General features: G+C 64.6%; 48 protein-coding genes (1 of these 48 running past the window's edge). 32 read left to right on the top strand and 16 right to left on the bottom strand.

Annotation, left to right across the window (positions count from 1 at the left end; all coding sequences use genetic code 11):
• Both tssM and F2P46_RS25265 read right to left on the bottom strand, forming a co-directional pair.
• A protein-coding gene (gene tssM, locus F2P46_RS25270; RefSeq protein WP_166895496.1) for a type VI secretion system membrane subunit TssM crosses the window boundary here: on the bottom strand, positions 1 to 151 show its 5' end (the start). Its footprint begins 3,734 nt before the window's first position; the window shows 151 of its 3,885 coding nt (coding positions 1-151); the start codon lies at positions 149 to 151; the stop codon falls past the left edge of the window.
• Positions 152 to 292: 141 nt separating this feature from the next.
• A complete protein-coding gene (locus tag F2P46_RS25265; RefSeq protein WP_368737957.1) occupies positions 293 to 1,132 on the bottom strand; it encodes a M15 family metallopeptidase in 840 nt (279 codons plus the stop codon).
• A 201-nt stretch (positions 1,133 to 1,333) separates the two neighbouring features.
• On the opposite strand from F2P46_RS25265, the gene F2P46_RS25260 reads away from it, so the two are divergent.
• The 3 genes from F2P46_RS25260 to F2P46_RS25250 all read left to right on the top strand — a co-directional run bounded on the left by F2P46_RS25260 (position 1,334) and on the right by F2P46_RS25250 (position 3,671).
• Positions 1,334 to 2,206 carry a hypothetical protein gene (locus F2P46_RS25260; RefSeq protein ID WP_166895403.1) on the top strand — a complete coding sequence of 291 codons (873 nt, stop codon included), beginning with the start codon at positions 1,334 to 1,336 and terminating at the stop codon, positions 2,204 to 2,206.
• A 209-nt stretch (positions 2,207 to 2,415) separates the two neighbouring features.
• Positions 2,416 to 2,892, top strand: a complete 477-nt coding sequence (locus tag F2P46_RS25255) for a hypothetical protein (protein WP_166895401.1) — start codon at positions 2,416 to 2,418, stop codon at positions 2,890 to 2,892.
• The gene (locus F2P46_RS25250; RefSeq protein WP_166895399.1) at positions 2,889 to 3,671 is read left to right on the top strand and encodes an SDR family oxidoreductase; all 783 of its coding nucleotides are present in this window, start codon (positions 2,889 to 2,891) and stop codon (positions 3,669 to 3,671) included. The genes F2P46_RS25255 and F2P46_RS25250 overlap by 4 nt, the downstream gene beginning before the upstream one ends.
• Here F2P46_RS25250 and F2P46_RS25245 read toward each other — a convergent pair.
• The gene (locus F2P46_RS25245) at positions 3,668 to 4,192 is read right to left on the bottom strand and encodes a DUF2314 domain-containing protein (protein ID WP_166895397.1); all 525 of its coding nucleotides are present in this window, start codon (positions 4,190 to 4,192) and stop codon (positions 3,668 to 3,670) included. The genes F2P46_RS25250 and F2P46_RS25245 overlap by 4 nt on opposite strands.
• A gap of 409 nt (positions 4,193 to 4,601) precedes the next feature.
• On the opposite strand from F2P46_RS25245, the gene F2P46_RS25240 reads away from it, so the two are divergent.
• Both F2P46_RS25240 and F2P46_RS25235 read left to right on the top strand, forming a co-directional pair.
• Positions 4,602 to 7,253 carry a TonB-dependent receptor gene (locus F2P46_RS25240; RefSeq protein ID WP_166895395.1) on the top strand — a complete coding sequence of 884 codons (2,652 nt, stop codon included), beginning with the start codon at positions 4,602 to 4,604 and terminating at the stop codon, positions 7,251 to 7,253.
• 133 nt (positions 7,254 to 7,386) lie between these two features.
• Positions 7,387 to 8,907: a tryptophan halogenase family protein gene (locus F2P46_RS25235; RefSeq protein ID WP_166895393.1), complete on the top strand. Its 1,521-nt coding sequence runs from the start codon at positions 7,387 to 7,389 to the stop codon at positions 8,905 to 8,907.
• Between the two features lie 59 nt (positions 8,908 to 8,966).
• On the opposite strand, the gene F2P46_RS25230 is transcribed toward F2P46_RS25235, so the two are convergent.
• Positions 8,967 to 9,509 carry an outer membrane beta-barrel protein gene (locus F2P46_RS25230; RefSeq protein WP_166895391.1) on the bottom strand — a complete coding sequence of 181 codons (543 nt, stop codon included), beginning with the start codon at positions 9,507 to 9,509 and terminating at the stop codon, positions 8,967 to 8,969.
• A gap of 172 nt (positions 9,510 to 9,681) precedes the next feature.
• On the bottom strand, positions 9,682 to 10,374 hold the full coding sequence (locus F2P46_RS25225) for a DUF6445 family protein (RefSeq protein ID WP_166895389.1): 693 nt from the start codon (positions 10,372 to 10,374) through the stop codon (positions 9,682 to 9,684).
• 213 nt (positions 10,375 to 10,587) lie between these two features.
• On the opposite strand from F2P46_RS25225, the gene F2P46_RS25220 reads away from it, so the two are divergent.
• From F2P46_RS25220 to F2P46_RS25200, 5 genes are all read left to right on the top strand, one after another.
• On the top strand, positions 10,588 to 11,823 hold the full coding sequence (locus tag F2P46_RS25220; RefSeq protein ID WP_166895387.1) for an ABC transporter substrate-binding protein: 1,236 nt from the start codon (positions 10,588 to 10,590) through the stop codon (positions 11,821 to 11,823).
• An 82-nt stretch (positions 11,824 to 11,905) separates the two neighbouring features.
• Positions 11,906 to 12,919, top strand: a complete 1,014-nt coding sequence (locus tag F2P46_RS25215; RefSeq protein WP_166895385.1) for a LacI family DNA-binding transcriptional regulator — start codon at positions 11,906 to 11,908, stop codon at positions 12,917 to 12,919.
• 424 nt (positions 12,920 to 13,343) lie between these two features.
• Positions 13,344 to 14,717: a GH1 family beta-glucosidase gene (locus F2P46_RS25210; protein ID WP_166895383.1), complete on the top strand. Its 1,374-nt coding sequence runs from the start codon at positions 13,344 to 13,346 to the stop codon at positions 14,715 to 14,717.
• A 97-nt stretch (positions 14,718 to 14,814) separates the two neighbouring features.
• Complete coding sequence (locus F2P46_RS25205; RefSeq protein WP_229509459.1) at positions 14,815 to 15,396, top strand: hemerythrin domain-containing protein; 582 nt, start codon at positions 14,815 to 14,817, stop codon at positions 15,394 to 15,396.
• A 42-nt stretch (positions 15,397 to 15,438) separates the two neighbouring features.
• Complete coding sequence (locus tag F2P46_RS25200; RefSeq protein WP_229509458.1) at positions 15,439 to 15,915, top strand: DUF1801 domain-containing protein; 477 nt, start codon at positions 15,439 to 15,441, stop codon at positions 15,913 to 15,915.
• Positions 15,916 to 15,927: 12 nt separating this feature from the next.
• On the opposite strand, the gene F2P46_RS25195 is transcribed toward F2P46_RS25200, so the two are convergent.
• Positions 15,928 to 17,643, bottom strand: coding sequence for a methyl-accepting chemotaxis protein (locus F2P46_RS25195; RefSeq protein ID WP_166895381.1), 1,716 nt, complete (start codon positions 17,641 to 17,643; stop codon positions 15,928 to 15,930).
• A 273-nt stretch (positions 17,644 to 17,916) separates the two neighbouring features.
• Here F2P46_RS25195 and modA point away from each other — a divergent pair, with 273 nt between their 5' ends.
• The 5 genes from modA to F2P46_RS25170 all read left to right on the top strand — a co-directional run bounded on the left by modA (position 17,917) and on the right by F2P46_RS25170 (position 23,097).
• Positions 17,917 to 18,660, top strand: coding sequence for a molybdate ABC transporter substrate-binding protein (gene modA / locus F2P46_RS25190; protein ID WP_166895379.1), 744 nt, complete (start codon positions 17,917 to 17,919; stop codon positions 18,658 to 18,660).
• Positions 18,661 to 18,666: 6 nt separating this feature from the next.
• The gene (gene modB / locus F2P46_RS25185; protein ID WP_166895377.1) at positions 18,667 to 19,341 is read left to right on the top strand and encodes a molybdate ABC transporter permease subunit; all 675 of its coding nucleotides are present in this window, start codon (positions 18,667 to 18,669) and stop codon (positions 19,339 to 19,341) included.
• 32 nt (positions 19,342 to 19,373) lie between these two features.
• Positions 19,374 to 20,444 (top strand): molybdenum ABC transporter ATP-binding protein, encoded by a 1,071-nt coding sequence (modC, locus tag F2P46_RS25180; protein WP_166895488.1) that lies wholly within the window; start codon positions 19,374 to 19,376, stop codon positions 20,442 to 20,444.
• Positions 20,445 to 20,449: 5 nt separating this feature from the next.
• Positions 20,450 to 20,836 carry a LysR family transcriptional regulator gene (locus F2P46_RS25175; RefSeq protein ID WP_166895369.1) on the top strand — a complete coding sequence of 129 codons (387 nt, stop codon included), beginning with the start codon at positions 20,450 to 20,452 and terminating at the stop codon, positions 20,834 to 20,836.
• A 290-nt stretch (positions 20,837 to 21,126) separates the two neighbouring features.
• The gene (locus F2P46_RS25170; RefSeq protein ID WP_166895367.1) at positions 21,127 to 23,097 is read left to right on the top strand and encodes a helicase-related protein; all 1,971 of its coding nucleotides are present in this window, start codon (positions 21,127 to 21,129) and stop codon (positions 23,095 to 23,097) included.
• Between the two features lie 97 nt (positions 23,098 to 23,194).
• Here F2P46_RS25170 and F2P46_RS38600 read toward each other — a convergent pair whose 3' ends face one another.
• A complete protein-coding gene (locus F2P46_RS38600; protein ID WP_166895365.1) occupies positions 23,195 to 23,761 on the bottom strand; it encodes a KGG domain-containing protein in 567 nt (188 codons plus the stop codon).
• A gap of 420 nt (positions 23,762 to 24,181) precedes the next feature.
• On the opposite strand from F2P46_RS38600, the gene F2P46_RS25160 reads away from it, so the two are divergent.
• Positions 24,182 to 26,278, top strand: a complete 2,097-nt coding sequence (locus tag F2P46_RS25160) for a carbohydrate-binding protein (RefSeq protein WP_229509457.1) — start codon at positions 24,182 to 24,184, stop codon at positions 26,276 to 26,278.
• Between the two features lie 88 nt (positions 26,279 to 26,366).
• Here F2P46_RS25160 and F2P46_RS25155 read toward each other — a convergent pair whose 3' ends face one another.
• Positions 26,367 to 26,867, bottom strand: coding sequence for a hemerythrin domain-containing protein (locus F2P46_RS25155; protein ID WP_166895363.1), 501 nt, complete (start codon positions 26,865 to 26,867; stop codon positions 26,367 to 26,369).
• A gap of 270 nt (positions 26,868 to 27,137) precedes the next feature.
• Between F2P46_RS25155 and F2P46_RS25150 the strand changes: the two genes are divergently transcribed.
• Together F2P46_RS25150 and F2P46_RS25145 are read left to right on the top strand one after the other, a co-directional pair.
• The gene (locus tag F2P46_RS25150; protein WP_368737956.1) at positions 27,138 to 29,564 is read left to right on the top strand and encodes a penicillin-binding protein 1A; all 2,427 of its coding nucleotides are present in this window, start codon (positions 27,138 to 27,140) and stop codon (positions 29,562 to 29,564) included.
• Between the two features lie 128 nt (positions 29,565 to 29,692).
• Positions 29,693 to 31,051 carry a trypsin-like peptidase domain-containing protein gene (locus F2P46_RS25145; RefSeq protein WP_166895361.1) on the top strand — a complete coding sequence of 453 codons (1,359 nt, stop codon included), beginning with the start codon at positions 29,693 to 29,695 and terminating at the stop codon, positions 31,049 to 31,051.
• 207 nt (positions 31,052 to 31,258) lie between these two features.
• Here F2P46_RS25145 and eutC read toward each other — a convergent pair whose 3' ends face one another.
• The 4 genes from eutC to F2P46_RS25125 form a co-directional block, all read right to left on the bottom strand.
• Positions 31,259 to 32,083 carry an ethanolamine ammonia-lyase subunit EutC gene (gene eutC / locus F2P46_RS25140; RefSeq protein WP_166895359.1) on the bottom strand — a complete coding sequence of 275 codons (825 nt, stop codon included), beginning with the start codon at positions 32,081 to 32,083 and terminating at the stop codon, positions 31,259 to 31,261.
• Positions 32,080 to 33,450 carry an ethanolamine ammonia-lyase subunit EutB gene (locus tag F2P46_RS25135; protein WP_166895482.1) on the bottom strand — a complete coding sequence of 457 codons (1,371 nt, stop codon included), beginning with the start codon at positions 33,448 to 33,450 and terminating at the stop codon, positions 32,080 to 32,082. The genes eutC and F2P46_RS25135 overlap by 4 nt, the downstream gene beginning before the upstream one ends.
• A gap of 87 nt (positions 33,451 to 33,537) precedes the next feature.
• Positions 33,538 to 34,755 carry a metal-dependent hydrolase gene (locus tag F2P46_RS25130; RefSeq protein ID WP_166895357.1) on the bottom strand — a complete coding sequence of 406 codons (1,218 nt, stop codon included), beginning with the start codon at positions 34,753 to 34,755 and terminating at the stop codon, positions 33,538 to 33,540.
• Between the two features lie 60 nt (positions 34,756 to 34,815).
• Entirely contained in the window at positions 34,816 to 35,649 is an 834-nt protein-coding gene (locus F2P46_RS25125) for a hypothetical protein (RefSeq protein WP_166895355.1), read from the bottom strand.
• A 47-nt stretch (positions 35,650 to 35,696) separates the two neighbouring features.
• On the opposite strand from F2P46_RS25125, the gene F2P46_RS25120 reads away from it, so the two are divergent.
• From F2P46_RS25120 to F2P46_RS25110, 3 genes are all read left to right on the top strand, one after another.
• A complete protein-coding gene (locus F2P46_RS25120; protein WP_166895353.1) occupies positions 35,697 to 36,806 on the top strand; it encodes a porin in 1,110 nt (369 codons plus the stop codon).
• Between the two features lie 142 nt (positions 36,807 to 36,948).
• Positions 36,949 to 37,836, top strand: coding sequence for a universal stress protein (locus tag F2P46_RS25115; RefSeq protein WP_166895351.1), 888 nt, complete (start codon positions 36,949 to 36,951; stop codon positions 37,834 to 37,836).
• A gap of 205 nt (positions 37,837 to 38,041) precedes the next feature.
• Positions 38,042 to 38,974 (top strand): AraC family transcriptional regulator, encoded by a 933-nt coding sequence (locus F2P46_RS25110; protein ID WP_229509456.1) that lies wholly within the window; start codon positions 38,042 to 38,044, stop codon positions 38,972 to 38,974.
• Positions 38,975 to 39,153: 179 nt separating this feature from the next.
• Here the strand turns inward: F2P46_RS25110 and F2P46_RS25105 are convergent, their stop codons facing one another.
• The gene (locus F2P46_RS25105; protein ID WP_166895349.1) at positions 39,154 to 39,660 is read right to left on the bottom strand and encodes a phosphoglycerate mutase family protein; all 507 of its coding nucleotides are present in this window, start codon (positions 39,658 to 39,660) and stop codon (positions 39,154 to 39,156) included.
• Positions 39,661 to 39,823: 163 nt separating this feature from the next.
• Here F2P46_RS25105 and F2P46_RS25100 point away from each other — a divergent pair, with 163 nt between their 5' ends.
• From F2P46_RS25100 to F2P46_RS25065, 8 genes are all read left to right on the top strand, one after another.
• Complete coding sequence (locus F2P46_RS25100) at positions 39,824 to 40,471, top strand: ANTAR domain-containing protein (protein ID WP_166895347.1); 648 nt, start codon at positions 39,824 to 39,826, stop codon at positions 40,469 to 40,471.
• Positions 40,472 to 40,501: 30 nt separating this feature from the next.
• Entirely contained in the window at positions 40,502 to 41,644 is a 1,143-nt protein-coding gene (locus F2P46_RS25095; RefSeq protein WP_166895345.1) for a CmpA/NrtA family ABC transporter substrate-binding protein, read from the top strand.
• Between the two features lie 267 nt (positions 41,645 to 41,911).
• Positions 41,912 to 43,216 (top strand): MFS transporter, encoded by a 1,305-nt coding sequence (locus F2P46_RS25090; RefSeq protein ID WP_166895342.1) that lies wholly within the window; start codon positions 41,912 to 41,914, stop codon positions 43,214 to 43,216.
• Positions 43,217 to 43,227: 11 nt separating this feature from the next.
• Entirely contained in the window at positions 43,228 to 45,762 is a 2,535-nt protein-coding gene (gene nirB / locus F2P46_RS25085) for a nitrite reductase large subunit NirB (RefSeq protein WP_166895340.1), read from the top strand.
• Positions 45,763 to 45,772: 10 nt separating this feature from the next.
• Positions 45,773 to 46,120: a nitrite reductase small subunit NirD gene (gene nirD, locus F2P46_RS25080; protein ID WP_166895338.1), complete on the top strand. Its 348-nt coding sequence runs from the start codon at positions 45,773 to 45,775 to the stop codon at positions 46,118 to 46,120.
• Positions 46,117 to 47,358, top strand: coding sequence for an FAD-dependent oxidoreductase (locus F2P46_RS25075; protein ID WP_208296769.1), 1,242 nt, complete (start codon positions 46,117 to 46,119; stop codon positions 47,356 to 47,358). The genes nirD and F2P46_RS25075 overlap by 4 nt, the downstream gene beginning before the upstream one ends.
• Before the next feature lie 14 nt (positions 47,359 to 47,372).
• Positions 47,373 to 50,075 carry a nitrate reductase gene (locus tag F2P46_RS25070; protein ID WP_166895334.1) on the top strand — a complete coding sequence of 901 codons (2,703 nt, stop codon included), beginning with the start codon at positions 47,373 to 47,375 and terminating at the stop codon, positions 50,073 to 50,075.
• Positions 50,076 to 50,149: 74 nt separating this feature from the next.
• Positions 50,150 to 51,175 (top strand): DUF3667 domain-containing protein, encoded by a 1,026-nt coding sequence (locus tag F2P46_RS25065; RefSeq protein ID WP_166895332.1) that lies wholly within the window; start codon positions 50,150 to 50,152, stop codon positions 51,173 to 51,175.
• Between the two features lie 124 nt (positions 51,176 to 51,299).
• Here the strand turns inward: F2P46_RS25065 and F2P46_RS25060 are convergent, their stop codons facing one another.
• Positions 51,300 to 51,644 (bottom strand): zinc ribbon domain-containing protein YjdM, encoded by a 345-nt coding sequence (locus F2P46_RS25060; protein WP_166876897.1) that lies wholly within the window; start codon positions 51,642 to 51,644, stop codon positions 51,300 to 51,302.
• A gap of 201 nt (positions 51,645 to 51,845) precedes the next feature.
• Here F2P46_RS25060 and F2P46_RS25055 point away from each other — a divergent pair, with 201 nt between their 5' ends.
• The 3 genes from F2P46_RS25055 to F2P46_RS25045 all read left to right on the top strand — a co-directional run bounded on the left by F2P46_RS25055 (position 51,846) and on the right by F2P46_RS25045 (position 56,128).
• Positions 51,846 to 52,628, top strand: coding sequence for a hypothetical protein (locus F2P46_RS25055; RefSeq protein WP_166895330.1), 783 nt, complete (start codon positions 51,846 to 51,848; stop codon positions 52,626 to 52,628).
• 103 nt (positions 52,629 to 52,731) lie between these two features.
• Positions 52,732 to 55,704, top strand: coding sequence for an EAL domain-containing protein (locus F2P46_RS25050; RefSeq protein ID WP_229509455.1), 2,973 nt, complete (start codon positions 52,732 to 52,734; stop codon positions 55,702 to 55,704).
• A 58-nt stretch (positions 55,705 to 55,762) separates the two neighbouring features.
• Entirely contained in the window at positions 55,763 to 56,128 is a 366-nt protein-coding gene (locus F2P46_RS25045) for a hypothetical protein (RefSeq protein ID WP_166895328.1), read from the top strand.
• Between the two features lie 25 nt (positions 56,129 to 56,153).
• Here F2P46_RS25045 and F2P46_RS25040 read toward each other — a convergent pair whose 3' ends face one another.
• On the bottom strand, positions 56,154 to 57,119 hold the full coding sequence (locus F2P46_RS25040; protein ID WP_166895326.1) for an SRPBCC family protein: 966 nt from the start codon (positions 57,117 to 57,119) through the stop codon (positions 56,154 to 56,156).
• A gap of 34 nt (positions 57,120 to 57,153) precedes the next feature.
• The coding region (locus tag F2P46_RS25035) for a phosphoribosyltransferase family protein (RefSeq protein WP_267875886.1) at positions 57,154 to 57,671 on the bottom strand (518 nt) is incomplete at its 5' end.

Genomic DNA, 57,671 nt, shown 5'->3' with positions numbered 1-57,671 from the left:
CGAAGAACAGCGCCACGCCGAGCACGGCGAGCGCGTACTCGATGGGGATGTCCAGCGCCGCCGCCCCGATCAGCAAGATGGCGGCAAACGCCACCCACCCCACGATGATCAGGGTGCGACGGCTCGTCAGGAACTGCCAGATTGATTGCATCATTATCAGAAACTCAGTTTATAAAACATTTACATCAGGACCGTCGCGGGCCGGACCAGGGCGGCGCAGCGACGGAGATAATTTCATTGCTCAGACATAGTACAGTGGCATGCCGGACAGGCGCCCGATGTAAGAAGAGCGTCAACGGCGCTTCATGACACCCGGCATGCGCAGCTCGGTATGGCCGAAATCCATCATTTTCCAGCGCCCGCCCCAGGTCAGCCCGAGCGATTCGGCCACTTCGCCGTACAGCTGGTAGCCACGCATGGCCCAAGGATCTTTTTCCGAAATCACAATTTTACCGTTACGCACGAACGCACAGTCGGCCGCCAGGCCGTACTGGTGCCAGCTCTGGAAGGCGGCGGCGTTGGTGACGGACGAGCCCATCGCGGCCAGCTTGTTCTGGCGCTCCGGACTGCGATAGCCTTCCAGGATCGCCATGTCGTAACCATGCCGTTCTTTCATTATTTTAAACGCTTGGAGCAGGCGTTGGGTGTAAGCCGGATTCATCAAGCCCCAGTCGCGGCTGGCCGAGACGATCATCGGGCGTTCCTGTTCGACTTCCACGGTGGCAAACAGCATCGGCGGCAGCGGTGGCGGCGGCACCAGGTTCTCGCCTTCGAGCAGGTCGGCCACCTGGGTATCCATCTGGCGGGTCGATTCTTCGTAGCCGCCCAGCGACGAGCCGCCACTGAACAGCGCCACCAGCGGCGGCAGCGAGACCAGCACCACGCCGCCGATCACCAGCAAATAATGCCGGCGCAGAAAATTGCCCGCTTCGTGAGCAGATGCCGTTCCGCTCTGTCGTATTGCCGCAACACTCTGTCCCCTGACGTGCTCCGCCTTTCCGAACCAGCCGCGCAGGCGTGCGCCGGCATGCGCGAGCATACGCAGCGCGAACGCGCGTCCGGCCGGAAACAGCACCAGGAAGCTGATCAGGCACGCCAGCAGGAAATACAAGGCTACTGCAAGGAACAGCACGGGGACCTCATCGGGACATTCAAAACAAAAAGTGCGATACTGACACAAAGGATTGCTTGGAAGTATATCTTACTGTTCTAGCAATCCGACATAGGATTTAACACTCTTTTGTGTGAAGAAACGCACTGTTGACATGCTAAAAAAGCTTCACGTTTTTTTTGAATAGCGTAAAGTTATGTAGAGATCAACAAGGAGCACCTTTTGCAACATCGTGAAGATCAGCCGCCAGCCTACAGTCGGCCCAGTTTACTTTCTACCGAGCAACAAGAAGCAGCGGCGCGCGCGAGTGCGCAAGCCCGCGAGGCCGCGCAAGCGGCGGACAGCGCGGCCTTGCAGGCCGACCAGGCCAAGCGCAGCAAGAAGGGCTGGCTAGCCGGTGGCGCGGCGGTGCTGGCTGTGTGCGCGGGCGCCGCCGTCTGGTTGGCGTTGCAGCCCGGCAAGCCGGCCGAGGTGACCGTGGCGGCGGCGAGCACGGACGCGGGCACGCCTGGCGCGGCCCGGCCTGACGCGGCTCGGCCTGATGCTGCAATGGAATTGAAGCCGGGCGAGTCCGGATCGGATGTGTCGGCCGCCGCCATCCTCGAGCATGGGGCGGCGCCACCGGCTGTCAGGGGGTCGCTCAAGGAGATGCTCGACGCGCCCGCCACGCCCAGGACCGCCGCCGAGGAACTGAACCAACTGCTCGCCAGCAGTCCCGCCGATGCGCCGACGGCGCAATTGAAGGATGCGTCGAAGGCGCAAGCCAAGCCGGGGGCACGCGAGCCAAAGCCGGTGACCGCCAAAGACGGCGTCAAAAAGCCCGTGCTGCTAGCCAAGGCGGTTCCCGCCAAAGCCATCCCGGCCAAGCCCGCGCCGGGCGACGACGCCAGCCTGCTGGCCGCGCTGGTGGCCCATTCCAAGGAGGGCGGCGCCACCAAGGCCAGCAATCCCGGCGCCGCCCCGACCTCATTGAAGCAATGCAAGCAGCTCAACGCCGCCCAGGCGGAACAATGCCGGGTCAGGCTGTGCGCCGGCAGCGCCAAGGACGATCCGCAATGCCGCTCGCTGCGCGTGGCCGAGCCGGCGGCGGACTGAGCGGGCGCACGCGTCGACAGTCCGGCATGGTCCGGCGTGATTGCGATGTCATCCGACCCGCATGTCGCAGCTCATGATCGTCATCCGGAACCAGGGGGGACAGGCCTGCGCGCCTGTCCGGCTGCCTAAAAAAGCCTGAGTGCAACAATACTCGTCGTGGCAAGGATTTTCCTTCACAATGACGACTCATTCATCTGCAGGAGCATCACATGCTGAACAAGATCGTTTCCCGCCGCACGCTGCTGGCCGGCGCCGCGCTATGGCTGGTGGGAACATCCTCGACGATGGCCCAGAGCGACAAGGTGCTCGATGTCTACATTTTCAACTATTCCGACCAGACCCTGCTCGACGTTTCCGTCAACCAGGTGCGCATGGGCAGTCCCGGGCCGTATCCGTACAGTGGGCGCCGCAACAAAGTCGGCGCGCGCTTTAACGACGGCCCGCAAACGGTTACCTGGCGCGTGGCCGGGACTGGCGGACAGGAATCCGGCCCGATCGTGCGCTCGTCGAACACCCCCACCATGGGCGAAATCCCGTCCGATGCGCGCAATCTGTCGATCCACATCTATCCCGATTTCACAGTCGAATTCAATTTCTCGCGTCGGGTGCCGGTGCTGAGCAAGCGCGGCGAAGCCATCGACGCCGATTACCGCCGCCGCAAGGCGGCGCAGAGTGGCGCATCATGAGCCGGAGCGCCGTCACCGCCGTCGTCACCGGCCACACGCAGGGCTTGGGCGCGGCGCTCGCTGCCGGGCTAATGGAACGCAACATCGCGGTGCTGGGCGTGGCGCGCGGTACGGCGCCCGCACTGGCAGAGCGCTTCGGCCCGCTGCTGCGCGAGTGCCAGGTGAACCTGTCCGACAGCCAGGCGCTGGGCGCCTGGTTGGCCACCTCCGCTTTGCGCGAGCATATCGGCGCAAGCACGCTGGTACTGCTGATGAATAATGCCGGCACGGTCGATCCGGTCGGCGCGCTGCACGACCAGGATCCGCTGTTGGTGGCGCGGGCGGTCGCGCTGAACGTGGCGGCGCCGCTGATGCTGGCCGCCGCCGTGGTCGCCGCAGCCCCGCAGGCCGAACGGCGCATCGTGCACGTGTCGAGCGGCGCCGCGCGCAATGCTTACACGGGCTGGAGCGTGTACGGGGCCACCAAGGCCGCGCTCGATCATCATGCGCGCTCGGTGGCGCTGGATTACCCCATCGGCCCGGACGCCTGCGATGCCGTCGCCGGCGTGCGCATTTGCAGCCTGGCGCCGGGCGTCATCGATACCGCCATGCAGGCGCAGATCCGCGCCACGCCCGAGAGCCTGTTTCCGCAGCGTGAGCGGTTTACCGCCTTGCAGCAGGACGGCGCGCTGACCTCGCCCGCGCAGTGCGCTGCCGGCATCATCGACTACGTGCTCGACCAGCACTTCGGGCGCGTGCCGGTTGACGATCTGCGCACGAGCGGCCGCCAGGGCGGCTAGCCGCTGTCGTTGTCCACGTAAGCCTGCTCGCGTTGCAGCAGGCTGTCGGGCAGTTGCAGGCCGTCGCGGCGCGCCACGGCGAACATGGCGCGCTCGGTAAACCCGCCGTGCAGGCCGCCGGCGCGGTCGCGCACCAGCCAGTCGACCAGTTCCTCGTAGCGGCAGCGGTAGATCCGTTCCAGCCGCCCCCTGTGCGTGACCGGCGGCGTGACCAGCCGGATGCCCAGTTCATCGGGACCGAGCACTTCCAGCACTTCCGCCCACAGATATTCCACCCGCTGCGAACTGCTGACAAAGCGCAGCTTGACCAGCGCATTCTCGTACGGATGGCCCAGCAGGGCGCGAAACCGGCCCAGCCCGGCTTTGGCCTGTTCTTTCGCCGCCTGCATGAGCGGGTCGTCCGCTTGGGTGGCCATGGGCGGAAATGCCGGTACCGGGTAGCGCCAGCGCATGTACAGGCACAGGCACAGGAGGAGGGCGAGCACGAAAATGAGCGCAAGGTCGGTATCGATGAGCGGCATGGGGGCACCTGTTGTCAAGGGTTTTACAGTCATTGGAGTGGCGCCGTTCCAAAACGTTCCGCAGCGGGTGCGCGGCGCGCGCAAAATACCTTCGCGCACTTGGTGGATCATTGCCACTTGGAATGCTTTTGAACCGTCATCCAGCCGCCTTGCGCGATTTCGCCGCGCGCGCCATCGGCTTCCTTGTTGTTGCATTTTTAACTCGCGACAAAGTCTCGTTGACATTGAAAAACATTGAGTGATATATTTTGCTCATCGATTGGGAGCGTTTCCAATCAGCCGCAAGCGCCGTGACAGTTGATCGCGGCTGTATTACAAGGTCTGCGCAGCAGGGAGTAGTGGAGTCAATACGTGGTGTCGTCCAGGGCCGCGTACAAAAAACGATAATCAAAAAAATCAAGGAGACGCAATGTTGTATCCGAAGACAAGAAGGACCCTGGTCAGCCTGGCCGTTGCCAGCGCGTGCGGGCTGATCGGCATGTCCGCCCATGCCCAGGCTCCCGCAGCCGCGCCATCCAGGGAAAGCAACAAGGATTTCATTCCCGAGGTCAAGATTACCGCGACCCGCTACTCGACCTCGCTGCTCAAGACCCCGCTGGCGGTCACCGCCTACAGCCAGGACAACCTGAACCGCATGGGCATCACCAGCGCCAAGGACCTGGCCAATGAAATTCCCAACGTCACCTTCCAGGCCACCGGCGACTCGGCGGTGCAGATCACCATCCGCGGCGTGACGTCCTCGAACACCACCGAAATCGGCGATCCGGCCGTCGGCTTTCACATCGACGGCTTGTACTCGCCGCGTCCGCAGGGCGCCCAGGCGCTCATGTTCGATGTCGACCAGGTCGAAGTGCTGCGCGGCCCGCAAGGAACGCTGTTCGGGCGCAATTCCACCGGCGGCAGCGTCAACGTCATCTCGGCCAAGCCCGACTTTACCGGCAATTACGGCAGGGCCGAGGTCGACATCGGCAATTACCGCAAGAAGCAGGTCAACCTGATCCAGAACATCACCGTCAACGACCAGCTGGCGCTGCGCGGCTCGTTTACCAAGGTTACCCGCAACGGCTGGGCCAACCAGATGTCGGACACGCGCGAAGCGAACGTGCCGTCCAAGGGTTGGATTCCGGATGGCATTCCCGACGTCGACCAGCGCTACAACCACCCGGTCAGCGCCAAGGATTTCTACACCAACCAGGACCAGTACGCGGCGCGCCTGGCGGCCAAATTCAAGATCACCCCCGACCTGACCCTGAACGCCGCCTATGAGCTGTTCCAGGACAATGGCGCCGGCAACACCAGTTTCCGCGACTGCGACCAGGGCGCCGGCACCCGTTACGCCTGCAGCGGCGGCCAGTGGGACCTGCTGATCAACGTGCCCGGCAAGACCGACATGACCATCAAGTCACTGCGCGCCGGGCTCAGCTGGAACGTCAGCAAGAATACCAGCATCGACTACAGCTTCATGCTGGCCAACCAGCAGCGCTCCCAGCTGTATGACGCCGACAAGGGCCTGACCGCCGCCTTGCCGTTCCAGGTCACCGCCGACTACCCGAACCGTCCGGACGCGGCCAACTGGAGCACCTGGCCGCTGGACGACCGCTACCAGGCCACCTGGGACTCGAAATACAAGTCCTCGGTGCAGGAATTGCAGCTCAAGCAGCAGTTCGACACCCTGCAATACGTCGCCGGCCTGTTCTGGATGCACGAGAAAAACCAGATCAACTACGAAGTCGTCGATTTCTTCCGCAAGCCGCACGGCATCGCGTCGGGCGCCTTTTACTCGCAACCGGACCGCCAGGTCGACGCCAAGGCCGCGTTCGCGCAGGCCGACTGGAAGTTCATCCCCACCTGGACCGCCACGGCGGGCGTGCGCTACAGCATCGACACCAAGGAAGACAAGAACGGCCTGAACCTGGGCGGCTGGGCCGGCGAGACCGCTTTCTACCGCGGCCAGTACAACGGCGGCATTCCCAACACGCCCGGCTACCGCTTTCCCCAAGCCAACGACCTGAAGCCCGGCATGGGCGGCAGCGTCGAGGCGTATTCCGGCTACGGCCGGCCATCGCCGAACGACCACAAGGAAGAATGGAAAAAAGTCACCTGGCGCCTCGGCCTGCAGAAACAGGTCACCGAGAACCAGATGGCCTACACGGCGCTGTCGACCGGCTACAAGGCCGGCGGTTTTGGCGACAAGGTCGACAGCTGCGGCAACCACACCTGCGTCGATGGTAAAAAGGGCGTGGAAACGTTCTTGCCGTACAAGCCGGAACTGGTCACCAACCTGGAGTTCGGTTACAAGGGCAAGTTCCTGGAAAACCGCCTGAGCGTGTCGGCAGTGGCCTTCATGATGCGCTACAAGGACCAGCAGCTGACCAACACCTATTTCGTCAACAAGTTCCGTCCGGACGATGGCAAGCCCTGCGCCAGCGACCAGCCCAAGTGTGACGTGTACGAAACCTGGCGCACCATCAACGTCGGCAACAACCGCATTTCGGGGATCGAAGTCGAGTGGGATTACAAGCCATGGAAGGGCGCCAAAGTGGGCGGCGCCTTTTCCAACCTGAACACCTCGATCCGCGACTACGGCTCCTACAGCGACGATTACCTGTGCGACGAGCGTGTCGAGTTTAACCAGGAACGCTGCCCGGCCCAATATGCCGGCGCCGGTCCCGACAACGGCAAGCGCCTCTACGACGTGACCAACAATCGCCTGCCGAATGCGCCGAAATACACATTCATGCTCAACGCGTCGCAAGCCTTCGTGCTCGACAGCGGCTACAAGCTGACCCCGTACTTCAAGCTCAACTGGCGCGACAAGATCTACTTCGATGTACGCAACGACGAGTTCGCGCATATCGGCCGCTTCCAGAAAGCCCACACCCTCGGCGACGCCTCGTTGCGGCTGGACGCGCCGAACGGCAACTGGCACGCGGAACTGTATGTGCGCAATGTGTCGGACAAGCGCGTGAAGACGTCCGGCAACACCGGCCTGGGCGGGCAGATGATCGCCAGCTATATCGAGCCGCGCATGTTCGGCTTGCGCGCCGGGATCAGTTACTAGGGCACCGAAACAACCGTTTGGCGAGCCCCGCGTGCCGCAAGGCGCGCGGTGGACCGGTGTGGCCCAGTCCCCGGGCCACGCCGGTTTTTTTGCTTGTTTGAGTATGTCAACTGCATATCGACCGGAGAACCGGATGACAGAGCATCGCATCAAACAGATCGTGATCGTCGGCGGCGGCACGGCCGGCTGGATGAGCGCCGCGGCGCTGTCGCAGCTGCTGCCCGTGGGCCACCAGTACCGGCTGATCGAGTCGGACCAGATTTCCACCATCGGGGTGGGGGAGGCCACCATCCCCAGCATCCGCAATTTCAACCTGCACCTGGGCATCGATGAGGACGACTTCATCCGCGCCACCCAGGGCACCTTCAAGCTCGGCATCGAGTTCGTCGACTGGGGCCGGCAGGGCAGCAACTATATCCACGGCTTCGGCTCGGTCGGACGCGACCAGCCGACCGCCAACTTTTTCCACTACTGGCTCAAAATGCATCAGGCCGGGCAGGCCGACAGCCTGGAAGCGTACTCGATCAACACCATGGCCGCGCGCTTGGGCAAGTTCAGCCGCGGGCGGCCGGACCTGCCCAATTCGCCGCTGGCGGACCTGTCGTACGCCTTCCATTTCGATGCCGGCCTGTACGCGCGCTACCTGCGCAGCTACAGCGAAGCGCGCGGCGTGCGGCGCACCGAAGGGCGCATCGTCCAGACCGAGCTGCATGCGGATGGATCGATTTGCGCGCTGCTGATGGAAAACGGCGAGCGTATCGGCGGCGATTTTTTCATCGATTGCTCCGGCATGGTGGGCTTGCTGATCGAGCAAGCCTTGCACACCGGCTATGAGGACTGGAGCGGCTGGCTGCCGTGCGACCGCGCCATTGCCGTGCCCTGCGAATCGCACGGCCCGATGGCGGCGCTCACGCGCTCGACCGCGCACACGGCCGGCTGGCAATGGCGCATTCCCTTGCAGCACCGCACCGGCAACGGCCATGTGTTCTCAAGCAAGTTCATGAGCGCCGACGAAGCCCAGGCCATCCTGATGAACAATCTGGACGGCCAGCCGCTGGCCGAACCGCGCCTGCTCAAGTTCACCACCGGCAAGCGCAAGCGCGCCTGGAACAAGAACTGCGTGGCGATCGGCTTGTCGGGCGGCTTCATGGAACCGTTGGAGTCGACCAGCATCCATATGGTCAAGACAGCGCTGATGCGCCTGATCAGCTTTTTCCCGGACCGCGGCTTCGACCAGGTCGATATCGACACCTTCAATCGCCTGTGCGACAAGGAATACGCGCAGATCCGCGACTTTTTGATCCTGCATTACAAGGTCGGCACGCGCGACGATTCGGCCTTCTGGCGCTATTGCCGCGACATGGAGGTGCCGCTTGAGCTGCAGCGCAAGCTCGACCTGTACGCCAGCCATGGCCGCATCCTGCGCGAGGATGAGGAGTTGTTTCCCGAGGATAGCTGGCTGCAGGTGATGCACGGGCAGGGCTTGCGCGCGCGTGGCTACAATCCGGTGGTGGACCAGCGTGCGCCCGACGAGATTGCCGACTTCCTGCAGGGGACGCAGGCGGTGATCCGCAAGTGCGTCGAGGCCATGGGTAGCCACGAGCAATTTATCAAGGCCAACTGTCAGGCGGCATCGCTGCGGCGCGCGGCCTGACTGACGACTGGGCGTAAAAAAACCGGCGCGCGGCCGGTTTTTTTGACTGCTGAAGCAGCTTAGAACGAGAAACGCATGCCGGTCGAGAGGATGGTTGCCTTCAACGAACCATTTTTGCCCTTGGCAACGGTGCCGTAGTTTTCGTATTCGACGAACGCGGCGATGTTCTTGGTGACAGCGAAGGTTGCGCCAACGCCCAGCAGGGCATCGGTCTTCTTCTTCTTGTCGTCGCCTTCGCCAACCATGAGTTGCTTGGTGCGGTTTTTAGCCAGGCCCAGCTTGGCGGTAATGGCGAATTTTTCGCCCAGCGGCAGGGTGGCGGTGCCGGCTGCGTAGAACGAACGCGCGCGCGAACCGCTCAGTTTGCCGCCGGTTTCGGCTTTGCCGAAGTCGGTGTAGCCGGCTTCGACGCCGAAGTTCTTGTCGAAGTTAAAACCGGTGAACAGTTTGAACGCGACGTCTTTGTCCTTGTAGGTACCTTCGGTGATGGCCAGTACTTGTTCTGCTGCGCCAATACCTGCACCGACATACGAGCTTTCGGCTTGCGCCGCCATTGGAAGGGAGGCGGCGGCCAGCAGGGCGAGAGCGAATTTGTTTTTCACGTGAAATCCTGTAAATGGTTTGTAAAAATATGTCGCCAAATGTCGTCACTTGGCAAAAACAGCCGAAATTATATATCGGTCAACCTTGTCGGGCCATCCGGGACTTTCTGTTTTGATATCGAAATCATCGAAATTTGCTGCAAAACAACACTGCTTTCGCTGACTGGCTGGATCAGGCGCTGCGTTTGCGGAAGCGGAAGAAGCCATTCATGGTCAGGCGCCCTTGCGCCGGATCGGGGTGGAGCAGGGCGGCGTCCTCGATCTGGGCCGCGTGGAAAATCTCGCCATCGTAAAAAATGGCGCGGTTAAATTGCGCGGGAATGGTGCACAGTTGTTCGAAATCGGCGTTCGACGCGCTCAGGTAAGCACCCGTGTGCGCATCGGAGGCGATGCCGGCGTGGGCCGCGCGCAGCACCCGTATCGTGTGCTCGGAACCTTGCGTGGGGCGGTAAAAGCTGGTGCCGCCCATGCGGGCGTCGTCGAACAGGTAGACCACGGCGGCCGCCGCACCGGTGCCGGGCGCGAGGTCGGTGCAGTCGCGATGGCACAGGCGCTGCAAGGGATGCAGTTCGGGCGGCGACAGGGTGGCCAGCGCCAGGCGCGCCGCCACGCTGATGGTGCGTTGCGCTCCCAGTGCGCGCCGGATGTGCTGGATGAAGAATTCGTCGAGGCGCAAGGCGCTCTCGCGGCCCAGGTCCAGTTCCGGGCCGGGATAATAATTGGCCGGATCGACGGCAAAGCGCGCCTGCGCGGCCGCCGCCTGGGCGACCAGCGCGCGCGGATCGAGCAGAAAGTCGTCCACCACGACGCAGGGCGCATGCCCGGCAATGGCGACGTAACGGACGGTGGGGCGGGGATTGAACACGGCGGCTCCATGCGGACAGGGTGTGAAAACGACCGTCATCGCGTTCCCGTCGGTTTGCGCGTTGACACTGAAATTCTTTGAATGATATAGTCAGCCGACAAAATTGGAAAGCCTTCCAATACAAGGCGGGCACGGACGTTAAAGCGCCTTGGCGCGGGGACGACGGTCTTGAAATTGGCGTCATCACAGACAGCCCCGCTCTACCAGGAGACTATGTTGAAACAAGGTATTTTGCTTGCAACGCTGGCGCTGGCAAGCGCCGGCACCGCTTTCGGCGCCGACCCTAAACCCGAAGTGATCCACTGGTGGACGTCCAGCAGCGAGGCCGCCGCCGTGCGCACCATCGCCGACGCCTACCGCGCCGCCGGCGGCGTCTGGACCGACACGGCCATTGCCGGCGCCGACCAGGCGCGCGCGGTGGCGGTGAACCGCATCGTCGGCGGCAATCCGCCGATGGCGGCCCAGTTCAACACCACCAAGCAGTTCACCGACCTGGTCGAGCAGGGCATGCTCAATAACGTCGACGATGTCGCCCTCAAGGAAGGCTGGGACAAGTTCCTGCCCGAGCCGGTCCTGAGCGTCATCCGCGTCAAGGGCCATTACTACGCGGTGCCGGTGAATATCCACATGCAGGCCTGGATCTGGTATTCCAAGGCCGCGTTCCAGAAGGCCGGCATTGCGAAAGAGCCGGCCAGCGTCGACGAGCTGTTCGCCGCGCTCGACAAGCTCAAGGCCGCCGGCCTCATTCCCCTGGCCCACGGCGGCCAGCCATGGCAGGAAAACATCCTGTTCCTGTCGATGCTGGCCCACATGGGCGGCGCCGACTTGTACCTCAAGGTGCTGCGCGAGCGCGACCCGGCGGCCATCAATTCCGAAGCCTTCCGCCGCGTGCTGCTCAATTTCAAGCGCCTGCAATCGTATGTCGATCCCGGCGCGCCGGGCCGCAACTGGAACGACGCCACCGCCCTGGTCATTGCGGGCAAGGCCGGCGTGCAGGTCATGGGCGACTGGGCCAAGGGCGAATTTTCCGCCGCGCGCCAGAGCGCCGGCAAGGAGTACGGCTGCATCGCCGGCTTCGGCCCGCGCTCGCCCTACCTGATCCAGGGCGACGCCTTCGTCTTCCCCAAGACCGCCAACGCGCAGCAGGTCAAGTACCAGAAGCTGCTGGCCAGCGTGGTGGTCGCGCCGGCCACCCAGGTCGCCTTCAACAAGCTCAAAGGATCGATCCCGATCCGTGGCGACGTCGACGCCTCGGGCATGGACCCGTGCGCGCGCGCCGGCATGGCCATCATGAAGGACCGCACGCGCCATGTCGGCATCGGCGAGGTGTATCTGACGCCCGACCAAAACGGTGCCATGCAGGACGTGCTGACCGCCTTCTGGAACACCAAAATGCCGGTCGAGAAGGCGCAAAAGCAGATCGCGGCGGCGTTGCGCAACGAGCAGTGAAGCGGCGCGCGCTTGTGAGAGGGCGCCCGGATGCAGTATGCTGGCTTTTTTTGGTCCCCATTTTTGAACGGAAGAAGCGCGCGTGGCAACTCTCAAAGACGTAGCATTGCGGGCCGGCGTCGGCCTCGGAACCGCCTCGCGTGTCGTCAGCGGCAAGGGCGCGGTCTCGCCCAAGACGCTGGCGCGGGTCCAGAAGGCGATCGAGGAACTCGAATTCCATCCATCGTACGCGGCCCGCTCGCTGATGCTGGGCAGCTCGCAGATGATCGGGGTGTACATACCCTACCTGAGCGGCACTTTCTACACGCCGATCCTCAAGCTCATTTACGCCGAACTGCGGGCGGCGGGGCTGAACATGGTGGTCGGTTTCGGCATCGGCAGCGACGACGAGCGCACGCAGGCGGTGCAGGGCATCGATTTTCTCAAGGAGCGGGGCTGCGACGGCGTGCTGGTGATGAGTAACGTGCTGCGCGATGAAGACATCGCCGCGCTCGGGCCGCGCAAGTCGCGCCTGGTGCTGCTCAATCACAGCGTGCCGTCGATCGCCGCCCAGAGCTTCACGATCGATCATTTGCTCGGCGGTCGCCTGGCGGCGCAGGCCTTGCTGCGCGAAGGGCATCGCGATATCGCCGTCATCGCCGGGCCGCGCGGCGCGCCCGATAACGTCGAGCGCATCGACGGCTTCTTGAGCGAGCTGGCGCAGGCCGGGATCGATACCGACGGCCTGTGGGTGGCCGAGAGCGATTTCGCGCCCAAGGGCGGGTGGGAGTCGGCCAGGGAGCTGGCCGAATCCGGGTATCCGTTCACGGCTGTTTTTTGCGCCAACGACGATATGGCGGTGGGGGCGCTGTCGTACTTCCAGCAGGCCGGCATCGCGGTGCCGGAGCAGGTATCGGTGCTGGGGTACGACGACACCAACAGCGCCGAGTACACGGCGCCGCGCCTGACCACGGTGCATATGCCGTGGACCGAGATGACCTTGAGCGGCTTGAATTGCCTGCTCAATCGCTGCTACGGGATGGAGCGGCCGGTGACGCATGATTATCCGGTGACGATTGCGTTAAGGGCGTCGCTGGGGCGTGCAAGCGACGTGTAGACCGGCCAGGCGCCGCCCGCCGTTCCCGGCCTCGGCGGCCCCCTTGGCGGGAACCCAAGTTAGTGCCGCAGCCGTAGACAGCTCCACAATCTTGGGTTCCCGCCTGCGAGGCTGTCTCAAAACGCTAAAATCACCGCTAGGCGGTAGACTCTTATCCGTCATTCCCGGCCTGGGCGGCCCCCTTGGCGGGAATGACGCTGCTGGAGATGGTAGTCGTTGAACGCGTCCCTTTCGAGACAGCCTCCTGCGCGGGAACGATGAAAGGTGTGCGCTCGACGATTGACGGCATACGCCACCAGCCCCAAAACATTAACTCAAACGCATCAAATATTCTTCCAGTGCCCTTGCCGGTGCATTTTTTTGTGGTAAAGTGGAAGCGATTCCAATTTCTCATCGAGCAACTTCAAACTGATCGATTCTTCCTATGACCATCCAGAAAAACGCCCCGCACCAGCCCCTCGCACGCGCCAGTTTCGGCGACGACTTCCTGTGGGGCTGTTCGACGTCGGCCTTCCAGATCGAGGGGGCCGGCAGCGCCGATGGGCGCGTGGCGTCAATCTGGGACACCTTCTGCGCCACCCCCGGAAAAATCCGCGACGGCGCCGACGGCCAGGTCGCCTGCGATCACTATCACCGCTGGCCGGAAGACCTCGACCTCGGCCAGTCGCTCGGCCTGAACGCCTACCGTTTCTCGATCGCCTGGCCGCGCATTTTCAGCGGCGCGGGCAAGCCGCCCAACGAAGCGGGGCTCGACTTCTATTCGCGCCTGGTCGACGGCATGCTCGAACGCGGCCTGCAACCGTGGGCCACGCTGTACCACTGGGACCTGCCGCAAGCGTTGCAGGACCAGGGCGGCTGGGCCAACCGCGCCACGGTCGACGCCTTCGTCGAGTATGCCGACGTGGTCACGCGCCGCCTGGGCGACCGGGTGCGCCACTGGATCACCCACAACGAGCCATGGTGCACCGCCATGCACGGTAACCTCGACGGCATGCACGCGCCGGGCCTGCGCGACGCGCCGACCGCGCTGCAGGTATGCCACCACGTGCTGCTCTCGCACGGCCTGGCCACGCCTGTGATCCGCGCCAATGTGCCCGATGCGCAGGTCGGCATCGCACTGAGCCTGCACCCGATCCGCGCCGCCTCCGACAGCGAGGCGGACCAGCAAGCGCTGGCGCGCCACGACGGCTTTCGCAACCGCTGGTTCCTCGATCCCTTGTATGGCCGCGGTTATCCGCCAGCGACCCTGGCGCTGGTGGGCGAGGCGGCACCAACGGTGCTGGAGGGCGACATGCAAGCGATCGCCGCGCCGACCGATTTCGTCGGCCTCAATTACTACTTTCCGGAGGTGGTGCGTGACGCGCCATCGGCCGGGTTCCTGCGCACCGAGGTGGCCTTGCCGCAGGACCGCGAGCGCACCGATTTCGGCTGGGAAGTCGCGCCCGACGGCCTGACCGAACTGCTGCTGCGCATCGCGCGCGAGTACCAGCCCGGCCCCGTCTACGTGACCGAAAACGGGTCTTCCTACGACGACGTGGTGCAGGCCGACGGCGGCGTCGACGACGAGGCGCGCCGCCACTACCTGGTGCGCCACCTGGCGGCCGTGCGCGCGGCGCAGGAGCAGGGCGTGGATGTGAAAGGCTACTTCGCCTGGAGCCTGCTGGACAATTTCGAATGGTCGGAAGGCTATCTGCGTCGCTTCGGCATTGTCCACGTCGATTTCGACACCCAGCTGCGCACCGTGAAAAGCAGCGGCCGCTGGTACCGGGAGTTTCTGCACGGACGCAACGAACGCTAGCGATGGACCAAGCCGACACGCAAAAGAGGCAACGTCCTACGCGCGGCGGCGGCGGGTGTATTTATCATGAAGGCATGACTTTTCAGGAGGAAGAATCATGTTTTCTTTGAATAAATTGAGCCCATCGGTGACCGACATGATCCGCTTCGATCATTCGCATGTGCTGGTAACGTTCCACCAGTACACAACCGCCTCGCGCGCCGGCGTCAAGAAGGCGCTGGCCGAAACCATTTGCGACGCGCTGGAAATCCATGCGACACTGGAAGAGGAAGTGTTTTATCCGGTCTTGCGGCGCCTGGACGGGGCCGAGCCGGTGATCCGGAAAAGCCAGCCGGAACATGATGAAATGCGGCGCCTGATCGGCGCGCTGCGCGCCACCGCGCCGCTTGACCGCCGGCACGACCAGTTGCTGCACGAGCTCATGCGCGACGTGATGCACCATGTGGCCGATGAAGAAACGGTGCTGCTGCCAGAAGCCGAGCGCATGCTGGAGCAGGACCGACTCAACGAATTGGGCGCGCAGATGAGCAAACGCCGGCTGCAACTGCTCAAGCCCAAGGTGGGCAAGATTGCGGCCAACACGGCGGTGGGGTTTTCGGGCAGCACCGCCGCCATCGTGGTGGGGCTGGCCAGCGCGCTGATGGCGGCGCGCTTTGTATCGAAAAAAATTGCGGCGTAAGCGGGACTGTTCCGCGCGGCGTCGCGCTCGACCAGGAAACGCATGACGCCGCCCATTACGCCACGCATGACGCCACGTAGCACGCCACGTAGCACGCCACGTATCACGCCACGTATCACGCCATTTAGCAACGCCGCCGTGCGCCGCACCTACGACACCTATCCCGCCCCGATACGCGCGCCGCTGATGGTGCTGCGCGAACTGATTTTCGCCACGGCGGCGTCGACCGAGGGTGTCGGCGAGATCGAGGAAACGCTCAAGTGGGGGGAGCCCGCTTATCTCACCACCGGGAGCAAGAGCGGCAGTACGATTCGCCTCGGCTGGAAAAAATCCGAGCCGAGGCAGTACGCCATCTATTTCAACTGCAAAACCACGCTGGTGGACACGTTTCGCAGCATCTTTCCGCACGACTTCGTCTATGAAGGCAGCCGCGCGCTGGTCTTCGAGCAAGCCGCCATCGTACCGGTCGACGCACTGGCATTCTGCATCGCCAGCGCCCTGACGTATCACCGCGCTTAAGCTTTCCGCGCGTTAAAACTCTTCCCAGCCATCGTCGCCACCGGTGGCGGCCGGCTGTTTGGCCGGCGCCCGCCTGGCGGCGGCGAGCGCCTTGCGTGGCGCGGCGGCCCGCGCCACGGGTGCGCGCGTCACCGCCGGCGCCTCTGTGCGCGCCATGGCGGGGCGCACCAGGGCGGTCGCGCCGTCGAGCTTGAACACGCTGACCACTGCGGCCAGCTGGCTCGCCTGATCCTGCATCGAGGCCGACGCCGCCGCAGCCTGTTCGACCAGCGCCGCGTTTTGCTGGGTCGCCTCGTCCATCTGGGTAATGGCCGCGTTGACCTGCTCGATGCCGGCGCGCTGCTCGTCGCTGGCGTGGGCGATTTCGCTGATGATGTCGTTCACGCGGCGCACGCTGCCAACCACTTCGCCCATCGTCACCCCGGCCTGGTCCACCAGGCGTGTGCCGAGCTCGACTTTCTCGACCGAATTGTCGATCAAGGCCTTGATTTCCTTGGCGGCACCGGCCGAGCGCTGGGCCAGGTTGCGCACTTCCGACGCCACGACCGCGAAGCCGCGCCCCTGTTCGCCGGCGCGGGCCGCTTCCACGGCCGCATTGAGCGCCAGGATATTGGTTTGGAAAGCGATGCCGTCGATCACGCCGATGATATCGACAATTTTCTTGGCCGAATCGTTGATCGCCCCCATGGTGTGCACCACTTGCGACACGGCGGCGCCGCCGCGCACCGCCACCTCGGACGCGTCGGTGGCCAACTGATTGGCCTGGCGCGCGTTGTCGGCGTTTTGCTTGACGGTGGCGGTCAGCTCTTCCATGGAAGAGGCGGTTTCTTCCAGCGAACCGGCTTGCTGCTCGGTGCGGGACGACAGGTCGAAATTGCCGGACGAAATTTGCGCCGATGCCGTGGCGATCGTGTCGGTGCCGGTGCGTACTTCGCCGACGATGCGCGCCAGCGAGGTGTTCATGGTCTTGAGGGCGCCGAGCAACTCGCCGATTTCATCGGTGGAATCGGCTTCCACATGCGCGCTCAGGTCGCCCTCGGCCACTTGCTGGGCGAAGCTCACGGCGCGCCGCAGGGGCGCCGTGATATTGCGGGCCAGCCAGAGCGCGATGACGCTGGCCAGCACGGCCGCCAGCACGCCGCCGCCGATCAGCATGGCGGCGGTCTGCGTATCGAGCTCCTTGGCGTCCCTGGCGCGCTGGACCAGCAGCACTTCTTCGGCGCCGGTGACCTCGGCGATCAGGACGCGCATGGCGTCCATGCCTTTCTTGCCCTTGCCTTCCTTTTCGGCGGCCACCACGCCGGCCATGTCGCCATCGGCCGCCGCCTTGCGCTGGGCGATGGCCGGATCGATCGCGCTGGCCAGCCATCCTTCCTGCTCGCGCTGCAGGCGCTGCAGGCGTTCTTGCTGGACCGGATTATCCGCCGTGAGCGCGGCGGCCTGCTTCACGTGCTTGAGAAAAGCGGCCTTGCCGGCGTTGTAAGGCTCCAGCGAGGCCGGATTGCCGGTCAGCAGAAAGCCGCGCTGGCCGGTTTCGATATTGATCAATTGACTCAGGGCGGCATTGATTTCGGCGACCACCTGATAGGTGTGCACATTGATATCGTTGGCGGCGCCGAGCTTCTTGAAGTTGACGTACGACACACTGACCAACAGGACCAGCAACAGCACCACGGCGGCAAAACCCAGGTACAGGCGCGCTCCGATTTTCATATTGGACAGGGTCATCAGCGTTTCCTTGTGGAGAGTGAAAGATCGTTATTGCTGCGGCATTTTGTGACATTTCCGCGCGCCATCGCTGCAATCATTATGCGTTTACCGCTGTCGGCACGGGACGAAAATTCCTTAAATGGTCGCATATTCGCCACACGCGCAGCGCTGTGGGGAAGGGGGCGAAAATCCCCCGCCGGCGCGATTTTCTGAGCTGTAAACGTCGTCGTATATAATCGGATATAGCGCCATGCGGGGCGCAGCCGCCTTCCCCACGACCGGAGTAGCAATATGATTCGACAAGCCAGCTTGTGGCTCGCCCTGACGGCGGCCGGGATTGCCAGCGCCGACGAGGTGCACGTGGCCGTGGCCGCCAATTTCAGCGCGCCGATGAAAGAGATCGCGGCCGGTTTCGAACGCGCCAGCGGGCACAAGGTGCTCACCACCATCGGCGCCACCGGCAAGTTCTACGCCCAGATCAAGAACGGTGCGCCGTTCCAGGTCTTGCTGGCAGCTGATGACGAAACGCCGGCGCGGCTGGAGCGGGAAGGCAACGCTGCGCCGGGCTCCCGGTTTACCTATGCCATCGGCAAGCTGGTCTTGTGGAGTCCGCAGGCGGGGCTGGTGGACGAGCGCGGCGACGTGCTCAGCCAGGGCAAGTTCGCGCACTTGGCCATCGCCAATCCCAAGCTGGCGCCGTACGGCGCGGCAGCCATGCAAACCCTGGAAAAGCTGGGCTTGCACGAACGCCTGGCGCCCATGCTGGTGCAGGGCGACAGCATTGCCCAAGCCCATCAATTTGTCGTCTCGGGCGCGGCGCCGCTCGGCTTTGTGGCCATGTCGCAAATACGGGGCGGCGGCAAGCCGCAATTGGGCTCGGTTTGGGTGGTGCCGTCCGGAATGTACGCACCGATACGGCAAGATGCGCTGTTGCTGGCGGCGGGCAAGGACCAGCCGGCCGCGTTGGCTTTCCTGCTCTATCTGCGCGGGGCGCCGGCGCGCGCCGTGATCCGCTCCTACGGTTACGAGTTGTAAGGGCGCATGCTCAGCGCGGACGACTGGGGCGCCATCCGGCTGACCCTGAAACTGGCGGGCATCGTCACGCTGCTGCTGCTTGTGCTCGGTACGCCCGTGGCGTGGTGGTTGTCGCAAACGCGCTCGCGCGCCAGGAGCGTGGTCGGCGCGGTGGTGGCGCTGCCGCTGGTGCTGCCGCCGTCCGTGCTCGGCTTTTACCTGCTGGTGGCGATGGGGTCGAACGGCCCGCTCGGGCACCTGACGCAAGCGCTCGGCCTGGGACTGCTGCCGTTCAGCTTTGCCGGGCTGGTCATCGGCTCGCTGCTGTATTCGATGCCCTTCGTGATTCAACCGCTGCAAAATGCCTTCGAAGCGATCGGCCCGCGTCCGCTCGAAGTGGCGGCGACCTTGCGCGCCAGTCCGCTCGACACCTTTTTTTCGGTCGTGCTGCCGCTGGCCAAGCCGGGCTATATGACCGCCGCCACGCTCGGCTTTGCCCATACGGTGGGCGAATTCGGCGTGGTGATGATGATCGGCGGGAACATTCCGCAGCAGACGCGGGTGGTCTCGGTCCAGATTTACGGGCATGTGGAAGCGATCGAATATGCCCAGGCGCACTGGCTGTCCGGCGGCATGCTGGTGACCAGCTTCGTGGCCTTGCTGCTGCTGTACCGCTTCAATCCGACGCGGCGGGCGCTGTGAGCGCCGGCGCGGGGCTGGGGCCGGCGCTACGCATGCGCTTCGACATCCGGCGCAGCGGTTTTGCCATGCAGGTGCGGCTCGACTTGCCGGGGCGTGGGGTGAGTGCGCTGTTCGGCCATTCCGGCTCCGGCAAGACCACCTTGCTGCGCGCGATTGCCGGACTCGAGCGCCATGCCGGCGGCTATCTCGAAGTTAACGGCCAGGTGTGGCAGGATGACGCGGCCGGGGTGTTCCTGCCGACGCACCAGCGCGCGCTCGGCTATGTCTTCCAGGAAGCGAGCCTGTTTGCGCACCTGTCGGTCCAGGGCAACCTCGATTTTGCCCGCAAGCGGGCGCGCGCCGCCGATGGCGCCAAGGTGATGGCGCACGCGGTGGAGTTGCTGGGCATCGGCCATTTGCTCGGGCGCCGGCCGCAGGGATTGTCCGGCGGCGAGCGCCAGCGGGTGGCGATTGCACGCGCCATGCTGGGCGCCCCGCGCCTGTTGCTGATGGATGAACCGCTGGCCTCGCTCGACGCACGGCGCAAGGACGAGGTGCTGCCGTATCTGGAGCGGGTGCAGGCCGAGCTGGCCATTCCCATGCTGTATGTCAGCCACGCGATGCAGGAAGTGGCGCGCCTGGCCGACCATATCGTGCTGCTCGACGGCGGGCGCATCGTCGCCAGCGGGCCGGCGGCCGAGACCTTGGTGTTGCCGGAAGTGACGCGCGCCATGCTCGACGAGGCCGGTGCGCTGGTCGACGGCGTGGTCGCCAGTGTCGATGGCGATTACGGGCTGTTGTGCCTGAAGGCGGCGGGCGGCGCCATGTACATCGCGCACGCGGCGCTGGCGGTGGGGACGCGCTTGCGGCTGCGCGTGCTGGCGCGCGACGTCAGCGTGGCGCTGGTGGCGCAGGCGGGCAGCTCGATCCTGAACCAGCTGCGCGCGACGGTGGTGCAGATCGCGCCGGGTATCGATCCGGCGCACGTCATGGTGCGGCTCGACGCGGGTGGCACGCCACTGCTGGCGCGCATCACGCGGCGCTCGTGCGACCAGCTGGGGCTGGAAATCGGGATGCCGGTGTGGGCCCAGGTGAAGGCTGCCGCCTTGCTCTCGGGAGGCTGAAGCGGATGAAGAACGAGAACGAGAACGGGGGAGGGCGGAACGCAGCCCGGATCGACGTCAAGCTGCGCCTGTTGCAGAACGACGAGATTGCCATGGGACCGGGCAAGGCCGACTTGCTCGACGCCATCGGGAGGACCGGATCGATCAGTGCGGCGGCGCGCGCGATGGGCATGTCGTACCGGCGCGCGTGGCTGCTGGTGGACGTGATGAACCGCAGCTTCGGCGCGCCCCTGGTGCGAAGCGCGGCCGGTGGCAGCCAAGGCGGCGGCGCCAGCGTGACCGGTATGGGCAATGAGGTGCTGACGCACTACCGCGCCATGCAGGCTGCGGCGATGGAAGCGGCCGCCAGCCACGCCGCCGCCCTCACCAAACTATTGCGATTCGGCAATTAATTTCTTAACAGAGGTCAGACCCCAATGCCACACGTCATTCCCGCGCAGGCGGGAATCCAAGGCACCGTCGAGTCTCGAACATGCCTTGGATTCCCGCCTGCGCGGGAATGACGGGTTTGAAGTTTGTGGTCATAGTGGCATTGGTAGTGGCATTGTGGCGTTGTGGCATTGGTGGCATTGGGGTCTGGTGGCATTGGGGTCTGACCTCTGTTAAGAAATGTTTTGCGACACGCGACGGCCCCAGACGCGATATAGTTGACGTTTATAGAATAGATAAGTAAATAGTACCAATGACAGCAACCCCAACTCAGCAATTGCCCACCAACGACAACAGCGACGATGACGCCCTGGTCGCCGAACTGGGCTTCGATCCCCAAGCCGTGCGCCTTGTGAAGATGGAGGGCCGGGTATTCCTGCAATTTTCCGGGGCGGTCGATGAAGGCGGCCTGAATGTGCCGTATCATCTGGTCCCGGCCCAGGGCGTGCTGGCGCGCCCCAGCAAGTGGCGCAAGATGGATCAGGATGTCAAGCGCGCCCTGCTGCGCGAACGCGTGTCCGAACGCACCATCGATGAGCTGCACCAGAGCGTGCGCGTGTTCGTGCGCGATATTTCCGGCGAGTGCGAGGATCATAACCTGGACGCCGCCACCTTCCTCGGCCCGCTGTTCGAAATGGAAACCTCGGAACCGGCCAGCTATCTGTTCGAACGCATCGAACAGCGCGTGGCCCACGCGGTCGAGCGCGCCCAGGAGGAACGCCACGCCGCGCGCACCCGCGCCAGCATCAACCTGGCCGAGTATCCGGCGTCGTTCGAGGTGGCGCGCCGCATGCCGCGCAAGTTCATCGCCTTGCTCGGCCCGACCAATTCCGGCAAGACGCACCGCGCGATGGAAGCGCTGGCCAATGCCAAAAGCGGCGTCTACCTTGCCCCGCTGCGCCTGCTGGCGCTGGAAAACTTCGAGCGCCTGCAAGCGGCGCGCCCACACGGCAAGGCGCTGGCGGTGAGCCTGGTCACGGGCGAGGAGCGCCGCATCGCCGAGGACGGCACCCACGTGGCCAGCACGGTCGAAATGCTCGATTCCCGCACGCCGGTCGAGGTGGCCGTCATCGACGAGATCCAGATGCTGGCCGACCGCGACCGCGGCGCGGCCTGGACCGCGGCCGTGTGCGGCGCCCCGGCCTCGGTGGTGTACCTGGTCGGCGCACCCGAAGCGCGGCGCGCGATCGAAGCCCTGGCCGCGCGCCTCGAATGCCCGCTCGAAGTGCACCTGCTCAAGCGCATGGCGCCGCTGTCGATGGATGCGGGTCCGGTGCGCAAGTTGCGCAACCTCAAACGCGGCGATGCGGTGATCTGCTTTTCGCGGCGCGAGGTGTTGATGTGGCGCGACATGATCACCGAAATCGGCTTGTCGGTGGCGACCGTGTACGGCAACCTGGCGCCCGAGGTGCGGCGCGCCCAGGCCGAGCGTTTCCGCGATGGCTCGGCCGATATCGTGGTTGGCACCGATGCGCTGGCAATGGGCCTGAACATGCCGATCGAACGCATCGTGATGACCACCACCGTCAAATTCAACGGCATCGATGAAGAGGAAATCTCGGCCTCGCTGGCGCGCCAGATCGCCGGCCGCGCCGGCCGCTACGGGGTGCACGAGGAGGGCAAGGTGGCCGGTTACGATGACGAGACGCATGAAGTGATGCGCGCCTTGCTCAAGGAAAAGCTGGCGCCGCTCAATGCCACCGGCTTTCCGGTCGCGCCCTCGCTCGAACACTTGCACCGGATCGCGTCCGTGACCGATGAAACCTCGTTGGTGCGCCTGCTCAAGCGCTTCGTCCACAATATCGATGTGCCGGACGGCTTTTTCTATCCGCGCATTACCGAGGAGCAGTCCGAGCGTGCCGAGTGGCTCGATACCTTGCCCTTGTCGGTGGCGGAGAAATTCATGCTCTCGCTGGTGCCGGTCTCGACCAAGGTGCCGTCGCTGCACCGGGCCTGGGAAATGTGGGCGCAGTCGCTGGCCAAGAAGAAGGTGTGCAAGTTGCACGAGGATAGTGGCCAGTTGGCGTGGCAGAACCTGCAAGAGGTGGAAGATAGTTGCCGCCTGTATTCGGCTTACGCCTGGCTGGCTTACCGCGAGCCGGAATTTTTTCCGAGCGTGGCGCTGGCCCAGGAACTGGCGCGCAGTGCGTCGGAGCGGGTCGATTCGATGTTGCAGTCGCAAAACGCGGCGGCGCGCCAGCGTCACCCGAAAAAGTTTCGCTGATCGCCCGCACGCACCTCCGAAAACGACAATAGCCTGCACGCAGCAGGCTATTGTCGTCGCTATCCGCCCCGCAACAGCGGGGCGGGGTTACACTGGCTTACTTGGAGCTTTTGCTGCCCGAGCTCGAGCTCGAGCTCGAACCGGAACCCGACTTGGAGCCGCCCGAGCTGGCATTGTTCGAGCCGCCCGACTTGCCGCCCGAAGACGAATCGTCGTCCGACGAGCCGCTTTGCTTGTTACCGCCGCGCGAGGTGCCGCTGTCCGAGTCGCTCTTGTTGCTGGCCGATGAGCCACGCGACGAACCACTATCCGAATCGCTCTTGTTGCTGGCCGACGAGCCACGCGACGAGCCGCTGTCCGAATCGCTTTGCTTGCTGTTGCCCGAACCGCTTTGCTGGTTGCCGCCGCTGTGGCTCAGCTTGCCTGCTTCGCGCGCTTCTTCGGAGGTGAACTCATGGGCATGGCCGGAGGCGTGGGCTGCACGGCCGCCTTCCGCTGCAATCTCGCGCTGTTGCTCAGGGTCCATCGAAGCGAAGCCGCGGTTGCTGGTGTCGCTCTGGTTGTTGCCCTGGCCACCTTTGCTGCCGCTTTGCGAACCGGTGTTCGAACCGCTGTTCGATGCGTTGTTGTCTTTGTTGCCGCCTTGATTGTTGTTCGATGTCATGGTGATTTCTCCTAGTGTTTTAATTGAAATGTGCCGCAGGAACTACTTGGTTTTCGCTTTCAAACTTTCTCGTTCGGAAGCGAGTAGAGACATCTTAGGCCAGCGGCCCGAGCATTGGAGTAGGAGCACTTGCAACTGTCGTGTAGGACAAATGCAGGCCGAGGCCGCTGAAATTTACCGACGAAATGTGCAGTCGGAAATGGCTCTGTACCCACATAAACTTCCCCGCACGAGCACTGTACTGTTTGCGCATTAACGCAAATTTCCCAAGGGCTTTTTATATTTACGTTGACGCCGCCAGGCGAAATCAATACCATCAATTACACGAAATTGGGAACGTTTCCAGTGTCGTGATCGCAAGCGTGTCTTCCCGGCAGCGCGGCATCGACCGGCTGCTCCTCATAACAACAGGAGACTTTCATGAAACTTACCCTTCACAGGCACTTGCGGCATCCCTTGCCGCACGTGATGTGCGCACTGGCCGGCAGTGTGCTCAGCGTTGCCTGCGCCGCGCAGACCGCCTTGCCCGGCAAACTCGAAGCCGAGTCGTACGCGTCGATGCAGGGCGTCGCCACCGAAGCGACGGCGGACACGGGCGGCGGCGCCAATGTCGGCTGGATCGAGACCAACGACTGGATGAGCTATTCGGTCAATCCATCAGCCAGCGGCTGGTACACGGTGCAGTACCGGGTGGCGTCAGGCGGCGCCAGCGGCCAGTTGGTGCTGAGCCAGAACGCCAAAGATATCAGCGACGCCGTCGGCGTGCCCAACACCGGTGGCTGGCAAACCTGGCAGACCATCAGCTCGCGCGTCTTTCTCAACGCCGGCCCGCAGAACCTGGCCGTGTTCGCCAAAGGCGGCGGTTTCAATCTGAACTGGATCAACTTCATCGCCGAAAGCACGTCGGCCAAACTGCCGGCGATCCGCCAGAACGGGCGCTACTGGGTCGACAGCAGCGGCAAACGTGTCAACCTGCGCGGCGTCAACCTGGGCAACTGGCTGCAGCTTGAGTTCTGGATGATGAACAACAGCATGTCCACCAGCAACGGTCTGGTCAACGACCAGTGCACGCTCGAAGGCACGCTGGCGCAGCGCTTCGGCAACGCCGAGAAAGAACGCCTGATGGGCGTGTACCGCGACAGCTGGATCACCACGCGCGATTTCGACCTGATCAAGGGCATGGGCATGAATGTGGTGCGCGTGCCTTTCTACTTCAACCTGGTGGAAAACGAGTACAGCCCCTACAACCTGCGCGCCGATGCCTGGAAGCACCTGGACTTCGCCATCAACGAAGCGGAAAAGCGCGGCATGTACGTGATCCTCGACCTGCACGGCACCGTGGGCGGACAGGCGGCGGCGACCGAGCAGCACGATGGTTGCGTGGGACCGGCGCAGCTGTGGTCGAACGCCGCCTACCGCGACCGTACCAAGTGGCTGTGGGACAAGATCGCCGAGCGTTACCGTGGCCGCACCGCCGTGGCTGCCTACGACTTGCTGAACGAGCCGTGGGGCACGGACGCGACCACCCTGGCCAATTACGCGTATGAACTGTTCAACGTGGTCAGGGCGAAGGATCCGGAACACATGATCCTGCTGCCGGGCCACAACAGCGGCATCGATGCCTATGGCAACCCGAACACGCGTGGCTTGAGCAACGTGGCCTTCTGGATGCACTTCTATCCGGGGCTGTGGGGCTGGAATGAAGTGCAGGGCGCGGCCAACCAGGCCAATATGCACGCCAACTGGCTGCACTGCAACACCAACGGTACTGGCGAAAGCTGCGATTGGAACGCCAGGTTGACCGGGCTGAACACGCCGTTTCTGATCGGTGAATTCCAGCCGTGGACCTTGCTGGGCAGCTACGGCGGGCAGATCACCCGCAAGACCTACGACGCCTACAATATGTACGGCTGGGCGGCGACCAACTGGGCTTACAAGAACGTGACGTATGGCGGCTCGAATGGCGACACCAATTCCTGGGGCTGGGGCATGGTGACGAACAGCAGCAATGGGGGAGGGCTGGGCAGCCTGAACGTCAGCACGGCATCGAGCGTGCAGATCGAAAGCTATTTCCGCAGCTTCGCCACGCAGCCGCTGGTGCGCAATGAAAGCATCGCGTACTGGATGAACTGGAAGCCGGCGGTGGGGGCGCGGATCGAAGCGGAAATGTTTACCACGCACAGCGGCATGCGCATGGAGACCACCAGCGACGCGGGCGGCGGCTTTAACGTGAGCAATGTCGATAACAATGATTGGATGAGTTATCCGGTCAATGTGCCCAAGGCAGGCTGGTATAACTTGCAGTTCCGGGTTGCCACGATCCACAACGGTGGGCAGTTCGCGTTGAGCAAGAATGGCAGCGACCTGGCGACCGTGACTGTGCCCAACACGGGTGGATGGCAGAACTGGCAGACGGTGACGGCGAGCGCCTATCTGGAAGCCGGACAGCAGGACCTGGCCATCTATTCGCGCGTGGGTGGGTGGAATATGAACTGGTGGCAGATGAACGCGCAGTAGCGGCATCCGGCGTCGTTCCCACCGAGGGCCGCCTTGGTGCAGGGACGACGGTGCTCGCCATCCCGCCCTGGCGGGATGGCGCTGTCAATTACACCGTAATCTGCGCTTTGCGCTCGGCAATTTGCTGCCCCAGCGCTTCCAGATCGAGGCCGGCTTCGCGTGCCTTCGGAAACATTTCGTTCTCTTCTTCCTGGACGTGGTGCTCGATCATCTCGGACAATACCTTGACCTTGGCGTCGAACAACTCTTCGGTGGCTTCCATTTCCATGATCTGCGCGATCAGGTCCTTGGCAGATGCGTGCTCGACGGTGGCTTCGTCAACCAGGTCTTCATTCTTCTTGGTCGCCGCGCGCACTGCCGGGTAGAAGATTTCTTCCTCGGCCGTCGCGTGCTTGGTCAATTCCGTGCAGATCTGCATCGACAGTTTTTTCTTGGTCGCATGCGCGCGTTCGCCCAGGCTCTCGAACTGTTCGAACATCTGTTTCACGTTCTCGTGGTCTTCGGTCAGCAGCGCGATCGCGTCTTGCGCTTCCTGGCCGCCTGGCATGGTTTTCGGCGTGTTACGGGTAGTCGACGATGAGGTCCTCATGGTGTGCTCCTGATATTTTCTGTGGTAACTATTGCGCTACCGGGTGGCTGGGATGATTCCTGGCTGCCTGTCTTGTAGCAGAAACATCATGATAGGCGGCCTCATTCGTGCAGGGAGTAGGCGCACTGGCAATTCCCGCGTAGGACAAAACCACGTCCGCCTATCAGGAACCACGCTGGCCTGCGCCCGCAACGCCGACGCGCGCGACCTTGGACACACCCTCGGATATACTGTGAGGCAAGTTAATGACTTTTAGGCAAGGAAGCAAACGTGGGCGACGACCGCAATCTGATGGGACGACTGGGACAAGGCGTGCGCGCGGCAGGCGGCGCGGCGGGCGAGCGCCTGGGTCGTCTACGCGACTACCTGATGGCGCAGCCGCCGTACAAACGCATCGGACTGCCGCTGCTGTGGTGCGTCGGCGCGCCGCTGGCAGTGCTGCTGGTCTGGGTGCTGATCTTGCTGCCGTTCACGCCCGGCGTTGCCGATCTTAAGCAAACGCGGGCGGCCAAGGCGTCGATCCTGGTGTCCGCCGACGGCAAGGAACTGGCCAGCTTCGAAGAAGGCTTGCAGGAGCGCGTGACCTTGGCCCAGATTTCGCCGCACATGATCGCGGCGCTGATCGCCACCGAAGACCACCGCTTCCGGGACCATCACGGCATCGATTTCAAGCGCACGCTGGCATCGGTGCTGCACACCGCCCTCGGCGATCCGCAGGGCGGCTCGACCATCAGCCAGCAGCTGGCGCGCAATATGTTTCCGGAAGAAATAGGCCGTGCGCGCAACATCAACCGCAAGCTGAAGGAAATGATTACCGCCGTGAAGATCGAATCGGCCTACAGCAAGGATGAGATCCTGGAATCCTACCTGAATACGGTACCTTTCCTGTACAACACCTTCGGCGTCGAGATGGCGGCGCGCACGTATTTCAACACGACCGCCGCCAAGCTCGACATCCTGGAAAGCGCGACCCTGGTGGGCATGCTCAAAGGGACCAATTACTATAATCCGGTCAACAATCCGGAGCGCTCGGTGCAGCGCCGCAATGTGGTGCTGTCGCAAATGCGCAAGCACGGCATGCTCGACGACAAGCGTTACGACAGCTTGCGCCGGAAGCCGCTGCGCGTATCCTTTTCGCGCCAGGCCGAGCGCAACCCGACCGACACCCATTTCACCGCCTATGTGCGCAAGTGGCTGATCGAATGGGCCGACGAAAACGACTACAACGTCGAGCGCGACGGCCTGGTCGTGCACACCACGCTCGACTCCGCCCTGCAGAAGGCCGCCGAAAAGGCGGTCGAGCGCCAGGGCAACGCCTTGCAGATCGTCGCCGACGTCGAATGGGCGCAGAGCGACAGCGGCTCCGGCTCGGCCGGCGGCTATGCCGGCATGCACGGATCGATCACGCCGTTCGAGTATTTCTGGCGCTCGAAAGGGGCGCTGGTCAACAGTTTCATTCGCGAAACGCCCGAGTACAAGAAAGCCATCGAGAGCGGCGACACCGGATCGCTCGCGCTCAAGCGCCTGCGCGCCGACCGCGCCTTCATCGCCCGCTTGCGCGCGGCCAAGACGCGCCTGGAAACCGGCTTCGTGGCGATGGACCCGGAAACCGGTCACATCAAGGCCTGGGTCGGCAGCCGCGATTTCCATAAAGAACAGTACGACCACGTGGTGCAGGCCGCGCGCCAGCCCGGCTCGACCTTCAAGCCGATCGTCTACGGCGCCGCGCTGGAAAAAGGCTTCGCGCCGAACCGTCCGTACCGCGACGCGGTGATGAATATCAAGGCGGGCGATGGCACCGTCTGGCGTCCGACCGACATGAGCGGGTCGAGCGGCAACATGATGAGCATGCGCGATGGCCTGGTGCTTTCCAAGAACACCATTACCGCCCAGGTCATGCAGGATGTCGGCTTGCCGGGCATCATCAACCTGGCGCGCGGCCTCGGCATCCGCAACAGCAAGCTCGAATCGGTGCCCTCGCTGGCGCTGGGCACCAGCCCGGTGACCCTGCTCGAAATGGTCAACGCTTACAGCAGCATTGCGGCCCAGGGCGAGTATCGCAAACCGGTGTTCGTCACGCGCATCACCGATCGGGCAGGCAAGGTCGTCGCCGAATTCGGCTCCCCGGCGCCGGAGCGCGCCATGTCGTCGCAAAACGCGGCGGACTTGATCGACATGATGCGTGGCGTGATCAATCGCGGCACCGGCACGGCCATCCGCTACCGCTTCGGCATTACCGGCGACGTTGCCGGCAAGACCGGCACCACCCAGAACAACACCGATGGCTGGTTCATCATGATGCATCCGAAACTCGTGGCCGGCGCCTGGGTCGGCTTTAACGATAACCGCGTCACCATGCGCAGCAATTACTGGGGGCAGGGCGGCCACAACGCTATTCTGGTGGTGGGCGACTTCTTCAAGGCGGCGGTTGCCGAAGGCAAAGTCGATATGGCTGCGCTGTTCGCCGGCGGACGCCGTCCGGAACCGGTCCGCCAGGAAGACAATCCGGGCGATATCAGCGAAGAAGCCGGCGAAATGCAGCAGGAAGGCGTTGCGCCCCCGCCCCCGCCGGAGCTTGACCCCGACGATATGGAGAGCGAGGAAGCGATGCCGATGGAGGGGGAGCGCGGCGATCCGCCACCACCACCGCCGCCCGAGCCCGAGCAAAATGCGCCGCCGGCCTCGCTCGATCAGTAAAAGCGGCCCCACGTCAATGATGCCGGCGATGTCAAGCCCGTCACCAAGGAAAAGCAATATTTCCGGCGGGCTATGATAGGTGATGATATTTACGCTATGATCGACGTTTCCCACCGGAGACGCTGCAAATGAAACGAACGCTGTACACCATTTTGGGTGTCGATCCCCTCGCTACGTCTGAAGAGATTGCCGCAGCGTACGCGCGTTTGCATGCTGCGTTTCAGAGCGGCTCGTATGACCGCAATGACTGGGTGCTGGTGCGCGAAGCCTACGCCGTGCTGTCGAACAAGGACAAGCGCGGCCATTACGACCGTAGCCAGATCGCGCCGCCGCTCACGCGCGGCGTCGATGCCGACGCCGGGTCGAAGGCTGGTTTCAACCTCGACTGGCGCTATGGCCTGGGCGCAGGCTTGCTGGTGGCCGCGCTCGTGTACTGGTCCAAGGGCCGTGCCCCGGCCGCGCCGCCGGTGGTCGCAGGCCAGGGCGCAAGCCAGGTGGCGATGCAAGACAACGGCGCGCATGGCGGCGGCTTTCCCGCCCAGTCTCAGTCCCAGTCCCAGTCCCACAGCCAGGCTGTGTCCGCCCCTGCGGCTGGCAACGGGTCCGGCGCCATGGGCATGGAAGACCTGTTCGCCAAGCTCTCGCCGTTTGTGGCGCGTATTAATATGTACAACGGCGCCAGCATGGTCGGTACGGGCAGCGGGGTCGCGCTCGGTGGTAACGAAATCATTACCAATTGCCACGTGGCGCTGGCCGGTTCGCGCCTGCAGGTCAAGCTCGGGCGAGACAGCTACGACGCGACAGTGATTGTGGCCGACGAAGAACGCGACCTGTGCAAGCTGTCGGTCAAGGGCCTCAATGCGCCGGCCGCTGTGATCGGCGCCTCGGGCGAATTGCGTACCGGCCAGCGCGTGATTGCCATTGGCGCTCCGCACGGGCTCGACCTGACCATCAGCGACGGTATCGTATCCTCGCTGCGCCCGCTCGACGGCGGCACCCTGATCCAGACCACCGCGCCGGTCTCGCCCGGATCGAGCGGCGGCGGACTGTTCGACAGTTCAGGCCGGCTAGTGGGGATTGTGACGTTCCAGATGCGCACCGGGCAGAACCTGAATTTTGCCGCGCCGGCCGAATGGATCGGCAGCATGCGCACGCGCCGGGGCGGCGGCCTGATTTCCAAGATGAGCGCCGAACGCGCGCAGGACAACCCGGCCCAGAGCGCGCAGAATGGCGACCTGGTGGTGGGCGAATGGCATTGCAACGATCCGATTGGCGGAACGTCGGTGATGATTGCCTTCAGCGACGACCGGACCTTGCAGATGCGTTATGCGAACCGGGTCTCGCCAGGGCGCTGGATGTATCGCGAGAGCCAGCTGTCGATTCAGTTTTCGAACGTGAATGACACCTTGCGGGTGGAAGAACTGTCGCGCGACAAGATGATTCTGAAATTCAATGTCGGGCAGCGACTGGTGTGCGCACGGCGCTAAGCTTGCGGGGGCAGGAGCGCCCGAGGCGCTTGCACCCCGCTAATGCTTGCCGCTGCACATGAAACCGTCATTCCCGCGCAGGCGGGAATCCCATTCCGTGGCATAGCAGCGAACATGGATTCCCGCCAAGGGGGCCGCCGAGGCCGGGAATGACGGTGTTGCATCGAGGAGGCAAGTGCAAGCCACATGCCGATTCCCGGGCTGCCCTCAGCGCAGCAAAAAATTCCCTTGCCCCGCCTGCGGCAATCCCCCTTCGGCAACGGTATCATCCTTGAGCAACACCCCCGACATCCCGCGCTGCCTTGCTTGCGTCAACAGATAATGCAGCCGGTACGCCGCCTCTTCATAGCTCAGCCCGGTCGGCCGCACATTCGAAATGCAGTTACGGTCGGCATCGGTCAGGCCCACGCGCGGCGCCCAGCTCAGGTAGACGCCCATGCTGTCCGGTGAACTGAGTCCCGGCCGCTCGCCGATCAGCACCGCCACCGCGCGCGCGTTGAGCAAGGCGCCGATCTCGTCGCCAATCGCCACCCGCGCCTGGCTGGCGATCACGATCGGCCCGAGGCTCCACTGCTCGTGTTCCTGCGCCTGATCCTGTTCCTCCGCTTTGCGCAAGCGCGCCAGCAGCACCGCCACGAACGCGCGCGCATTCTGTTCGATGGCCAGCGCCGACAAGCCGTCGCCGATGACCAGGGCCAGGTCGCACGAGGCCGGGGCCGCCGCCAGCAGCGCGGCGCGCGACGGCGCATCGAGCATGCGGCCCAGGTCCGGACGCTGCAGGTAGCTGGCGCGGTCCGGGCAGGCGCTGTGCACGCTGAGGCAGGCGTGCCCATCCCCGGCCAGCGCCGTCGCCAGCGCATCCGCATCGAGCGCCATGTGGACCGCGTCGCGCGCGCGCGCATGCGCCAGCTGAAAATCGAGCTGCGCCGACGTCGGTACGCTCACGCCGCTGCGCCCGAGCGCAATGCGCGCCTGGGTCAGCCCGCGCAAGGCTTGCCATGGATTGGACAGTACATGCTTCGATTGGTTCATAAACGGTGCAAGGCTTGTTGAAAAACGGGCGCCAGCGCGTCCGGCAGTTGGGCGGCGCCGGTGCCGCAAAAAATCTGCATGCGGTGCAGCCAGGCTTCGAACTCCGGCGCGGCGCGCAGGCCCAGCACGCGGCGCGCGTACAAGGCGTCGTGAAAGGACGTGCTCTGGTAATTGAGCATGATGTCGTCCGAGCCCGGCACGCCCATGACGAAGTTGCAGCCGGCCGCGCCGAGCATGGTCAGCAGCACGTCCATATCGTCCTGGTCGGCTTCGGCATGGTTGGTGTAGCAGACGTCGCACCCCATCGGCAAGCCGAGCAGCTTGGCGCAGAAGTGGTCTTCCAGCCCGGCGCGGATGATCTGCTTGCCGTCGTACAGGTATTCCGGACCGATGAAGCCGACCACCGAGTTCACCAGCAGCGGCTTGAAGGCGCGCGCGACCGCGTAGGCGCGCGCTTCGCAGGTTTGCTGGTCGAGCCCGTGATGGGCGTTGGCCGACAGCGCGCTGCCCTGGCCGGTTTCGAAATACATGACGTTCTCGCCCACCGTGCCGCGTCCCAGCGACAGGGCGGCGCTGCGCGCTTCGGCCAGCAGCGCCAGATCGATGCCGAAGCTGCGGTTGGCCGCCTCGGTCCCGGCCACCGACTGGAATACCAGGTCGACCGGCGCCCCGCGCCTGATCGCCTCGATGGTGTTGGTGACGTGGGTCAGCACGCACGACTGGGTTGGAATCTGGTACTGGGCAATGACGGCGTCGAGCATGCCGACCAGGGTGATTACCTGGGCCACGTTGTCGGTGGCCGGGTTGATGCCGATCACGGCGTCGCCGCTGCCGTACATCAGGCCGTCGAGCATGCTGGCGGCGATGCCGGTGGCGTCGTCGGTCGGGTGGTTCGGTTGCAGGCGCGTGGCCATGCGCCCGTCGAGCCCGAGCGTGTTGCGAAAGGCCGTGATCACGCGGCATTTGCGCGCCACCAGCACCAGGTCCTGGATGCGCATGATTTTCGACACCGCCGCCGCCATCTCGGGCGTGATGCCGGGCGCGACAAAGGCCAGCAGCGCGCTGTCGGCGGCGTCGCCCAGCAGCCAGTTGCGCAGGTCGCCGACGTTCAGGTGGGCGATCGGCGCGAAGGCGGCCGCATCGTGGCTGTCGACGATCAGGCGCGTGACTTCATCGTCTTCATACGGAATCGGGGGATTGTCGAGAATGGTGCGCAATGGCAAGTCGGCCAGGGCCATCTGGGCCGCCACCCGTTCTTCGGCGCTGGCCGCCGCCACGCCCGCCAGCAGGTCGCCCGAGCGGGCCGGCGAGGCGCGCGCCATCAAGTCCTTGAGGTCGCGAAAGCGGTAGGTGCGCGGCCCGACCATGTGCGAAAACCGCTGTGTTGTCACGGGGGCTCCGGGGGCGGTGGTTGGCGTGGAACGAGCATAGCATGGACTGGCTGAGATAGGCTCTTACAGCAGGTCCGCGCGCGGATAGCCCCAGCCCGGAACGCCGGCGGGGCAGGGTTGGCCGTTTTTCTCGTCCAGCGGCAAGGTGGTGAAATTGCCTTTCGGCGTGGTGCTGAAGCGCACGTCGGAGGCGTTGTCCGTGCCCAGCGCGGGCATGCGCGCAAAGCGCAGCCAGGCATCGAAACGACAGTTGCCCGCCTGCAGCGCGCGCAAGCGGGCCAACGATGCTTCCTGGCTCCAGTTGATGAGCAGCTGCGTGCCGGGGGCGGGCGTGCCTTCGGACAGGGCGGCTGGGCAAGCGTCGAGCCCGAGCACCTTCGGTGCGATGCTGAGCATGCCGCGCCGCACGCGGTAGCTGCCGGCCACGTTGTCGCGTTCGGCCGAGACGAAGATCCAGCACAACGGATTGGCGGGAAACGCCGTCATTGACGTATCGAGCAGGGTGCTGGCCGGGTCGAGCTGGCGCAGGTGGTCGGCCACGATGGTCTTGCCCTGCCGCATTGCGCCGCCCTGGACCGCCACGAAGCCGAGCGCGACCAGCAGCGCCGCGGACAATGCTTGCTTGCCGGCCTTGCCGGCGCGCTGTTGCAGCAGGGCCAGGCCGGCGCCGAAGGCGAGCAGGGCCGCCAGCGAGCCCCAGTGCAGAAAACCGCGCACGGTGAAATAGGCCAGCATGCCGGACAGCGCGACCAGCGGCAGTGCACGCCAAAAGCGGTTGCCCAGCATCATCGCCAGCGGTACCGCGCCGGCCACCCAGAACACCGGTTCCAGGATGAAGACCATGTCGCCATACACCCAGCGCGTGTCGAAGGGATAAAACGGATGCACGCCGTAGGAGTTCAAGGCATCCATGCCCAGGTGCAGCAGGAAACCGGCGGTGACCGCCGCCAGCAGCCCGGCGCGGGCTGGCTTGCTGGCGCGCAGCAGGGCGCGCGCGCCCGGCCACAGCAGCCACAGCAGGGCGACCAGCAGCAACGCCTGGGGAATTTCGAGCAACAAAGTGTGGGTGTGGCCGCGATGATGCAGCAGGTAGCCCAGCGGACTTGGCAGGAGGCCGCCGAGCACCAGGTCGAGGTCGGGGAAATTGCTGGCGGCCCAGCACGAAACCAGCATCAGGCGGCGCCGGGTGCGCTGCGAGGCCGGATCGGCTTCGGCCGGCAAACTACGGTGAACCAATTCGCCGGCGGCCAGTCCAATTAACGAGTGACTTAAATTATCCATGGCCGCGATCTTACCGTGCCAGCTGTATTCTTGCTGAGCCGGCAGGCGGCGCCGTATGCTCTATTTCACCGTGATCGCGTTCATCTTCGCGACAAACAGTTTCATATGGCGCTCGGCGATCGCGCTGATGCTGGCGCTGGTTTTCGCGCCGAAAAACGTCAGGATGTCCCGGTTCAAAGCTGGGCCAACGCGGTCCAGTTTTTTGCCCAAGCCCGATCTGCCGTGGGCGAGGATGGCGTCGTTTTCCTGCGCCGTAAACAGGTCGTTGTGCTTGTCCCATGCCGCCGGATCGCTCACGCCGGTGCGGCGCTGTTCTTCCTTGATCCTTGCGCCGACATCGATGGTCTTTCGATAGGCGCTGCTGCTGTAAAACGCTGCCAGCTCCGTGATCTCGTGGTCGGTGAAAAAGCGCGGGTAGACCGTGTGGGCCATCTCATCGACCAGCGCTGTCATATCCATCGACCGGTCCAGCGTTTTCAAGTCGCCGGCGACTGCGGCGGTCCAATCGGGAAGCAAGGCCAGTGCTTTCTTGCGTTGAGCTTGCGACAGCTGCGGTGCGGCATTCACCTTGTCTTTCACGGTTTGTTGCATGACATCGGCATGACGCTGGGCGGCGCTGTCGATGTAGCTCCGCCACTTTTCTTCGATGTGTTGCGCCGTGACGATCGTTTGCAGGGCTTTTTTCGCCTCCGCGCCCGGCTCGGCCGCCTGTGCCGTGGACCAGAGGCAGCTGAAAGCGAGCGCCAGGGCGAGGATTGGTTTCAACACGTTGCCTCCAAATATGTATAAGGCAACATGATAGCGGAGATTGTCACTTGCTCCAGCGCACTGGCGGAAGAAATGGTCGCTGACCCGCAAAATTCGGTGAACCACTTCGGCGCCGGGTTGGTCCAACCATCAAGTCAGTTCTTACCGATATCCGTATGCAAAGGAAGCCGGCAATGAAATTACTCATCTCGTTCGTGGCGGCGGCAGTGTTTGGTTTTTTTGGCAGTGGTGCATGGGCGCAGTCGGCCGTCACGATCTATGGCCTTGCTGACGCCGGCCTCGTGCGCGAGCACGGCGGCGCCGGCGGCAAGCTCACCCGTATCAGCAGTGGCGTCGGCTCGGCTTCGCGCATCGGGTTTCGCGGATCGGAAGACCTTGGAGACGGCTGGAGCGCCAATTTTCTGCTGGAGGCGGGCGTGCGGCTCGACACCGGCGAGCAGGAGTCGTCCGGCGCGCTGTTCCACCGCCAGGCCTACGTGGGCGCGCGCCATCGCGACTACGGCGCGGCGACCCTGGGGCGCCAGTACACGCCTTACTATAATGCGCTCACCAGCGTGGGCGACCCGTTCGGCGGCGCTTACGCGGGCACGGCCAAGAACCTGTTCCCGGCCGGCGGCCAGAATACGCGCACCAGCAACGCCATCGTGTATGCCATGCCCGACATCATGGGCGTGACGGCCGAACTGTCGTATGCGCTCGGCGAGCAGCCCGGCAGCGGCACGGCGGGGCGCCAGTTCGGCCTGGCGCTCGGTTACAGCCAGGGTCCGCTCAACGCGCGCCTGGCCTACAACCACCGCAACAATGATGTCACGGCGGCGGCCGGCGCCGCTGCCGTGCCGCCGGTGCCCGCCGCCGACCGCGACATTGGGCGCAACACGCTGCTGGCAGCCAATTACAACTTTGGCGTAACCCGCGCGTACGTGGCGTATGGCGTGGACAAGGGCGCCAACAGCGCCTTGCTGCCCAACAGCGGCAATCCGTACGGCGGCGTGCGTCCCACCGCGTCCACCGACAGCCGCGACATGCTGCTTGGCGCCTCGGTCCCGTTCGGCATGACGACGCTCATGGCCTCGTATATTCGCAAGAACGACCGCACGGCGTACGACCAGGATGCGCACCAGTGGGGCATTGGGCTGAGCCACGCACTGTCGCGGCGTACCAGCCTGTACACGGCGTATGCGCGCATCAGGAACAAGCATGGCGCTGGTTACACCGTGGGGAATAACACCGAACCCGGCAGCGGCGACAGCGCATTCAACCTGGGCGTGCGGCATCTGTTCTGACGGGTTTTTTGCATCGTGTGCGCGCTCCGTACGTTGCGCGTGGCATGGTGAACGCGTTTGGGCGGGCGCAAATGCCTTGGAGCGGGCAGGGCGCATCTGGTTTCTGCGCTGTCTGCGCGTCACCGGAGTGAAGGAGGCCAACATGGAGTACAAAACGATTCTCGTGCATGTCGATGAGTCGGCGCAGGCCGCTGCGCGGATTGATGCGGCGGCACGGCTTGCCATTGAGCATAACGCGCATCTGATCGGCACGGCGCTGACCAACCTGCCGCCGCGCTTGCTGGCGCTGAGCGGCCTCGATCCCAGCTTGCCGCCCATGCAAGCGCCGCTTGTGGAACTGCGGCGCCTGGCCGACAGCGCGCTCGACGCCTTCGAGCAGCGGGCCGCCGCGCTTGGCGTGCTGTCGGTCGAGCGGCGCCGGCTGGAAGAAGAGATCGGGCTGGGCATGAGCTTGCAGGCACGCTATTGCGACCTGGTCGTGATCGGCCAGCACAATGCCGCCCATCCCATGCCGGGTATACGGGCCGATTTTCCAGAGTATGTCTTGCTCAATTCGGCCAAGCCGGTGCTGGTCGTTCCCGCCACGGCATCGCAGGGGCCGCTGTTGGGGCAGCGCATTGTGGTCGGTTGGAATGGCAGCGCCCCGGCCAGCCGCGCGATCGCCAGTGCGATTCCATTGATGCGGCGGGCGCGCCAGGTCGATATCGTCGTCGTCGATGCGCGCGCGCAAGGCGACCTGCACGGCGCCATGCCGGGTGCGGACCTCGCCTTGTACCTGGCGCGGCACGGTCTGCGTGTCAACGTGCGCGACATCGACAGTCACGCCGATCCTGGCCGGGCCGTTCCTGGCCGGGCCGTTCCTGGCCGGGCCGATCCAGGGCGGGCCTTGCTGGCGGCGGCGGGCGAGGCCGGCGCCGACCTGATCGTGATGGGCGCTTATGGCCGCTCGCGCTTCCGTGAAGTCTTGCTCGGCGGCGCGACCCGGACCGTGCTCAGGTCGTCTACCTTGCCGCTCTGGATGATGCATTAAGCGCGGCTGAGTAGAATCGAGGCGCGGCCGGGGTGGCGGTCGCCGCGGCGGCGTTGTTCTTCGTTGTTTGTCCGGCGATGCGGCATGCGGGCCTGGCTGGCGGCCTCGCAAGAGAATCAGGCAAGCCTGCGCGAGGATTGGATCTTGGCGCGCAGTCGTGTTGCGGCTTACACTGGCGGCTGACGAACCCGCTACCGAGGAGCCGATGCCAACCCCGCCAAGCAGACAAGACCGGATGATCGCCTTGCTGGGCAGGCTGGCGCCGTCCGAAGGCTACACTGCCTCCGCCCTCGAGGCGGTGGGCTTGATGCGCGCGAATCACGCCGTGGCGCGCACGCCGGTGTTGTACGAGCCCTGTATCGTGATCGTTTGCCAGGGGCGCAAGCGGGGGTATCTGGGTGAGCGGAGCTTTATCTACGATGCCCAGCAATATCTGGTGTTGTCGGTTCCCTTGCCGTTCGAAAGCGAAACCGAGGCCAGCGAAGCCGAGCCGCTGCTTGCCTTCAAGATGCACATCGACCTGGCAGTCGCTGCCGAACTGGCGCTGGCGCTCGGTCCGGCGCCGCCGGCGCACAACGCGCCGGTGAGCATGTGCTCGACCCCCATGGACGATGTCCTCGGCGACGCCGTGCTGCGCCTGCTTGAAGTGCTGCTATGTCCGGTGGAGGCGCAGGTGCTGGGGCCGGGCATCATGCGCGAGATCCTGTATCGCGTGCTGACGGGCGAGCAGGGCGGTGCGGTGCGCGCGGCACTGGCGCAGCACAGCCAGTTCGGCAAGATCGGCAAGGCGCTGCGCCGCATTCACGCCGGTTTCAGCGGCGAGTTGGACGTGCCAACCCTGGCGCAGGAAGCAGGGATGAGCGTGGCTGCCTTTCACGCGAACTTCAAGGCGGTCACGCAGACATCGCCGATCCAGTATCTCAAGAGTACGCGCCTGCACAAGGCGCGCCTGTTGATGGTGCAGGAAGGGCTGAGCGCCGCCACCGCCTCGAATCGGGTCGGCTACGAAAGCAGTTCGCAGTTCAGCCGCGAATTCAAGCGCTTTTTCGGCCGCAGTCCGGTACAGGAAGCGGCCGTGATGAAAACGGTCTTGAGCCAGTCGTCGAAGGAGGCGCCGGCTTATGTGACGGCGCATTAAGTCTTTGTTCGAGTCTTTTGTTGATGGAAAAGGCTTCGAACCTCGTTGAAGCGCCGGAGGCAGGAACCGCTTGCCAGGATGCACGTGCAAACTTCCCACTTAGTTCCACCCCAGCGTTGACAGCGGCGACCGGCGACCGGTCAACGTTTGCATGCGCTGTTCGTCGTCGTCCGCTTCCCTCAATTCGCCACCGAATGCAGCAACACCGTCGTCACGCCGCCATCCTGATCGACGATCAGCTGATACAGCCGGTCGAATTCATCATCGCCGATATCGGCGCCCGGTTTTCCGCCAAACAAGCGCACCAGTTCCGGAACCGTATTCGAGTGGCCAACCACCAGCGCCGTCCCGCCCGCCGCCTTGACCTGCCCGACCAGCCTGGCGCCTTGCGCGGGATCGTAGGTGCGCACTTCCAGTCCCAGGGCGCTGGCCAGCGGCTGCGCCGTCTGCCGCGTACGCTGAGTCGTACTGCTGTAAATATGGGTGATGCCGGTCGACTTGAGGATGGCGGCAATATTGCCGGCGCGGGCCTTGCCCTGGGCCGTCAACTCCGGGTCTTTCTCGACTGATCCCTTTTCGCCATGCCGGACCAGGTAGATGATGGACGGATCGGCCGCTGCCAGGCCGGGCGCCAGCAGGGCTGCGGCGAGGAGGACGCCGCCAAGGAGGGAAGAACGGATGCGCATGCTCGGCTTTCGGAATGGTCGGGACGAAGGAACAGCAATGTAGCGCAGGCTGGCTGAAGGATGCAACTATTCCCCGCCGTTCCACCTCATCGGACCGGCTCTGCATGGTTGGCGCGTATCTTGCTTGCATGGTAAGTACATGGCCACACTCTCAAGCAAACAAATGTCCAGAACTCCCGCGTTCCCCCCTCGCAAGCTGCGCATTGTCGTCGTCAACACGATCGTGCCGGATGGTGGCGAGCACGATGCCGCCCTGGCCGTCCAGGTCATGCGCGGCAATGCGCTGCGCATCGGCCTGCTCGAATCGGGCTACGACATCGTCGCATCGCTGCCCGCCGATATCTACCTTCCTGAAAGGATTGCCCAACTACAGCCCGACATGATCATCATCGACGCCGAATCGGACGCGCGCGACGTGCTCGAGCACATCGTCATCGCCACCCGCGACGAGCGCCGCCCGATCGTGCTGTTTACCGAGGACGACACTACCACCAGCATGGACGCGGCCATGGCGGCCGGTGTGTCGGCCTACATCGTGGCCGGCTTGCAGTCCGAGCGCATCAAACCGGTGCTGAACGTGGCGCTGGCGCGTTTCCGCCAGGAGCAGAAACTGCTGGCCGAGCTCAGCGAGACGCGCCACAAGCTGGCTGAGCGCAAGGTGATCGACCGCGCCAAGGGCATCTTGATGACGCATCACCGGCTGACCGAGGACCAGGCCTACCAGAAGCTGCGCAGCATGGCGATGAACAAGAATCTGAAGCTGGCGGAGATCGCCCAGCGCATCCTCGATGTCGAGGATCTGCTCGGTTGAATCGGTGCCGGCAGCAACACAAGGAGTGGTATGGCAGTGATAAACGGTAATCAATTGCGCACGGTCAGGATCGGCTTCATGCCCTTGACCGATTGCGCGTCGCTGGTCATGGCGGCCGAGTGCGGCTTCGACCGTCAGTACGGCATCAGGATCGTGCTCAGCCGCGAGACTTCGTGGGCCAACCTGCGCGACAAGCTCGGCTCGGGCGCGCTCGACGCCGCCCACGTGCTGTATGGCCTGATGTACGGCGTGCAGCTGGGCATCGGCTGTCAGCGGCAGGCGATGGCGGTGCTCATGAACCTGAGCCGCAATGGCCAGGCGGTGACCTTGTCGCGCGCGCTGGCGGAGCAGGGCGCGGTCGATGGGCCGCGCCTGGCGCAGCACATGCGGGATCGTCCCCGCAGCACCACTTTCGCCCACACTTTTCCGACTGGTAACCACGCGATGCTGCTGTATTACTGGCTGGCGGCGCACGGCATCGACCCGTTGCGCCAGGCGCGCGCGCTGACGGTGCCGCCGGCCCAGATGGTGGGCAGCTTGCGGGCGGGCATGATCGACGGTTTCTGCGCGGGCGAGCCGTGGGGCCAGCGCGCCATCGACGAGGGCGTGGGTGTGACGGCCGTGACCAGCCAGCAAATATGGCCCGATCATCCGGGCAAGGTGCTGGGAACCACGGCGGCGTTTGCCGCGAGCGAACCGGCTACCTGCCGCGCCATGATCGCGGCGGTGCTCGACGCCAGCCGCTGGATCGAGGCGTCAACCGCCAACAAGGAGCAGACGGCCACGGTGATGGCCGGGTCGGCCTACCTGAACACGGGCAGGCAAGCCATTCTGGCGCGCCTGGCCGGGCAGTACGACAACGGCGCCGGCGTGCGCTGGACGGATGCGCGGGCGCTGAGTTTTCATGGCGACGGCGAGGTCAATTTTCCGTATCTGTCGGACGGGATGTGGTTCATGACCCAGCAGCGCAGGTGGGGCTTGCTCAGGGAAGATCCGGATTACCTGGGCCAGGCCCAGGCGGTCAACCGGATCGACTTGTACAAAGGCGCGGCCGAGATGACCGGCACCCAGTTACCGGCATCAAGCATGCGCAGCTCGACCCTCATCGACGGCGTGCGCTGGGATGGCGGCGATCCGCGCGGCTATGCCGGGTCGTTTCCGATTCATCAATGAAAGAAGGACGCACGCAGCGACGCATCATTTTCGGGCATTGTTGCACCGCAATGTAGCGCCCGCTTGAATTCCACCCCCGAACCCTTCCATCCCACCCCTGACCCACGCTGGCACGGCGTTTGCTAATCAATACCTATCGGATCAATGGCGATCCCCTGAACAACTTGCGCTGATCTAACGACGGATCGGCAGGACAACGGCGTCCGTCCAACCTGGTTTGATAACCGGGTCTGGTCGGACGCCTTTTTGTTTTTAACGGGATAAAACATGGCCACCAAAGCAAACACCATCGCTCTCTTTAGTATGAGCACACCGCAGATGCGCGCCTTCCACCTGACCTGGATGGCCTTCTTTGTCTGCTTCTTCGCCTGGTTCGCCTGCGCGCCGCTGATGCCCATTATCAAAGGGGAATTCGGCCTCACCCTGGCCCAGGTCGCCAACATCAACATCGCGGCCGTCGCCATCACCATCCTGGTCCGCCTGGTCGTCGGCCCGATGTGCGACCGCTTCGGCCCGCGCAAGGCCTACACCGGCCTGTTGCTGCTCGGCGCCATCCCTGTCCTTGGCGTGGCCGCCTCGCAAAGCTACGAAAGCTTCCTGTTCTTCCGCCTTGGCATCGGCGCCGTGGGTGCCAGCTTCGTCATCACCCAGTACCATACCTCGGTCATGTTCGCCCCCAATGTTGTCGGCACCGCCAACGCGGCGGCCGCCGGCTGGGGCAACGCCGGCGGCGGCGCGGCCCAGGCGCTGATGCCCCTGCTGGTCGGCGCGCTGCTGATGCTGGGCGTGAGCGAAGCCCTCGGCTGGCGCGTGGCCCTCCTGGTCCCCGGCGTGCTGATGGTCGTCATGGCTGGCTTGTACTGGAAATTCACCCAGGACTGCCCGCAAGGTAACTACGACGCGATGCGCGCCGCCGGCATCCCTGTCGAAGGTGGAAAGAAAGGCGGCTGGGAGAGCTTCAAGGCCGCCAGCGCCAATCACCGCGTGTGGCTGCTGTTCGTCACCTACGGCGCCTGCTTCGGTATCGAGATCTTCATCCACAACATCGCCGCCGTCTACTACGTCGACCACTTCAAACTGAGCCTGAAAGAAGCCGGCATGGCCGCCGGCAGCTGCGGCCTGCTGGCGCTGTTCGCCCGTGCGCTGGGTGGCTGGGTATCGGACAAGATGGCCATGCGCGGCACCATCAACAGCCGCGTAACCCTGCTGTTCGTGCTGATGATCGGCGAAGGCGCGGGCCTCCTGTGGTTCGCCAAGGCCGACGGCGTCGCCTTCGCGGTGATCGCCATGCTGGTCTTCGGCCTGTTCACCCACATGGCTTGCGGCGCCACTTACGCGCTGGTGCCCTTCATCGACAGCCGTGCGCTGGGTGGCGTGGCCGGCATCATCGGCGCCGGTGGCAACGTGGGTGCGGTCGCTGCCGGCTTCCTGATGAAAGGCACTGGCGACATCGCCCAAACCCTCACCATCCTCAGCGGCCTGGTGCTGCTGTCGGCGCTGTGCGCCATCGCGGTCCGGCTCAGCGCCGCCGTGGACGACCGTCCGGTCGCCGTCAACAATGCAGTCGCTTAGGGAGAACCAGCATGAAAATCATCGTCATCGGCCACGGCATGGTAGGCCACAAATTCCTCGAGTCGCTCGGCGCTGCCGCCGCGCCAGGGCTGGAAGTGACGGTCCTGTGCGAGGAGCCGCGCGCCGCCTACGACCGCGTGCACCTGTCGGAATTCTTCTCCGGTAAATCGGCCGACGACCTGTCGCTGGTGCCGGCCGGCTTCTTCGAGGGCGGCAATATGCTGCTCAAGCTGAACGCGAAGGCCGTCGCCGTCGACCGCGAAGCCAGAACCGTCACCGTCGGCAGCGGCGAAGTGCTGGCCTACGACAAACTGGTGTTCGCCACCGGCTCGTATCCGTTCGTGCCGCCGCTGGCTGGCAAGGACCGCAAGGACTGCTTCGTCTACCGCACCATCGAAGACCTGGAAGCGATGCTCGAATGCGGCAAGCGCTCCAAGACCGGCGTGGTGATCGGCGGCGGCCTGCTTGGCCTGGAATGCGCCAAGGCCCTGCGCGACATGCAGCTGCAAACCCACGTGGTGGAATTCGCCCCGCGCCTGATGGCGGTGCAGGTCGACGATGGCGGCGCGCGCGTGCTGCGCGCCAAGATCGAAGACCTGGGCGTGACCGTCCACACGCAAAAGAACACGCTCGAAATCATCGACGGCGAAGACGGCACGCACCGCATGAACTTTGCCGACGGCAGCCATCTGGATACCGACATGATCGTCTTCTCGGCCGGCATCCGCCCGCGCGACGACCTGGCGCGCCTGTGCGGGCTGGCGATCGGCCCGCGCGGCGGCATCGCCATCGACAACAGCTGCCTCACGTCCGACCCGGACGTTTACGCCATCGGCGAATGCGCGCTGTGGAACGGCCAGTTGTTCGGCCTGGTGGCGCCGGGCTACGACATGGCCCGCGTCGCCGCGCGCCATTTGCTGGGTGAGCAAGCGGCTGCCTTTACCGGCGCCGACATGAGCACCAAGCTCAAACTGATGGGCGTGGACGTGGCCAGCATTGGCGATCCGCACGCGGCCAGCCCGGGCAGCCGCTCGTACCAGTTCACCGACGAGCGCAAACAGGTCTACAAGAAGATCGTGGTGTCGGACTGCGGCAAATTCCTGCTCGGCGGCGTGATGGTGGGCGACGCCAGCGAGTACGGCACCCTGCTGCAGATGATGTTGAATAAGATCGAGCTGCCCGAGTCGCCCGAATTCCTGATCCTGCCGCAAAGCGACGGCAAGGCGCGCCCCGGCCTGGGCGTGGACGCGCTGCCCGACACCGCCCAGATCTGCTCCTGCAACGATGTATCGAAAGGCGACCTGTGCGCCGCCGTGTGCGGTGGCGCCACCACCATCGGTGCGCTCAAAAGCTGCACCAAGGCCGGTTCCACCTGCGGCGGCTGCGTGGCGCTGGTCACGCAGGTGATGAAGGCCGAGATGAAAAAGCAGGGCATGGCCGTCAACAACCACGTCTGCGAACACTTCCCGTACTCGCGCCAGGAGATCTACCACCTGGTCAAGGTCGGCAAAATCACATCCTTCGAAGACCTGCTGGCGCAGCACGGCACGGGACGCGGTTGCGATGTCTGCAAACCGGTAGCCGCCAACGTGCTGGCCTCGACCTGGAACGACTTCGTGCTCAAGCCAGAACACGCCAGCCTGCAGGATTCGAACGATTACTTCCTCGGTAACATCCAGAAAGACGGCACTTATTCGGTGGTGCCGCGCATGCCGGGCGGGGAAGTGACGGCCGATGGCCTGATCGCGGTCGGCATGGTCGCCAAAAAATACGGCCTGTACACCAAGATCACCGGCGGCCAGCGGGTCGACCTGTTCGGCGCGCGCGTCGAGCAGTTGCCCTTTATCTGGGAAGAGCTGATCGAGGCCGGTTTTGAGTCGGGCCACGCCTACGGAAAATCGCTGCGCACCGTCAAATCGTGCGTGGGTTCCACCTGGTGCCGCTACGGCGTGGCCGACAGCGTCGGTTTCGCCATCGAACTGGAAAACCGCTACAAAGGCTTGCGCACGCCGCACAAGATCAAGTTCGGCGTCTCCGGCTGCACCCGCGAATGCGCCGAAGCGCAGGGCAAGGACGTGGGCCTGATCGCCACCGAAAAGGGCTGGAACCTGTACGTGTGCGGCAACGGCGGCATGAAGCCGCGCCACGCCGAACTGATTGCATCAAGCCTGGACCAGGAAACCGTGGTGCGCTACATCGACCGCTTCCTGATGTTCTATATACGCACCGCCGACCGCCTGCAGCGCACCAGCGTTTGGCGCGACAACCTCGAAGGCGGCCTCGATTACCTCAAATCGGTGGTCATCGACGACAAGCTGCATCTGGCCGCCGAACTCGAAGCGGACATGCAGCACGTGGTCGACACCTACGCCTGCGAGTGGAAGAACGCCGTCAACGATCCGGCCACGCGCCAGCGCTTCCGCCATTTCGTCAACAGCGACCAGGCCGACCAGAACGTTGTCTTCATGCCCGAACGCGGCCAGATTCGCCCGGCCACGATCGAAGAACGCAAGCGCGTCATCCCCCTCATCGTCAAAACCGCCTAAGGAGAAGCTCATGCACCGCGATATCGAACTGACCAATTGGACCGCCGTCTGCTCGCTCGACGAGATCGTTCCCAACACCGGCGTGTGCGCACTCCTGAACGGCGAACAGGTCGCCGTGTTCCATGTGGCTGACGCCGAAGAACGCGTCTTCGCCATCGGGAACTACGATCCGAACAGCGGCGTGTCGGTACTCTCGCGCGGCCTGGTGGGCAGTCTGGGCGAACGCATCGTGGTCGCCTCGCCGATCTACAAACAGCACTTCGACCTGTTCACCGGCGAATGCCTGGAAGCGCCGGAACACTCGGTGCCGAGCTACCGCGCGCGGGTCGAAGACGGCAAGGTGTGGGTCTGCGCATGACAAACTCCACGACTGCGCCCGTCGCCAGGCAATCGCTGGTCGTGATCGGCAACGGCATGGCCGGCATGCGCACGGTCGAGGAAATGCTCAAGCTGGCGCCGGAACTATACGACATCACGGTGTTCGGCGCCGAGCCGCATGGCAATTACAACCGCATCCTGCTCTCGCCGCTGCTGGCCGGTGAAAAGAGCATCGACGACATCATGCTGCACACGCGCGAATGGTATGCCGCCAACGGCATCACCTTGCACGCGGGCGACCCGGTGGTGCACATCGACCGCCGCAAGCGCATGGTGCGCTCTCAGTCGGGGCGCGAAGTCTGGTACGACCGGCTGCTGCTGGCGACCGGCTCCAAGCCCTTCATCGTGCCGGTGCCCGGCCACAAACTGGCGGGCGTGATCGGTTTTCGCGACATCCAGGATGTCGATACCATGCTGGAAGCGGCCCGCAGCGGCGGCCACGCGGTCGTCATCGGAGGCGGCCTGCTCGGGCTGGAGGCGGCCAACGGCCTGCTGCGGCGCGGCATGCAGGTGACTGTGGTGCATGTGATGGACAGCTTGATGAACCAGCAGCTCGACAAGCCGGCCGCGCTGCTCCTGAAAACCGCGCTCGAACTCAAAGGCCTGCGCTTCCTGCTCGAAGCGCACACCAGCGAGATCGTGGGAGAGTCGCGCGTCAAAGCGGTCCGCTTCAAGGATGGCAACGAAATCCCGGCCGACCTGGTCGTCATGGCCGCCGGCGTGCGTCCGAACATCGAGCTGGCCAAGGCGGCCGGCCTGCACTGCGATCGCGCCATCGTCGTCGACGACACCTTGCAGACGTACGACCCGCGCATTTACGCCGTGGGCGAATGCGTGCAGCACCGCAGCGCCACCTTCGGGCTGGTGGCACCGATCTGGGACCAGGCCAAGGTCTGCGGCGCGCACCTGGCGCGCAACGGCCACCGCCGCTACGTCCAGCAAGCCACGCCGACCAAGCTGAAGGTGACCGGCGTCGACCTGTATTCGGTCGGCGACTTTATCGGCGGCGAGGGCAGCGAAGACCTGGTGCTGCGCGACCCGCGCCGTGGTATCTACAAACGCCTGGTGTTGGCCGGTAACCGCATCGCGGGCGCGGTCCTGTACGGCGACGTGCAGGATGGCCCGTGGTACTTCGGCCTGATCCAGAACCGCACCGACATATCGGCCATGCGCAGTCGCCTGCTGTTCGGCGAAGCCCTGTGCGCCCAAGCCGCCTGACACGGAGCCCGACTTTGAATCTCTCTCCCATACCCCTTGCTGTGCGCAGCACCTGTCCCTACTGCGGCGTGGGCTGCGGTATCACCGCCACGCCTTTGCCCGACGGCGCCATTGCCATTGCGGGCGACGCCAGCCACGCCGCCAATCGCGGCCGCCTGTGCGTCAAGGGAGCGGCCCTGGGCGAAACCCTCGGCCTCGAAGGCCGCCTGCTGCACCCGGCCGTGCGCGAGGACGGCGCGCTGCGCCAGGCATCGTGGGATGAAGCCCTGGAGCGCGTCGCCGGCGGCCTGCGCGCCATCATCGACCAACACGGGCCGGACGCGGTGGCGCTGTATGTATCGGGCCAGCTGCTGACCGAGGACTATTACGTCGCCAACAAGCTGATGAAGGGGTATATCGGCAGCGCCAACATCGACACCAACTCGCGCCTGTGCATGTCGTCGGCGGTGGCCGGCCACAAACGCGCCTTCGGCGCCGACCTGGTGCCGGGCTGCTACGAAGACTTCGACCTGGCCGACATGGTGGTGCTGGTCGGCTCTAACACGGCGTGGTGCCACCCGATCCTGTTCCAGCGCATCGCGCGCCTGAAGGATGCGCGCCCCGAAGTGCGCATCGTCGTCATCGACCCGCGCCGCACCGCCACCTGCGAACTGGCCGACCTGCACCTGCCGGTCAAACCCGGCACCGACGTGTGGCTGTTCAATGGCTTGCTGAGCTATCTGGCGAAAAGCGGCGTGCAGGACACGGCATTCATCGAAGCGCACACCAACGGCCTGGAACAGGCGCTGGACGCGGCGCAGGTCGATTGCGCCGATCCGCTGGCGGTGGCGCGCCACTGCCGCATCGATCCCGACGACCTGATGGCTTTCTACGGCGGCTTTGCGGCGACCACGAAAGTGATCACGGCCTTCTCGCAAGGGGTGAACCAGTCGTCGGCGGGCACCGATAAAGTCAACAGCATCATCAACTGCCACCTGCTCACCGGCCGCATCGGCCAGCCGGGCATGGGACCGTTTTCGATCACCGGCCAGCCGAACGCCATGGGCGGGCGCGAAGTGGGCGGCCTGGCCAACATGCTGGCCGCGCACATGGACCTGGACAATCCCGAGCACCGCGACACGGTGCAAACCTTCTGGTCGTCGCCGCGTATTGCGGAGAAGGGCGGTTTGAAGGCGGTCGACCTGTTCAAGGCGATCGAGGCGGGCACGGTCAAGGCGGTGTGGGTGATCGCCACCAATCCGATGGTGAGCATGCCGGATGCGAACCGGGTCCAGCGCGCACTGGAAAAGTGCGAGCTGGTGGTGGTATCCGATATCATCGCCAACACCGACACGAATGCGTTTGCCGACGTGCTGCTGCCGGCGCTGGGCTGGGGCGAAAAGGATGGCACGGTGACCAATTCGGAGCGCCTGATTTCGCGCCAGCGCGCCTTTTTGCCGGCTCCCGGCGAAGCGCGCGCCGACTGGTGTATTTTGGCGGACGTGGCGCGGCGCATGGGGTTTGACGGTTTTGACTTCGATAGTTCGCATGCGGTCTTCGACGAACACGCGCGCTTGAGCGTGTTCCGCAACGACGGTACGCGCATGTTCAACCTGGCGGGCCTGTGCGGCCTGCAGGCGCCGGACTACGACAAGCTCGAACCGGTGCAGTGGCCGGTGCGGCGCGGCGTCGACGGCACCCTGGAAGGCAGCACGCGCCTGTTCGCCGACCGCCGTTTCGCCCACGCCGACGGCAAGGCGCGCTTCATCGCCACCGCGCCGCGCGCGCCGGTCAACGCGGTCGATCCCGAGTATCCGCTGGTGCTCAACACCGGGCGCGTGCGCGACCAGTGGCACACCATGAGCCGCACCGGCCGCGCGCCGCGCCTGGCCGATCACACGGCCGAAGCCTTCATCGACATGCATCCGCAAGACGCGCTGCTGTACGGCGTGCGCGAAGGTGAGCTGGCGCGCGTGTCGAGCCGGTGGGGTGCGATGGTGGCGCGCGTGCAGCACGGCGGCGGCATCGCGCGCGGATCGGTGTTCGTGCCGATTCACTGGAACGGCCAGACCGCGTCCGACGCGCGTGTGGGCACCTTGGTCAATCCGGCGGTCGATCCGGTGTCGGGCGAGCCGGAATTCAAGCATACGCCGGTGCAGGTGGAGCGCTTCGGCGTGGCGTGGCATGCCTTTGTCTTGAGCCGCAGCGAGCTGGCGCTGGCCCAAGTTGCGCACTGGACGCGGGTGCAGGGCCGTGGCTTTGCGCGCTACGAGATGGCCGGGCGCGGCCAGTTGCGCGAGCGGGCCGCCTGGGCGCGCGCGCTGCTCGGCGTGAGCATGGATGCCGACTGGCTCGATTACGAAGACGCCAGCGATGGGGTGTATCGCGCCGTGCACGTGGTGGGCGAGCGCATCGAACAGTGCATCTTCCTCTCGCCGCGCACCGACCTGCCGGCGCGCGCCTGGCTGGCCAGCCTGTTCGCCAGCGATTCGCTCACCCAGCTCGACCGCGCCGGGCTGCTGGCCGGGCAGGCGCTCGGCATGCGGCTCGACACCGGGCCGACCGTGTGTTCCTGCTTCGGCGTCGGGCGCAATACGATCTGCGAGGCGATCATCGCGCGCGACCTCAAAACGGTGCCGGAAGTGACTGCTTGCCTGAAAGCGGGCGGCAATTGCGGCTCCTGCGTGCCGGAGATCAAAGTGCTGTTAATGCAGACGAGGGCGCGCGAAGCTGCCTGAAAATGTTGCCTGTGATTGTGATGTGAATGATATTATTGCCCGCATTAAACAATCTTACCTGCGGGAACACGGCGATGGCGATGGAACTGGAAGCGGCAGGCGCCTTGAGCGTGGCGGAGGCGGGCGCGCACGGGCATGGCGCACATGGACATGCAAGCTCGTGCGCCAACTGCGGCGCTGCGCTGACAGGCCCGTTTTGCCATCTGTGCGGGCAGCACGCGCACGTGCACAAGTCCTTGCTGCATCTGGGCGAAGAGGTGTTGCACGGCATTCTGCACTTCGACGCCAAGGGCTGGCGCACGATCCCCATGCTGGTCGCCAAGCCCGGCGAGCTGACGCGGCGCTACATCGACGGCCAACGTACCCGCTTCGTGTCGCCGCTGGCCTTGTTTTTGTTCCTGGTGTTTTTCCTGTTTTTTGTGGCGTCGCTCAGCAGCGGACCGACGCGTGTGAACATGTCCGACCCGGCAGCGCGGGCCGAAGCGCGTGCCGAGTTCGTACAGGAAGTGGAGCAGGCAAAGGCGGCGCTGCGCGCTGCCAACGGTGGCGGGCAGGCCGACGCCAAAGCCGAGCTGGCCGGCGCCGAGATGGCGCTCGGGCTATTCGACAAATACGGCGCTGGCGGAAGCGAACGTCGCTGGTTTACGTCGAATAAGTTCAGCATGAAAACCGCATGGCCGGCGCTTGACGCCGCCGTCAAGCATGCGGCCGAGAATCCGGCGTTGACGATCTATAAGCTCAAAAGCAGTGGCGCCAAGTTTTCCTTTTTGCTGGTGCCGATCTCGCTGCCCTTCTTGTGGCTGCTGTTCTTCTGGCGGCGCGGCGTGACGATGTACGACCACGCGGTGTTTTCGCTGTATTCGCTGTCGTTCATGGCGCTCATGTTCGCGCTGGTATTTGCGATCGGGGCCGCCGGTATGGGCGTCGTGGCGGGCGCCTTGGTGCTGTTGGCGCCGCCAGTCCACATGTTCCTGCAACTGCGCGGCGCTTACGCACTCAGCAATGGCGAGGCCTTGTGGCGCACCGTGGCGCTGTTGTGCATGGCGGGCGTGGTCTTCCTGCTCTACATGGCCTTGGTTCTGCTGCTGAGCGTCGCATGAAGGCTGCCGTCATGAAATGGACCGGCTACCTTGTCAGCGTTGCCGACGATGTCGCCGATGTCATGGACGGGAATTAGCTGCCGGGTGCCTCGGGCCCCGGTCGTGCAATGCTCCGCCAGCGTGCTTATACCTTCTTGACGAACTCCGACTTCAGGCTCATGGCGCCGAAACCATCGATCTTGCAATCGATGTCGTGGTCGCTGTCGACCAGGCGGATGTTCTTGACCTTGGTGCCCATCTTGACCGTGCCGCCCGATCCTTTGAGCTTCAAATCCTTGATCACGCTGACAGTGTCGCCATCCTGCAACACATTCCCCGCAGCATCGCGATAAACCTTTGGCCCCTCATCGGCCGCCGCCGCACCTTCCTGCGCGCTCCATTCGTGGGCGCACTCCGGGCAGACAAGATTGCTGCCGTCCTCATAAGTAAATTCTGAATTGCATTTAGGGCAGGGGGGAAGTGCGCTCATAGGAATCGTCCTGAAGTTGCTTGAAAGACGATGAGTATACAGGGTGCCGCACCTGCGCGAAGAGTTGCATATTGAGTAGAAGCAATGCTTCTCGTAAACAGTGATGCAAACATGGCTCTTCTTAAGGCTTCAATTCGAATGAATACTCTGATAATTGCCTTAGAGAATCAAAACATTCCAAATAGAACGAGGAGCATCACCATGGCACCGAACATCGCACTGAACAGCATCCGCCGTCCGGCACATGTGGTTGTCGACCGGGCCGGCGTCGGCGCGCCAGTGACGATCGAATTGCTGCCTTTTACCGTGCGCCCGGTGCGCACCGAAGCCGACCTGCGCCGCGCGGTGGCCGTGCGCCAGGCCGCTTATGCGCGCCACCTGCCGGAGTTCGCCCGCTCGCTGGAACAGCCCGAGGCGGCCGACTACGACGGCGACACGGTGATCCTGCTGGCCGAATCGAAGCAAGACGGCAGCGCGCTGGGCAGCGTGCGCATCCAGACCAATTTCCGCCAGGCGCTGCACGTGGAAGAATCGGTCGACCTGCCGCTGTGGCTGGCATCGCAGCGGCTGGCCGAAGTGACCCGGCTCGGCATCGTGGAAGGACGCATCGGGCGCCAGGTGAAACTGGCGCTGATCAAGGCTTGTTTCGAGCATTGCGAGCACAACGGCGTGGACACGGCCGTGGTCAGCGGCCGCGCGCCGATCGACCGCCAGTATGAGCAACTGCTGTTCACCGATGTGTTCGCCAGCCGCGACCCGGTGATCCTGCGCCATGTCGGTAACCTGCCGCACCGGATCATGTACTTCGACATCGCCAGCGGCCAGGAACGCTGGGAAGCGGCGCGCCATCCCTTGCTCGATTTCTTTTGCCATACACGCCATCCGGACATCGATCTTGGCCGCCATGTTCCTGCCGCCTGGAAACACGGCTTGCCGCGCAGTCAGCAAGCCGCCGGGGCTGTTGTTGTTGGGCTCGCCGCGTAATCAATCAAACTGTGACGGCGCGGGAGTAACGATGTATGCTTTGACATGATTGCCGCCCAAGAGCAACGAATGGCGGCGCCAGTTGTGCAGCCGGATGCCGCCCATGTTAATGCCGACTTCCTCGTCCCACGCGCCACGTGAACGCGAGCGCTTGCAACACGCTCTCGAAACGTTGTTGCGCCTGCTGTCTTTCTATCTGGTTCCGCTCGCCATCGCGCTGCTGTCGCTGCTGGCGCTGGCGTTCTGGAGTAACCAGTACCGCAGCGTCGAGGGCGGGCCGCTGGCGCTGCGCGTCATGGCGCACGCCGACGCCACGCTCGCGCCAGGGCAGGCGCTGGCGCAAGTGACTGGTTTACCGGAAGTCATGGCCCGCGAAACGCGCATGTCGCCCGATCCGCTCTGGTTCAGCATGGTTGCCGACACGCAAGCGGGAACGGTGATCGAATTTCCTTCGCGTCACATGACCGAGATCGCTTGTTGGGATGGCGCGACCCTGCGTTCGCTGGGAAGTTCCACCCGTTCCGCGTCGAGCGGCGCCGTGGCGCCGCTGCGGGCGGGGTTTGCGCTGACCTTGACGCCCGCGCCCGGCGCGTCCGCGCAGGCTGAGGGACCTGAGCGCTTGCTGTGCCGCGCCGTGCTCATCGGTCCGGCGAGACTGTCCGCGACCCAATGGCAGCCGCAGGAACTGGCGCTGGCGGTGCAGCAATTTCACCGCAAGTCGGGCTTGCTCGACGGCGGCATGATCGTGCTGACCTTGTTCGTACTGACGACCGCGCTGATCAACCGCCAGGCCCTGTACGTGCTGCTGGCCGGCTGGCTGATCCTGAACCTGCGCATGGGGGCGCTCTCGGCCGGCTGGGATATCCAGTGGCTGGGCCAAGTCGTGCCGGACCGCTGGCTGTTGCCGAGCCGTGCCCTGACCATCGCCCTGTACGCGATTTCGACCCTGACCCTGTACCAGACCCTGTTCCGCGAGCGGCTGGCCAACACGCGCTACCGCACGCCGCTGCGCGTTGCCGAATGGTGCTGCCTGCCGCTGCTGGTGCTGTCGGTCATCTTGCCGTACCATATTTTCCTGCCCATCATGTGGGGCTTCGTGGCGTATGGGCTGCTGCTGATGACGCTCGGGCTGGTCAACGTGATGTCGCAGTCGCACATGCGGGTGGCGTTCTGGTTCGCCGCCTCGTTCGCGGTGACCATGCTGTCGGGCCTGGCCGAAGTCATCGCCGCCGCGCTCGGCGTGCGCGACCTGACCGGCCTGGTCAACAGCGTCACGGCCGCGCTCGCGTCCAGCCTGCTGGCCGCGCTGGCGGTGGCCGAACAGATGCGCCAGGAAACCGAACAGCGCATCGCCGCCCAGGCCGAATTGCAGCATACCTACGAAGCCATGCCGGTCGGCCTGTTCACGCTCGATCTGGAAGGGCAATTTCTCAGCGCTAACCCAACCATGCACCGGATGCTAGGCGCCGATGCGGCCGTGATCGCGGGCAAGAATTTCCAGCAATTCTTCGCCGATGGGGTCTGGGGCACCTTGTCCACCCTGGTGCAGGAGCATCCCGACGCCGAGCTGCGCATCGAAGACCGCAGCGGCGCGCATTGCTTCCTGGTGCGTGCGACCCTGGCGCGCGGCAAGATCGAAGGCGTGCTGCAAGATACGACCGAGCAGCACAAGGCCACCGAGCAATTGCGCTTCATGGCCAATAACGATGCGCTGACCAAGGTCTACAACCGGCGCGGCATCGAACGCGTGTTCGAGCAAGCCTGTTTCAAGCCGATGACCCTGGCTTATCTCGACCTCGACCGCTTCAAGCTGATCAACGACCTGTTCGGCCACCTGGCCGGCGATGAAGTGCTCAAGCAAGTGTGCGAGCGCATTGGCGCCGTGCTCAGCGGTGACCAGCGGATCGGCCGGGTGGGCGGCGATGAATTCGTGATCATCATGCCGGAAACCTCGATTCGCGTGGCCGCGCTGATCTGCCGCTGCCTGGTCGGGCGCATCGGCAACACGCCCTACCGCGTGGGCGACAAAGCGTTTCATGTGCGCGGTTCGATCGGCCTGATCGAAGTGCAGCCCGGCATGCAAATGAAAGATGCCGTCTCGACCGCCGACCGCGCCTGCCGCGAAGCCAAGAGCGGTCACCGTGACGGCCTGGTCGTGTACGAGCGCGATTCCTCGGCCTTTATCGAACGCGAGGCCGAGCTGAACCTGGTCGAGCGCCTGTCGGCCAACGACGCCACCGCGTGCATGGTGCTCGAAATGCAGCCAATCATGTCGCTCAAAATGCCCTACGATTCGATGAATTTCGAAGTCTTGCTGCGCATGCGCGAAGCGGACGGTACCTTGCTGGCGGCCGGGCCGATCATCGCCGCCGCCGAGAAAAGCGGGCGCATGGGCGTGATCGACCGCTGGGTGCTGTCGACGACCTTGAGCTGGATTGAGCGCAATGCCGACATGCTGGTCAATACCCAGTTCGTGTGCATGAACCTGTCGGGCGCCTCGCTCAACGACGAACGTTTCATCCAGGACACCATCGACATCCTGCGCCGCCACCGCGAGGCCGCCAGCCGCTTGTGCATGGAAATTACCGAAAGCGTCGCCTTGCACGACCTGAACAACACGCGGCGCTTCATCGACCAGGTGCGCAACTTCGGGGTCAAGGTGGCGCTCGACGATTTTGGCGCGGGCTATACGTCCTTCTCCTACCTCAAGGAATTGCCGGCGGACATACTCAAGATCGATGGCAATTTTATCGTCAATATGAATGCGCATCCGGCCGACGTGGCCATTGTCGAGGCGATCGTCAAGCTGGCGGTCAACCTGGGCATGAAGACGATTGCCGAATGGGCCGAGGATCGCGCCACGGTGCAGACCTTGGCCGATATTGGGGTGGACTATGTGCAAGGTTTTGTGATCGCATCGTCAATGGCGCCGGATATCTTGCTCACTGTCAGCTCGGCCGCCGGCTTTATCGTCGACGAAGAGCTCAACCTGCTCGTCGGCACGCTGGGCACGCCCGGCAAGGCGCCTGTACAGACGGCAGCGGTCGATGAAGCGCCGGTGACGGGCTTGCACTGAACTGCCTGGCGGCGCGCGGGTCGAAACCTGATCAACATCCTTAAGAAGGGGACGAGCGATGATCGAGCATGCGGTATTGGGAGTGTTTGACGACCTCGACAAGGCTGGGCAGGCGCGCGCCGCCTTGTTGGCCGACGGCTTCGACGCCGATGCGCTGGAGCTGAAGGTGCATAACGACGAAGCGGGGCCGGTGGAAGGCAATTTTTACGTGGGCAATACGCCCAGCGAAAGCGCACAGCACGTCTACGACAGGAATTACGCCAATCCAGTCCAGCGCGCGCAATGCTTGCTGGTGGTCGATGCCAACGACGCAGCCATGGCGGCGCGGGCGGGCGCCATCATGGCCGGTTTCGGCGCGCGCGATCCGAATCAATTGTCCGCCACGGGAGGGGGCGGGGCGCCTTTGCCGGCCCGCCCTTCCTGATGCTGGCAGGTGGCGGGCGCGGCCCTTACTGGCGGGGCGCCACCGGATTTTCGCTCGACTGATCGCCCGCGCGCGGCATTGGCGTGCCTTCCAGCAGGCTTTTCAGGCGCCCCAGGTCTTCTTCCAGCGCGTGCTCCGGGTCGCCGCCGAACAGCGTGGCCACCGCCTGTCCCACGGCCCCCGCCGGCGGCCGGTACGACAAGCGGACCGTGGCCAGCGTGCCCCCGCGCGACGGTTCAAGCCGCACCGATCCCGCTTGCTCCACTTGCGCGCCGGGCGCGCTGCGCCAGGCCAGGCGGTGCGGTCGCACCTGCTCGGTCAGCACCGCATCAAAGCTGAACTCGCTGCCGGCCGGGCCTTTGACCACCCAATGCGAGCGCCGGTTGCCGAGCTCGCGCACCTCGACCACATTCGCCATGAAACGCGGAAAGTTGTCGTAGCTCGCCCACAGCGCGTACACCTGCTCGGGCGGGGCGTCGATGCGGATGGTTTTTTCTAACGCCACCATGCCGCTGCGCCCTTGCTGGCGCGACAGCCCGGGCAGGGCGCCCTTTGTCATGGAGCGCATCAGCAGCGCCGCGCCAGCCAGGCCCACAACCATGGCAAGCGGCATGCGCCTGGTCAGCATGCCGGCCAGGCCGAGCGTGCCGCCGCCCAGCATGGCGGCATTGTGCGGCGACGATGGCCACAAGGACTGCGCGGAGAAGGAACGGCGACTAGCATCACTGGTGCCGGCGCTCTTCAGCGCCGTTGAGGCATCGCCCTGGCGGCGGCTGGTATCCGCGCCTCCCGCGCCATCGGCGTCGCCCACCCCGGCCTTGCCAGCGCCAGTCATGCGCTCGGTGCGGCCGGCGCCATCGGCGCCGATCCGCTCGCTGACGCCATGCACGACTTTTTCGAGCATGTCGCCGCCTTGCCGGCCCAGGTCGCGCAGTTTCGCTCCGGACAGCGCGCGTCGCGGCGCGCCCCGGTCCGGGTCCATCATGTACATGGCGAGCGCGCCGAGCGCCGCGCCGCCCAGCCATTTACCGAGGTGAAGATCGTGTTCGGACGTCTGTTTTATGGTTCTCTCCGTTCGCTTGTGTTGGTCGATGAACGCTGCCCTCGCGCGCCTGGTCGCGCCAGGCGAGGGCCAGCAGGTCTTGTACTTCCGCGTCGCCGGTCTGGTCGAATTGGCGGTACCACTGGCCGACCGCGCGGAAGTCGGGCGGCTGGCTCAGGCAAACCAGTTCGTCGACTTGCGCGGCGAGCGCGGCGCAACTGTCCGGAGCGCCCACCGGCACGGCGACCACGATGCGCCGCGCCCCGCGCAAACGCGCGGCCCTGATCGCCACGCGCATGGTGGCGCCGGTGGCCAGCCCGTCGTCGATCAACATGACGGTCCGGCCCGTCAGATCGGGTTCGGCGCGCGCGCCACGGTACTGGCGCGGGGGGCGGGGGCGGGGGGGGGGGGGGGGGGGGGGGGGGGGGGGTGGCGGGGGGGGGCGGGAGCGGGGGGGCGGGGGGGGGGGGGGGGGGGGGCCGGGGGGGACCGCCGGGGGGG

The organism is Massilia sp. CCM 8734 (genome assembly GCF_011682155.1).
Taxonomy (GTDB): Bacteria; Pseudomonadota; Gammaproteobacteria; order Burkholderiales; family Burkholderiaceae_D; genus Telluria_A; species Telluria_A rubra.
Note: the sequence above shows the minus strand (reverse complement) of the source record. Positions and strands in the feature narration are given on the sequence as shown.

Excerpts from the sequence above, each read along its gene's own strand:
- F2P46_RS25255 (WP_166895401.1), top strand. The coding sequence starts at position 2,416 with ATGCTGAACAAGATCGTTTCCCGCCGCACGCTGCTGGCCGGCGCCGCG.
- F2P46_RS25250 (WP_166895399.1), top strand. The coding sequence starts at position 2,889 with ATGAGCCGGAGCGCCGTCACCGCCGTCGTCACCGGCCACACGCAGGGC.
- F2P46_RS25245 (WP_166895397.1), bottom strand. The coding sequence starts at position 4,192 with ATGCCGCTCATCGATACCGACCTTGCGCTCATTTTCGTGCTCGCCCTC.
- F2P46_RS25240 (WP_166895395.1), top strand. The coding sequence starts at position 4,602 with ATGTTGTATCCGAAGACAAGAAGGACCCTGGTCAGCCTGGCCGTTGCC.
- F2P46_RS25235 (WP_166895393.1), top strand. The coding sequence starts at position 7,387 with ATGACAGAGCATCGCATCAAACAGATCGTGATCGTCGGCGGCGGCACG.
- F2P46_RS25220 (WP_166895387.1), top strand. The coding sequence starts at position 10,588 with ATGTTGAAACAAGGTATTTTGCTTGCAACGCTGGCGCTGGCAAGCGCC.
- F2P46_RS25210 (WP_166895383.1), top strand. The coding sequence starts at position 13,344 with ATGACCATCCAGAAAAACGCCCCGCACCAGCCCCTCGCACGCGCCAGT.
- F2P46_RS25205 (WP_229509459.1), top strand. The coding sequence starts at position 14,815 with ATGTTTTCTTTGAATAAATTGAGCCCATCGGTGACCGACATGATCCGC.
- F2P46_RS25200 (WP_229509458.1), top strand. The coding sequence starts at position 15,439 with ATGACGCCGCCCATTACGCCACGCATGACGCCACGTAGCACGCCACGT.
- F2P46_RS25195 (WP_166895381.1), bottom strand. The coding sequence starts at position 17,643 with ATGACCCTGTCCAATATGAAAATCGGAGCGCGCCTGTACCTGGGTTTT.
- modA (WP_166895379.1), top strand. The coding sequence starts at position 17,917 with ATGATTCGACAAGCCAGCTTGTGGCTCGCCCTGACGGCGGCCGGGATT.
- modB (WP_166895377.1), top strand. The coding sequence starts at position 18,667 with ATGCTCAGCGCGGACGACTGGGGCGCCATCCGGCTGACCCTGAAACTG.
- modC (WP_166895488.1), top strand. The coding sequence starts at position 19,374 with ATGCGCTTCGACATCCGGCGCAGCGGTTTTGCCATGCAGGTGCGGCTC.
- F2P46_RS25175 (WP_166895369.1), top strand. The coding sequence starts at position 20,450 with ATGAAGAACGAGAACGAGAACGGGGGAGGGCGGAACGCAGCCCGGATC.
- F2P46_RS25170 (WP_166895367.1), top strand. The coding sequence starts at position 21,127 with ATGACAGCAACCCCAACTCAGCAATTGCCCACCAACGACAACAGCGAC.
- F2P46_RS38600 (WP_166895365.1), bottom strand. The coding sequence starts at position 23,761 with ATGACATCGAACAACAATCAAGGCGGCAACAAAGACAACAACGCATCG.
- F2P46_RS25160 (WP_229509457.1), top strand. The coding sequence starts at position 24,182 with ATGAAACTTACCCTTCACAGGCACTTGCGGCATCCCTTGCCGCACGTG.
- F2P46_RS25155 (WP_166895363.1), bottom strand. The coding sequence starts at position 26,867 with ATGAGGACCTCATCGTCGACTACCCGTAACACGCCGAAAACCATGCCA.
- F2P46_RS25145 (WP_166895361.1), top strand. The coding sequence starts at position 29,693 with ATGAAACGAACGCTGTACACCATTTTGGGTGTCGATCCCCTCGCTACG.
- eutC (WP_166895359.1), bottom strand. The coding sequence starts at position 32,083 with ATGAACCAATCGAAGCATGTACTGTCCAATCCATGGCAAGCCTTGCGC.
- F2P46_RS25135 (WP_166895482.1), bottom strand. The coding sequence starts at position 33,450 with ATGGTCGGGCCGCGCACCTACCGCTTTCGCGACCTCAAGGACTTGATG.
- F2P46_RS25130 (WP_166895357.1), bottom strand. The coding sequence starts at position 34,755 with ATGGATAATTTAAGTCACTCGTTAATTGGACTGGCCGCCGGCGAATTG.
- F2P46_RS25120 (WP_166895353.1), top strand. The coding sequence starts at position 35,697 with ATGAAATTACTCATCTCGTTCGTGGCGGCGGCAGTGTTTGGTTTTTTT.
- F2P46_RS25115 (WP_166895351.1), top strand. The coding sequence starts at position 36,949 with ATGGAGTACAAAACGATTCTCGTGCATGTCGATGAGTCGGCGCAGGCC.
- F2P46_RS25110 (WP_229509456.1), top strand. The coding sequence starts at position 38,042 with ATGCCAACCCCGCCAAGCAGACAAGACCGGATGATCGCCTTGCTGGGC.
- F2P46_RS25105 (WP_166895349.1), bottom strand. The coding sequence starts at position 39,660 with ATGCGCATCCGTTCTTCCCTCCTTGGCGGCGTCCTCCTCGCCGCAGCC.
- F2P46_RS25100 (WP_166895347.1), top strand. The coding sequence starts at position 39,824 with ATGTCCAGAACTCCCGCGTTCCCCCCTCGCAAGCTGCGCATTGTCGTC.
- F2P46_RS25095 (WP_166895345.1), top strand. The coding sequence starts at position 40,502 with ATGGCAGTGATAAACGGTAATCAATTGCGCACGGTCAGGATCGGCTTC.
- F2P46_RS25090 (WP_166895342.1), top strand. The coding sequence starts at position 41,912 with ATGGCCACCAAAGCAAACACCATCGCTCTCTTTAGTATGAGCACACCG.
- nirB (WP_166895340.1), top strand. The coding sequence starts at position 43,228 with ATGAAAATCATCGTCATCGGCCACGGCATGGTAGGCCACAAATTCCTC.
- nirD (WP_166895338.1), top strand. The coding sequence starts at position 45,773 with ATGCACCGCGATATCGAACTGACCAATTGGACCGCCGTCTGCTCGCTC.
- F2P46_RS25075 (WP_208296769.1), top strand. The coding sequence starts at position 46,117 with ATGACAAACTCCACGACTGCGCCCGTCGCCAGGCAATCGCTGGTCGTG.
- F2P46_RS25065 (WP_166895332.1), top strand. The coding sequence starts at position 50,150 with ATGGCGATGGAACTGGAAGCGGCAGGCGCCTTGAGCGTGGCGGAGGCG.
- F2P46_RS25060 (WP_166876897.1), bottom strand. The coding sequence starts at position 51,644 with ATGAGCGCACTTCCCCCCTGCCCTAAATGCAATTCAGAATTTACTTAT.
- F2P46_RS25055 (WP_166895330.1), top strand. The coding sequence starts at position 51,846 with ATGGCACCGAACATCGCACTGAACAGCATCCGCCGTCCGGCACATGTG.
- F2P46_RS25050 (WP_229509455.1), top strand. The coding sequence starts at position 52,732 with ATGTTAATGCCGACTTCCTCGTCCCACGCGCCACGTGAACGCGAGCGC.
- F2P46_RS25045 (WP_166895328.1), top strand. The coding sequence starts at position 55,763 with ATGATCGAGCATGCGGTATTGGGAGTGTTTGACGACCTCGACAAGGCT.
- F2P46_RS25040 (WP_166895326.1), bottom strand. The coding sequence starts at position 57,119 with ATGTACATGATGGACCCGGACCGGGGCGCGCCGCGACGCGCGCTGTCC.